Genomic DNA, 55,052 nt, shown 5'->3' on the forward strand with positions numbered 1-55,052 from the left:
TGATGGTGTTGATGAGGCTCACCGCGTCGGCGCCGCCTTTCTTCGCGGCGCGCGCGGCGGGCCGGATGTCCGCCACGTTGGGCGTGAGCTTCACGATCACCGGCAGCTTCGAGTAGTGCTTGCACCACTCGGCCACCATCTGGATGTACTCGGGCACCTGGCCCACGGCCGCGCCCATGCCGCGTTCGCTCATGCCGTGCGGGCAGCCGAAGTTCAGCTCGATGCCGTCGCAGCCCGTGTCTTCGACCCTCGGCAGGATGTTCTTCCACGCCTCTTCGGTGCACGGCACCATGATCGACGCCACCAGCGCGCGGTCGGGCCAGTTGCGCTTCACGCGCGTCATCTCTTCGAGGTTGGTGCGCAGCGGCCGGTCGGAGATCAGCTCGATGTTGTTGAAGCCGGTCACGCGCCGATCGGCCGCATACGAGACGGCATAGCGCGGCCCGTGCACGTTGACCACGTTCGGGTCTTCGCCCACGGTCTTCCACACCACGCCGCCCCAGCCGGCCTCGAAGGCGCGGACCACGTTGATCTCCTTGTCGGTCGGCGGCGCCGAAGCCAGCCAGAAAGGGTTGGGGCTGCGGATGCCCACGAAGTCGATGCTCAGGTCTGCCATGTGAATTGCTCCTGTCGCGCCGCGGCGCGCACGGATGAATGGAGTGAAGGGAAGGGGGGGCGCTGTCGCGTCAGGCCGCGCGCAGGTGGCGGTCGATGGACAGCGCGGCCTGCTTGCCGTCTTCCACCGCCTCGACCGTGAGGTCGCGCCCGCCGAAGCGCGCGTCGCCGCCGGCCCAGACCTTGGGGAGCGAGCTGCGGCACTCGGCATCGGTGCTGATGCGCCCGCCTTGCAGCTGCACGCCGCTGTCTTCCAGCGCGGTCGCGACAAAGCTCTGGCCGATGGCGCACAGCACCATGTCGGCCTGCAGTGCTAGCGCTTCGCCGGTCTCTACCAGCTTGCCGTCGACCAGCACGGTGCGCGCGAAGTCGATGCCGCGCAGCACGCCGCCCTTGGCGCGCAGGGCCTTCGGTGCGGCCCAGTGGATGATGCGCACGCCGTTCTCCTTGGCCCAGCTCTGCTCGTCGACCGAGGCACCCATGGCTTCGGCGCCGCGCCGGTAGACGATGCTCACGTCTTCCGCGCCAAGCTTGCGCGACTGCACGGCCGCATCCACGGCGGTCATGCCGCCGCCGATCACCACCACGTGCCGGCCAATGGCCACGTCGGCCGGCGACGCGGCCTGGCGCAGTTCGGCGATGAAGTCCACCGCATCGCGCACGCCGGTCTGTTCGCCCAGACCCAGCGTGTTCACGCCGGCCAGGCCTAGGCCGAGGAACACCGCGTCGTAGTCGGTGGCGAGCGCATCGAGGTGCAGGTCGCGGCCCAGTGCCTGGTTGTTGCGCACCTCGATGCCGCCGACCGACAGCAGCCACTCGATCTCGCGTTGCGCGAAGTCGTCCACCGTCTTGTAGCTGGCCAGGCCGTATTCGTTCAGGCCGCCCAGCTTGGGGCGCGCATCGAACAGCGTCACCTCGTGGCCCAGCACCGCGAGGCGGTGCGCGCAGGCCAGGCCCGCCGGACCGGCGCCGACGATGGCAATGCGCTTGCCCGTGTCGGCCGCGCGCACGAACAGCGGCGCGCCGGGCGCGTCGAAGAAGGCATCGGTCGCGTGGCGCTGCAGCAGGCCGATCTCCACCGGCTTGCTCTCGTTGCTGTTGCGCACGCAGGCCTGCTCGCACAGCACTTCGGTCGGGCACACGCGGGCGCACATGCCGCCCAGCGGGTTCTCTTCGAGGATGGTGCGTGCGGCGCCGCGCAGGTTGCCGTCGGCGATGCGACGGATGAAGGTCGGGATGTCGATGCCCGTGGGGCAGGCCGTCTGGCAGGGCGCGTCGAAACAGTAGTAGCAGCGCTCGGCCTCGATGTTGGCCTGCACCACGTTCAGCGGCGGGTGGGCGTCGCAGAAGTTCTTGGCGTACTGCGCGGGGTCGAGACGGCCGGCGCGCACATCGGAGGCAATGTGCGCGCTGGGCGCGACGGGATTCATCGTGCTGCTCATGGGCTTTCAAGCTCCAGGTCGTGGTGGGGTAACCGTGTGCGACATGAGAGATCGAGCCCTCATGAAGTTTGACCAAGTGGTCGAATGTCGCGATGATTCAGCAAACGAGGGGTGCCGCCCATACACAGTTGGCGCGGCGAACGAGAAAGTGTTTGCCGCTGCCGACCATGCTGTTTGGTGCACTCCCCAGCACAGTTGCCAAGGGCAAACCCTGTCCAGACAGGCCGCATGCGTTTCTCAAGGAGACCCGGTGATGCAGAGTTCAAGCAACGCGTCGGCGCTGCGCCAGCCGGCGCCCGCCGGTGCCGGTTGGATGCAGGGCCTGATGGGCGACATGGACGAAGCCGCGCCCGGCCTCGGGCTGGCGCAGCGCCTCGTGGTGGGCGTCGAGTTGCGCGTCATCGACGGGCGCCTCGCACCCGGCACCAAGATGCCTTCGGTACGCGCGCTGGCCGGCAAACTGGGCATCAGCACCTTCACCGTCACCGAGTCGTACAGCGCCTTGCGGGCGCGCTCGGTGCTGGCCTCGCGGCCGGGCAGCGGCTACTACGTGCTGCACCGGCCTTCGCGCGTGGCAACCGACGACGCCGATGCGGTGCCGCGCATGACTGACACCGCCACGGCCCACGACCGCCCGCCACCCCCCGAATACCGTGGCGACGACCTGGTGCGTGAAGCCATGCGCCGCGTGGCCCGCTCGGCCCCCGAATGGGACAGCGGCACGCGACATGGTTTCGGACTGCCGTGCCTGCGCGAACTGATCGCCGCGCGCCATCGCGTCGAATTGCCCGCACTGGGCCCGCAGCAGGTCATGACGGCAGCGGGCAGTCTGGGCGCCACGATGTGTTTGCTGCAGGCCTGGACCGAGCCCGGCGACGCGGTGCTGGTCGAGTCGCCCGCACCGCGCCAGCTGCGCAGCCTGATCCGCACGCTGGGCCGTCGCATGCTCGAAGTGCCACGGCGCGGCGGCTGCGTCGACATCGCCGCGCTCGACAGCCATGCCGCGATGTTGCCTGCAGCAAGCCGCCAGCGCCTGCTGTTCCTGTCGACGGCAGTTTCCAATCCGCTGGGCGTGTGCATGAGCCCGCAGGGCGCGCACCAGGCGCTGCAGGCGGCCGAGCGACACGACCTGCGCGTGATCGAGCTCGACACCTGGCGCGGGCTCTCGCCGTTGCAGGCGCCCAGCCTTGCCGCGATGGACGGGCTGCAGCGCGTGGCGCAGGTCGGTGGCGTGTCGACCACGCTCTCGGCCAAGCTGCGGCTTGCACATGTGCTGCTGCCGCAGCATTGGGTCGACGATGCGGCCTTGCGCTGTCTGCACACCACGCTCGGGCCGAGCGAGTTCGAAGAGCGCGTGGCCTGCGAGGTGCTGGCCGATGCCGGCTATCCGCGCTTCCTGCAGAAGCTCAACACCGCGCTGAAGATCGCCGGTGAGCGCACGCTGTCGCTGCTGACCGGCGCGGGCCTGCAGGCGCTGTGCGTGCCCGATGGCGGCCCCTTTCTCTGCGCAGGCTGGCCGCCCGGCTGTGAGCCTCGTCCATCGAGCGATGCGGTGCTGCAGGAGGCGCGCAAGCAGGGCCTGCCGCTCGCGGCCGCGACCGATTTCGGCGACATGCCGCAGCCCTTTGCCTGGTATCGCTTCAACGTCGCGCACTGCGGCGACGAGCGACTGGTGCGCTTCCTGGCGCGGATGAAGAACCCATGAGTGCCGCGCCACCCCTGCGAACGGCGGCGCGTCCTCCCGCCGTGAAGCGCCAGGCCCGCCGCCAGAACCTCGAGAGCGCCATCCTCGCGGTGGCGCAGGAACGCTTCGCGCTGCACGGCTACGGCGGCGTGTCGGTCGACGACATCGCGGCCGACGCGGGCATCTCCAAGCAGAGCCTGCTGTACTACTTCCCCTCGAAGAAGGCGCTGTACAGCCGCGTGTTCAACGACGTGCTCGACTCGTGGCTGTCGAACCTCAACAGCCTGGCCGACGCCGACCTCGACCCGCATGCCGCGCTGGAGCGCTACGTCACGCAGAAGCTGCAGTTCTCGTACGACCACCCTTCGGGCTCGCGGCTGTTCGCGCAGGAAATCATTTCTCAGGCGCCGCAATGCGCCGACGACATCGAGGCCAAGCTGGTACCAGCCTTCCGCGCCGAAGCGGCCGTGCTGAACCGCTGGATGGCGAACGGCGACGTGGCGCCGCTGCCCGTGCCGCACCTGCTGTTCACGCTGTGGGCCATGACGCAGACCTACGCCGACTTCGCCTGGCAGATGCGGATGCTGCTTGGCAAGCAGGCGCTGGAGCCAGCCGACTTCGACCTGGCCCGCGAGACCATCCTGCGGATGCTCGAAGGCGCGCTGGGGCTGAGGCGGCCCGCCACCTCGGCGGTGGTGACGAGCGGGCACGCTGCGCTGCCGTGCGCGGAAAAGGCCGGCAAGGGCAGGCCCTAGTCGCGCGTCTCGAGCACCATCGACACCTCGACCACACCACCGCGAGGCAACGACGCGACGCCCACGGTGGTGCGAACCGGCAGTGGGGCATCGGGGAAGATCCGTTGCAGGGCCGCCGAGGCCGCGTCCATCACCTGGGCGTGGTCCTTGAAGTCGCCGCAAGCCTGGAGGTAGCCGTTCAGTGCCACGACGCGAACGACGCGCGAGAGGCTGCCGAGTTCGTCCTGTGCTGCGCGCAGCAGGGCGCCGACAGCCGCCACTGCGGCCCGCTGGCCGCGTGCCACATCGTCGGGGCCTTCGAGCCGGCCTGTGATCACCTGGCCGTTCTCGCGCGCCACCACGCCGCTCGTGTGCAGCAGACTGCCGGCCCTCGCGAATGTGGCGTAAGTACCCGATGGCTTGGCCCGCGCCACTTCAGGTGGGCACAGCCGGTCGAGCAGAAAGTCTTCGGGTTGCGCATCGCAGGCCTCGCCGCCGACCCAGCAACCTTCCTGCGTGTTCGCATCCCATGGCAATCCCACGTGGATCGCGGAGGGCGAACCCATTGCTTCTCCTTGCCGCACGGTCACCGACAGCGCCTCGTGGCCGACCAGCCCAAGGTGGCGCAGGCCCCAGGCCAGCGCGGCGGCGGCGATGCCCGTGGCGGCGTCTTCCGGGTAGCCGGAAGATTTGGGAAATTGCCGCGCGCTGACCGTGTCGGTTTCGTCCCGTGACATGGCATAGGGATACAGCCCGGTGGACCCGAGACGTTCGCACAGCGATTCGACGCGCGCGAAGTCGACGCGCAAGGCGTGCAGCTGCGCGGTGTCGGCCAGGCGAACCAGCGTCTTGACCCGGCTGGTGGCGGCGTTGAGCACCGGCCCCACGATCTGCCCGACCTCGATGCCCAGGCACTGCGCGATGTCTTCGACCAGCCGCTGTTGCGTCACCTCTTCCACCGTGGCACGCGGCTGGCTGATCTGCACCGTGCCATCGACGCGCCGGCCCGTGACGGTGCCGCTGAGCGTTTCGATCGCGACGGGCGAACCGTCCCATTCGCCGCGCCGGTGCAGCAGCCACAGCGCGCCGACCGTGGCGTGGCCGCACATTTCCATCTCGTGCTTGGGCACGAAGTAGCGCATGCGCAGCCGGTGCGCCGGTGTGGTCGGCTTCAGCACGAAGACGGACTCATGGCCGCTGAGCCGGGTGTGCTCCTGCATCTGCGCGGTGGAGAGCGCGTCGGCATCGAGCCAAACGGGCGCGGGGTTGCCGCCGACGGATGGATCGGGGCCGACGAACACGCGGATGTTCCGGCAACCGGGCGCAGAAAAAATCGCAGCCATCGTCAATCAGCCCTCGCGTTGACCGAGCGCGCAATGCCGCCCCAGAGCTTGATGTCGCCGCGGATCTGTTCCTCGAACACCTCGGGCCGCACGCTCCACGGCGTCACGCCCTTGGCCAGCATGTCGGTGCGCAGGGCCGGGTCTTTCATCGCGGTGTCGAGCGCGGCACGCAGGCGCTGCACCACCGGCTGCGGCGTGGCGGCCGGCGCCATCAGGCCGTACCAGAGCTGCGGCTTGAAGTCCTTGATGCCGGCTGCCTCGAAAGTCGGCAGGTCGGCGAAACCCGCCGCCGGTTCACTGATGGCCAGCGCCCGCATGCGGCCGCCGCGCACCTGCGCGAGCAGCGCGGGCGGGTTGTCGAACAGCGCCTGGATCTGGCCTGCCATCAGGTCGGCCTGCGCGGGTGCGGCACCGCGGTAGGGCACGTGCGTCATCTCGATGCCGGTGCGCTGCTTGAAGAGTTCGCCCGCCAGGTGGCTCAGGCTGCCGTTGCCGATGCTGCCGTAGTTGAGCGCCTGCGGGTTGGCCTTGGCGTAGCCGACGAAGTCCTTCACCGTGCGCGCCGCCAGCGCAGGCGTGACCACCAGCACGAAAGGCGTGGTGCCGATGGTGCCGATCGGCACCAGGTCCTTGAGGGGGTCGTACGGGAGCTTGGGGTACACCGCATCGGCCGAGGCGATGGTGGTCGTGGTGCTGGCCACCAGCGTGTAGCCGTCGGGGTTCGCCTTCGCGCCGAAGCCCGTGCCGACGGTGCCGCCCGCGCCCGAGCGGTTGTCGATGATGACCGACACACCGAGCGCAGCCTGCAGCCGCAGCTGCACCGAACGGAAGATCACGTCCGTTCCGCCGCCGGCGGGGAAGGGTACGATGATGGTGATCGGCTTCACCGGGTAGGCCGGATCGGAGGCCGGCCACGAGGCGGTCGGCCCGTACAGGGCACCGGCGGCGGCCAAGCCCAGGAGCGCGCGGCGCAGAGGTTGAGTAGTCATGGGGTCTTCTTGCAGGAGTGGTCCTTCCGATTCTGTGGAGCGCGCGCCAACGCGTGCGCCCGATTGCGACATGCGCGGCTTCGAATGCGACAAGGAACGGCCATGCCACTGACTTCCAGCCACCCGCCGCCCCGCCAATCGCTGTTCGTCGAACGGCTGTCTCACCAGGCGTCGATGGTCGCCAACACCCGCGACCACTACGCCACCGACGCGCACGTGCACGATTGCGACATGCTGTTCGTGCCCATCGCAGGCCGCTTCAGCGTGGGCGATGCGCAGGGCGAGGCGCAGCGCCTCGGGCCCGGCCACTTCGTCTGGTTCGCGGCGGGCAGCGCGCATTCGACGACCACGCTCACCGCCGGCCAGAGCCATGTCGCGGTCTACGTCGACCCGGCGCTGTGGGCCACGGCCTTGCGGGCGCAGGGCGTCGTGCGGCCCCCGCAAGGCATGCGCGCGGGCAGCACCGCGCTGGGCGCCTTGTCGCAGCGGATGTTCGAAGCGACCCGCGCGGGCGACAGCGAGAACTACGTGCTGTGCGGCGCGCTCGTGATGGAGGCCGCGCGCCTGAGCGCCAACCCGTTGTCGGAGGGCGACGTCTCGCCGGCGTTGTGGGTCGCCGAGCTGCTGGCCGAAACGATGCTGCGCGATCTGGCGCAGCCCCTGTCGCTCGACGCCTTCGCGCAACAGCACCGGCTGTCGCGCCGGCAGGTGGAGCGGGTCTTCCGCGCGAAGCACGGCATCTCGCCGCTGGAGTTCCTGCAGCGCCAGCGCATCGAACGGGCCGTGTACCTGTTGCAGACCACGCGGGACTCGGTGCTGTCCATCGCGCTGCAGGTCGGCTGGGAGTCGGCGTCCTATCTTTCGCGGATGCTGGAAAAGACCTGGGCGAAGACGGCGACGCAAATTCGCGCGGCAGCCCCTCGACAAAACTAGCCTGGCCGCTCAGGCCGGCGGCGGCGCTTCCCACGCGAAGCCCACGCCGTACACCGACCGAATCCAGTCGTGCGCGGGCGTCACCGCGCCGAGCTTGCGGCGCAGGTTCTTCACGTGGCTGTCGATGGCGCGTTCGGTCACGTCCACCGTGTCGTCGTAGGCCAGCTCCAGCAGTCGGGCGCGCGAGAAGATGCGGCCCGGGTGCCGCGACAGCACCTGCAGCAGCCCGAACTCGCGCCGCGTGAGGTTCAGCGGCGTGCCGTCGAGCGAGGCGCGCCAGTGCACGTCGTCGAGCACGAGCCCCGGTGCGTCGCCCGGCGCGACCTGCGCCGCCACGGCCGGCGCGGTGCGGCGCAGCACCGCGCGCACGCGTGCCACCAGCTCGCGCGGCGAGAAGGGCTTGCACACGTAGTCGTCGGCGCCCAGCTCCAGGCCGAGCAGGCGGTCGACCTCCTCGATGCGCGCGGTGAGCATGATGATCGGGTGCGCCGTGTGTTCGCGCGCGCGGCGCAGCACCTCGATGCCATCGAGGCGCGGCAGCATGATGTCGAGCAGCGTGAGGTCGGGCGGTGCGGCGACGATGCGTTCGAGCGCGCTCTGCCCATCGGCGAAGTGCTCGGTGTCGTAGCCGGCGTGGCGCAGGTAGTCCTGCACCACGGAGGCGATGTCGAGTTCGTCCTCGACGATCACGATGCGTGTCATGCGGAAGCTGCCAGCGGAAGGGTGATCGTCATGCGCAGCCCGCCCAGTGGCGAAGGCGCCGCCTCGATGCTGCCGCCGTGCGCCTCGAGGGTCGCGCGGCAGATCGACAGGCCCAGGCCCGAGCCGCCCAGCGCGCGGCTGCGCGAGGTCTCGCCGCGAAACAGGCGGTCGAAGAGGCGCGGAATTTCTTCCTCGGGCACGCCCGGCGTGCTGTCGTCGAACACCAGCGTGAGGCAATTGCCCGTCCACGCGCCCTCCATAGTCACGCCAATGCGGAGCTGGCCGCCGGCGTCGGTGTAGGCCAGCGTGTTCTCCAGCAGGTTCATGAAGACCTGGTGCAGCCGGTGCGCATCGCCGTCGATCACCGGCTGGGCCGAGGCGGCGATGCGGTCGAGGGCGTCGCGGTCGAGCGCGATGCCGCGCTGCGCGAAGCGGTCGCGCGTGTGGTCGAGCGCCTCCTTCAGCAGCGACAGCGGGTACACCGGCGCCTTCAGCAGGTCGCTCTGGGGCTCGCGCATGCTGCTGCGCAGGTCGTCGACCAGCTGGCCGAGGCGGATCACCTGCCGGTGCATGCGCAGCGCGGTGCGTTCGTCGAAGCTGCGCACGCCGTCCTGCAGCGCCTCGATCTCCGCGCGCATGGCCGCCAGCGGCGTGCGCAGCTCGTGCGCCGCATCGGCCAGCCAGGCGCGGCGCGAGGCCTCGGCCGTGTCCAGGCGCTGCGCCATGTCGTTGAAGGTCTTGCCCAGCAGCGCGAGCTCGTCCGAGCCGTGGACCGCGACGCGCGTCGAGAGCCGCCCGCGCGCCACGTCCTGTGCGGCCTGCGTGAGCGCGTCGATCGGCTGGAACCAGCGGCGCGCCAGCAGCCACGACAGCACCAGCGCAAAGGCCAGGCCGCACAGCCCGGTGAGCGCGATCACGCCGGACTGCCGGGCGAGAAAGGCGCGGTCGGCCTCGCTCTCCAGGCCCTGCATCGGCGCGAGCGCGAGGTAGCCGACGACGGTGCGCCCGTGGCGGATCGGCCGGCGCGCGGCGTTCTCCGGGTCGATGGTCGCGCCGACCACGAGCGCGCCGTGGGCGTCGAGCACGGCGAGGCGGCGAAAGATCGAGTCGGGCGGGCCGGCCAGGCCGGGGAAGAAGCCCGGCGGCGGCATCAGGAAGCGGCGGGGCAGCAGGTCGAGCTGCGGCGGCGGGGGCGAGGCGGTGGACGAGAGCCCGCTGGACGGTTCTGCCGGCGGCGCGCCGTCGCCCTGTGTGCCGGGCGCACGGCGCTCGTACCAGGGCGGCAGCCGCCGGTCGTCGGGTGTGGCGGCGCCGTCGATCACCATCGCCGACTGGCCCAGCTGCAGGCGGTGCCAGGCGTCGTCGTTGTCGCGCAGTTTCTTCCAGTCGCCGTTGGCGGTGTAGTGCTTCAGCAGGAGCTGCGAGAGCCAGTCCATGCGGCGGATCTCGATCTCGGCCACGTAGGCGCCCAGGCCCCGCTGCAGCGCGACGATCGAGAAGCCCACGAAGCTCAGCAGCAGCACGATCAGCAGGGCGGCCAGGGCCAGGAAGATCTTGCGGGAGAGGGTCAGGCGCGGCATGGGCTCGGCGGCGGAGGCATGGCCGCATTCTGCGGCATGCGTTTCGGGGGCGGGGATGGCATGGGCAAGCCGCCGATCATGGCGCCCGATTGGGGAGGAATCTGGGAGACGCGTCCTTGCGTGCCTCTCCCACATTTCTCCCGATTCGGATCGCACGATGCCCGCCATGACACCGGACACGCATCGCGCTCCTCCCACCTCCGCCTTCCGCGCACTGGCCGTCGCCGCGCTCGCCTGGGCCCCACCGGGGCACGCCGCGCCGCCGTCCACGCCTCCGGGCGATGCTGACATCGACCTGCTGCTGTTCCTGCTGGCGGCGCTGTTCTGGGGCGTCGCGCATGTGTGGACGCTGCTCGTGGTCTGGGCCGAGGCCCGGGCTTCGGGCGTGCGCGCGCCTGCCAGGAAGGAGGCCGCCCATGGCCGATGAAGCGATCGGGCGCCGGGGCCTGCTTGCTGCGGTCGGCGCGGCCGGCCTGGCCGCGTCTGCACCCGTGGCCGTTGCAGCAGCGCAGAAGCTCCCGCTGACCGCCCAGACCACCGAGGGCCCGTACTACCTGGACCTCGCGAACTTCCGCACCGACCTGACCGACGGCCGCGAGGGCGTGCCGCTCGATGTGCGCCTGCGCGTGCTCGATGCCGCCGGGCGGCCGCTGCGCGGCCTGCGCACCGACCTGTGGCACTGCGACGCGCAGGGCAACTACTCCGGCTTCAGCGGGCAGGGCGACGACCGCACGCGCGGCTTCGAGGGCCAGGCCTTCCTGCGCGGCAGCCAGCGCACCGACCGCGACGGCCAGGCCACGTTCGCCACGCTCTACCCGGGCTGGTATGCGGGGCGCACCACGCACATCCACGTCAAGGTGCACCACCGCGAGCGCGCCGTGCTCACGACGCAGTTCTTCCTGCCCGATGCGCTCAGCGAGTTCCTCTACACGCAGGTCTCCAGCTACCAGCGCGCGCGGCTGCGCGACACGCTCAACAGCGCCGACGGCATCGCATTGCGGGCCGGCGACACGGTGCTGGGCGCGGTGCGCGAGGAGGGCCGGCGCTACGTCGCGCTGCTCACGCTGGTGGTCGACCCCGCCGCGCGCCCGGTGACCGAGCGCCCGCCGCCGCCGGGCAGCGGCCCCATGCCGGCGGGCGGCGTGCGGCCGATGCGGCCGCGCACGCCCGAGGGCCTTGCCCGCATCCGCGCGCTGGTGCCGCCGCGCACGGAAGGCTGAGCGGTGTTGCGCATGCCGCTCCCGTTCGTTGCGCCCGCCGATGGGCGGGTCACGCCGCGCGCGCTGGCCCACGCCTGCGCGGGCGGCCTGGCCTTGTGCAGCCTGGCGCTGGGCATCGGCGTCGCGGCACGCGGCGCCTGCGCGGAGGCACGGCAGGCGGCCGTGCGCCACGCCAGCCTGTCGACGCTGGCGCCGATCATGCAAAGGGCCAGCGAAGGCCGCGGGCCGCGCGGCCACGGCGCATGCAAGGCCAGGCCCGCGCTCAGCCCGGCCGCTGTGCGAAGCTGAACCCCACGCCGTAGACCGAACGGATCCAGCCGTGCGAGGGCGACACGGCCGCGAGCTTGCGCCGCAGGTTCTTGATGTGCCCGTCGACCGCGCGCTCGTTCACGTCGAGCGCCTCGGGGAAGGCCGCTTCAAGCAGCCTGGCGCGCGTGAACACGCGGCCCGGTTCGCGCGACAGCGCACGCAGCAACAGCAGCTCGCGGCGCGTGAGCGCCAGGGCCCGCCCCTCCAGCCAGGCATGGCCCAGCGCGCTGTCGAAGGCCACGGCCGGGGAGGCCATGCCCACGCTCAGGTCGGGCGGCGCGCGCCGGCGCAGCACCGTGTGCACGCGCGCCACCACCTCGCGCGGCGAGAAGGGCTTGCAGACATAGTCGTCGGCGCCCAGGTCGAAGCCGCGCAGCCGGTCGGCCTCGTGCGCGCGCGCCGTCAGCACGATGATCGGGTGGTCGCTGCGCGCGCGCACCTGCGCGATCACCTGCAGCCCGTCGATGCGCGGCAGCACCACGTCGAGCAGCGTGAGCGCCGGCGGCGCATGCAGGATGCGCTCGAGCGCGGCAGCGCCGTCGCCGAGCTGCTCCACCTCGTGGCCTGCGCGCTGCAGCGGGCCCAGCAGCAGCGACGCGATCTCGCGTCCGTCTTCCACCAGCAGGATGCGGCTCATGGCGCGTGCGGTCCGGTTCAGAAGGACGTGCCGATCTGGAACTGGAAGCGCTGCGTGCGGTCGGCCGCGATGCCGTTGGCCGTGTCCTCCTTCTGGTAGACGATCGGCACCGCGTACGCCAGGCGCAGCGGGCCCAGCGGCGAGATCCAGCTGATGCCCAGGCCGGCCGAGGCGCGCAGGCGGTTCTGCGCCTTCCATTGCGCGTCGGTCATGCTGGCCGTGCGTTCGGCGAACACGTTGCCCGCATCGAAGAAGGTGTACAGGCGCAGCGACTTGTCGTTCCCCGCGCCGGGGAAGGGCGTGGTCAGCTCCATGTTGAAGATCGCCTTGCGCGTGCCGCCCAGCGAACCACCGGTGACCGCGTCGGTCGGGCCCAGCGAGTTCTGCTCGAAGCCGCGGATCGAGCCGAGTCCGCCCGCATAGAAGTTCTTGAAGATCGGGAAGCTGCTGCCGCCCAGCGCCTTCGCATAGCCGAGCTGGCCGTTGAAGGCCAGCGTGTACTGCCTGGACAGCGGCACGTACTGCTGGTACTGGTAGTTGGTCTTCAGGTAGCGCAACTCGCTGCCCACGCCCAGCTCGAGGTTGGCGCTCTGCAGGCGCCCGCGCGTGGGCACCAGGGCGCTGTCGCGGTCGTCGCGCGACCAGCCCACAGTGGCCGGGATGCCCACCACGTTCCTGCCCGCGCACACCACGCTCGGCGCGGTGCCGGTGCACTGGAAGTAGTCGAGGTAGGCCTGCGGCGTGGCCGTGTAGACGTACGAGCCGTTGACCAGCGTGTACGAGCCGTTGGTGCCTGGCGTGAACGAGTAGCGCTCCACGCCGATGCCCAGGTACACCGTGTCCAGCTCGTTCACCGGCAGCCCGAAGCGCACCGAGCCGCCGTCGCTCGCGAGCTTGTAGTTGCCGTCGGCCTCGTAGTAGGGCCGCGTGGTGGTGTGGAACAGGTTGAAGGTGCGCGAGATGCCGTCCTTCGTGAAGTACGGGTCGGTGGCCGTGAGCGACACCGAGCGGTTGTACGAGCTGGTGTTGACCTGCAGCCCCAGGTAGTTGCCCGAGCCGAACACGTTCTCCTGCGTGATGCCGAAGCTCAGCGAGATCTTGTCGGTCGACGAGTAGCCCGCGCCGAGTTGCAGCGAGCCCGTGGGCTTCTCGGCCACGGTGACGTTCAGGTCGACCTGGTCGTTGCTTCCCGGCACTTCGGCGGTCTCGACGTTCACGTCGGTGAAGAAGCCCAGCCGGTCGACGCGGTCGCGCGAGAGCCTGATCTTCGTGCCGTCGTACCAGGCGCCTTCGTACTGGCGGAACTCGCGCCGGATCACCTCGTCGCGCGTGCGCGCATTGCCACCGATGTTCAGCCGCCGCACATAGGCGCGCCGCCCCGGCTCGGCGTTCAGCACCATCACGACGCGGCGCCGGGTGCGGTCGATCTCGGGCTCGGCCTTCACGCGCGCGAAGGCGTAGCCGAAGGTGCCGAAGTGGTCGGCAAAGGCCTTGGTGGTGGCCGCCACGTCCTCGCCGTTGTAGGGCGCGCCGGGGCGCACGGTGACGAGCGACTTGAACTCGTCCTCGCGCCCCAGGTAGTTGCCCGCCAGCTTCACGCCGGCCACCGCGAACTTCTCGCCCTCGCTGATGTTCACCGTGAGCTCCAGCGTCTGCCGGTCCGCCGAGATCGCGACCTGCGTCGACTCGATGCGGAACTCGAGGTACCCGCGCGTCAGGTAGAACGAGCGCAGCGTTTCCAGGTCGGCGTCGAACTTGCTGCGCGCGTACTGGTTCGACTTCGTGTACCAGGCCAGCCAGCCGCCGCTGTCCTGGTCGAACAGGTCGAGCAGCGTGCGTTCGTCGAAAGCCTGCTGGCCCACCACGCGCACCCGCGTGATGCGCGCCGGCTCGCCCTCGGTCACGCTGAACGTGAGGTTGACGCGGTTGCGCTCCAGCGGCGTCACGGTGGTGACCACCTGCGCGTTGTAGAGGCTGCGGCCGATGTACTGGCGCTTGAGCTCCTGCTCCGCACGGTCGGCCAGCGCCTTGTCGAAGGGCCGGCCTTCGGCCAGACCGATGTCGCGCAGCGCCTTCTGCAGTGCCGCCTTGTCGAACTCCTTGGTGCCCGCGAAGTCGACATCGGCCACGGTGGGGCGCTCTTCGACGATGACCACGAGCACCTGGCCATTCACGTCGATGCGCACGTCCTTGAACAGTCCGAGGTCGAACAGCGCGCGGATCGCCGCGCTGCCGCGGTCGTCGCTGTACATGTCGCCGGCCTTCAGGCCGAGGGTTGCGAACACCGTGCCCGCTTCGACGCGCTGCAGGCCTTCGAGGCGGATGTCCTGCACGGTGAACGGGTCGGCGGCCTGTGCCGGGCAGGCTGCCATCGCGAGGCACAGCGCGGCAAGGGCCGCGAGGGACTTGGGAGGAATCGTCATCACCGCATGGTCTTCACCAATGTCGGAGGAATGTGGGACGCCCTCCCGCGCGCAGGGCCGGTTGGTGAGCAGTCGTTACTGCAACCCCATCGCGTTCACCGCCGGCCACGACACCGCAGGCCGTTCGATCCGTTCGCGGCAGTTCTGCGCATGCGTCTCCAGCGACAGGTCGCCCTGGATCTCCAGCAGCCGCTGCACCGTGCGATCGACCGCCCGCGCGTCGAGCAGCGGGTACGTGCGTGCCGTGCGCCCGTTGTTGCGCACCAGGCGCGCGATGTACGGCAGGTCCTGCTGCGTGATCACCGCAGCCGGCATCACGCCCTCCAGCTCCACGCCTTCGCACGGCAGCAGCACGAAGTACTGCAGCCGCAGGTCGTCCGGCAGCAGGCTGCGCAACTGCGTCGTCTTGCGCCCGCCCTGCCAGGCCGGGTCCTTCACTTCACGCGCCCGTGTGCAGCCCTGCAGCCGCAGAAACCAGCGCGGCGGCGCCTCGTCGGATTTCTTGCGATAGACGAACGCGTTGCGCCAGGCCTTGATCTCGAACAGGTAGACACCCGTCTCGCACACGATCACCGCATCGATGCGCGCCGTGGGCACCGCGCAACCGGAGGGCATCGGGATGATGAGGTTGCGAAGAATGCGCAGATGCGAAAACGCCGGACTGAACGCGGTGGCAAGTTGCTGCACCCCGAGCGACGCGGCGACCGCGCTTTGCGGCAGAACAATGGTCATGTCGAACTCCTTCGGAGCCCCGAGCATTGCCGGCCTTTTAGGAGACTTCTGGTAAACGAGGCAGAGCCTTGCGGTGTTCCCAGGCCGAGCGAAGCAAAGGCCTGTGAGGTTCCCCACCCCTTCTGTATGCGCCGAGGAGCGCAGCGTTTCGCGGATCAGGGCTCGCCCTTGTTTGAGCGAAGCGAGTTTGGGCGAGACCCCGCGAAACGTGAGCACCGCAGGTTGCCCGCAGCGAAGCGGAGGGACGCAGACAGCAGGGTCGCCTTTCTTTGCTTACTTTCTTTGGCGAAGCAAAGAAAGTGAGTCGCCAGCCGGGGCGAGACCCGGCCTCGGGAAGCAAAAAGACTAACCCTCGATCTTCCCAAGCCGCGACTCACGAAGCCGGCTAGGCGCCAACGCCCCAGCCGATTCAAGAATCGGATAAGCAATCGAACAGATATGCGAATTGATCCGCTTCAAATCGCTGATCAAGTCAATGTGCAGCGAACTCGTCTCGATGCTCAAAGTAGTCCGATCCGACAACCGATCCAGATGGGTTGTTGCATAGGCCCGCTCCAGATCGCGAAACCGTGCTTTTTCTTCCAGCAGCTTTTGCGCGTCGCGCACATTGCCGTTCAAGAACACACTCATGCTCAACCGCAGATTGGCAACCAGCCGCTGGTGCAACTCGACGATCTCCGCCATCCCCGCTTCCGAGAAGTTGCGCTGCGGCTTGATCTTCTTGTCCTCGATATCGATGATCACCCGCTCGATGATGTCCCCGATCTGCTCCATGTTGATCGTGAAGCTGATGATGTCCGTCCACCGCCGGCTTTCCTCTTCGCCCAGCGCCTCGCGCGAGATGCGCGTCATGTAGTACTTGATCGCCGAGTACAGCTCGTCCACCGTGTCATCGAGTTGCCGCAGCTCCTGCGCCAGCCGCAGGTCGTTGTTGCGGATCACATCGAGCGTGCCGATCAGCATCGTCTCCACGATGTCCGCCTGGTGCAGCGCCTCACGCGCCGCGTTCGAAATGGCCAGAGAAGGCGTCGACAGCGCCGAAGGGTCGAGGTGGTGCGGCCGGCTCGTGCCCACGGGCTGCGGCGGCACGGGCAACATGCGCGTCACCAGCTTGGCGACCCACTGCGTGAGACCGATGAACCCGACGCTGATCACGATGTTGAACGCCAGGTGGAACAGCACCACGCCGTGCGTCTGGTTCGGCAGCTGGGGCTGCACGTAGCGCACCCACAGCCCCACGAACGGCGTGACCAGCGCCACGCCCAGCGCCTTGAACAGCAGGTTGCCCACCGTCACCTGCCGCACCGACACGGCAGAGCGTGCCGTGGTCAGCACCGCCAGCAGGCCGCTGCCCAGGTTGGCGCCGAGCACCAGGCCCAGCGCCACGTCGAGCGGCACCACGTTCGAGCTTGCCATGGCCGCCACCAGCAGCACCACCGCCAGGCTCGAGTACGCCACGATGGCGAGCGCGGCGCCGAGGGTGATTTCCAGCAGCACATCGCTGGTGATGGACGCCAGCAGCGCCCGCACGGCCGGCGACGAGAACAGCGGCTCGGTGGCCGCCACCACCAGCTGCAGCGCCAGCAGCATCAGCCCCAGCCCGATCAGCACCCGCCCCACGCGCCCCGCCACGGTGGCCGAGCGCGTGATGAACAGCACCACGCCCACGAAGATGAACATCGGCGAGAGCCACGAGAGGTCGGCCGAGAACAGCACCGAGATCAGCGCCGTGCCCACGTCGGCGCCCCGCATCACCGCCAGCGCCGCCGGCAGCGTGACCAGGCCCTGCCCCACGAACGAGGAGGTCATGAGCGACGTGGCCGTGCTCGACTGCACGAGCGCCGTGACGCCGATGCCCGAGAGCGCGGCCGTGAAGCGGTTGCGCATGCTCTGCACGAGGATCTTGCGCAGGTTGGCGCCGAAGACGCGCAGCACGCCGGTGCGCACGAGGTGCGTGCCCCACACCAGCAGGGCGACGGCCGCAAGCAGATTCAGAAGGTGCTTCATGGAGGGCGGGGTCTGACCTTTCTCTTGTTTTCGTTTTGATTCGTTTCAGCCCCATTTTCCACAAGTAGACGCTTCAGTCGATCAGGGCTCCGTTGTCGTGGAAAGGATAAGGGCCTTCGAAGCTGCCGGAGGCCGCCAGGTGGGTGACGAGCCGGCGCCCGGCTGCGGACCAGGCGTGCACGCGGAAGGCGGGCGGTTCCAGCGTCCAGGCCGAGGCGGCGTCGGGCGCCAGGTCGAGGCAGACCTGGTGCGCCTGCGCCGGCGAGGTCGAGGCGATGGTGCCGCCGAAGCGCACGTCGATGGCGCGGTGCAGGTGGCCGCAGATCACGCGCTCGACGTTCGTGTAGCGGCGCAGCAGGGCCTCGAGCGCGTCGGCGCCCTCGAGCAGGCCGATCTCGTCCATGTGGCCGATCAGCGTCTCGAAGGGCGGGTGGTGCATGGCGACCACCACGGGCTCGTGGCGGCAGGCGTCGAGCCGGGCTTCGAGCCAGGCCAGGCGCTTGTCGCACAGCGTGCCGTGGCTGGCGCCGGGCACGCAGGTGTCGAGCGTGAGCAGCCGCAGCGCGCCCACGCGCACCGAGTACTGCACGAAGCCGTGCGTGTCGGCGCCCGTGCCCAGGTAGGCGTGGCCCGGGAAGCTGCGGCGCAGCTGGTCGCGGTCGTCGTGGTTGCCGGGCAGCAGGTAGACGGGCATCGTCAGCGGCGCGAGCAGGGCGGCCAGGTGTTCGTACTCGGCGGCGCGGCCGAAGTCGGTCAGGTCGCCGGTGATCACCACCGCGTCGGGCGGCTGGCGCAGCGCGAGCACCGACTGCACGGCGCGCGCGAGGTAGGGCGCCGTGTCGATGCGGCCGTAGGCCAGCCGGCCGGGTTCGCGGATGTGCAGGTCGGTCAGCTGGACCAAGAAGGTGTTGGGATTCGTTGTCGTGGTCATGCGCGGGTTTCCTGCGAGGTCATCAGGCGGTCGGCCGGGATGCGCAGGCCCACCGCGTCGCCCGGTCCGAAGGGGTTGTCGCGCCCCACGTCGGCCACCAGCACGGGCTGGTCCTGCAGGCGCAGGTGCAGCTGCACGCGGTCGCCCAGGAAGGTGCGGCGTTCGACCGTGGCGCGGCCCCAGCCGGGCGCCTCGCCGGGCGGGGGCGCGCCGACCTCGATGTCTTCGGGCCGCACCAGCAGCGTCGCATGCTGCTGCCAGGGCGCGGGGCAGGGCAGCGACGACCCTCCGAGTCGGACAACGCCCTGCGCGATGGCGTCGGGCGCGCGCTCCAGCCGGTTGACCCGGCCCAGGAACTCGGCCACGAAGGGGTGCGCGGGCGCGCGGTACAGGTCTTCGCCGCGCCCGACCTGCACGATGCGCCCGGCGCGCATCACCGCGAGGCGGTCGGCGATGGCCAGCGCCTCCTGCTGGTCGTGCGTGACGTGGATGGCCGTGATGTGCAGGCGGCGCAGCAGCTCGGCGAGTTCGTCGCGCAGCGACTCCTTGAGCTTGGCGTCGAGCGCGGCCAGCGGCTCGTCGAGCAGCAGCACGCGCGGGCGCACGGCCACGGCGCGCGCCAGGGCCACGCGCTGGCGCTGGCCGCCCGAGAGTTCGGCGGGACGCTTGTTCTCCAGGCCGCCCAGGCGCACGAGGTCGACCAGTTCGCCCACGGCGCGTTTCTCTTCCTCCGGCGACACGCCGCGGATGCGCAGGCCGTAGCCGATGTTGGCCGCCACCGTCATCTGCGGAAAGAGGGCGTAGCTCTGGAACACCATGCCCACGCCGCGGTGCTCGACCGGGCGCTGCGTGACGTCCTGGTCGCCGAAGACGATGCGGCTGCCGTCGTCGGGCGCCTCGAGCCCCGCGATGAGGCGCAGCAGCGTGGTCTTGCCGCAGCCCGAGGGGCCGAGCAGCGCGAGCACTTCGCCGGCCTCGACCTTGAGGTTGGTGGGCTGCAGGCCGCGCGTGCCGTCGGCGTACGTCTTCGCGCAGTTCGAGATGTCGACGGGGATGCGTTCAAGTTCCATGGCGTTTCTGCATCAGGTTGGCAAGGTACTGCAGGCCCCACAGCACCGGAAGAATGACGGCGAAAAAGACCAGCGTGTAGGCCGATCCGATCTCGATGCGCATCGAGGCGTAGCTGTCGGCCAGGCCCACGGGCAGCGTGCGCGTGAGCGGCGTGTGCAGCATCCAGGTGAGGTTGAACTCGCCCACCGACAGCGTGAACACCATCAGGCTGCCGGCCACGATGGCGGGGAACACGGCGGGCACGAGGATGCCCATGAAGCGCTGGCGGAAGTTCGCGCCCAGCGAGCGCGCGGCCTCTTCGAGCGCGAGCAGGTCGTCGCGCTGGAAAGCCGAGCTTACGGTGCGCACCATGAAGGGCAGCGTGAAGACGATGTGGCCCACGAGGATGAAGGCGAAGCTCTGGCGGAAGGCCGTGAGCTGGCCGTAGGCGAGGATGAGCGCGAGCGCCGTCGCCAGGCCCGGCACCGCGACCGGCAAGGTCAGCAGTTCCTCGAAGATGCGCGCCGCGCGCGAGCGGCTGCGCGCCAGCGTGTAGGCGCAGGGCACGCCGATCAGCACGGTGCACACGACGCAGGCCACGGCCAGCGCGAGCGACCAGCCGACGGTGCCGCCGTAGTTCTCCCACACCTCGCCCAGCCAGCGCAGCGTGAGGCCGCTCTTGAGGCCCGCGCTGTAGTTGTTGACGAGGCCGGCCATCACCGACAGCAGCATCGGCGCGATCATGAAGAGGCTCACGATCACGGTGATGGCGAGCAGGAAGGGGGCGCGGGGTTGCGAAGGGGTCTTCATCATCGGGCGACCGGGTTGGCGCCGAAGCGGCGCGCCACGAAGAGCACCAGCCAGGTCACGACACCCAGCGAGATCGACAGCGACGCGGCGAGCGCGAAGTTGGCGTAGTTGGTGAACTCGTTGTAGATGGTGATCGGGATCACCTCGAACTTGCTGGCCAGCGTGAAGGCCGTGCCGAAGGCGCCCATCGAGGTGGCGAACAGGATGGCGCCGCAGGCCAGCGTGGTGGGCGCCAGCTCGGGCATCCACACGTCGCGCGCCACGCGCAGCTTCGAGGCGCCGAGCGAACGCGCGGCTTCCTCGAGCTGCGTGTTCATCGATTCGGCCGCCGCGGCGTAGGTGGCAATGGCGCGCGGCAGCGAGAAATACAGGTACGCCAGGAAGAGGCCGAGCAGGCCGTAGGCGAAGGTGATGCGCTCGCCGACCAGCGCGTCGCTCAGGTCGGCCACCACGCCCTGGCGCCCGCCCAGCAGGATCACGAAGAAGCCGATGATCACGCCCGGGAACGACAGCGGCAGCGTGAGCAGTGACAGCAGCATGCGCTTGCCCGGGAAGGCATGGCGCGCGAGGTAGATGCCCACCGCCGCGCCCAGCACCAGCGTGGCCAGCGTCACCGCCACCGACAGCGCGACGGTGTTGGCCATGCTGTGCAGGTAGCGCGCATCGGTCAGCACCGCGAAGTAGGTGGCGGCGCCCTTGTCGGCCGGAAGCGCGAGCAGGCGCACCACCGGCAGCAGCCAGAAGGCCGCGAAGAAGACGGCCGCCGGCGCGACGCAGGCCAGCAGTCGCCAGCGTGGGTTCCAGGCGTTGGAGGAGGTGGTGCGTGTCATCGCGCGCGGCGCCGGGTCAGCGCACTTCCTTCAGGTACTGGTCGGAGAAGCCACGCTGCGCGTCGGCCATGCGGGCGTAGTCGACGGTCTTGGCACGGGCGTAGTCGCTCGCGGGCAGGAACTGCGCCTCGATCTCCTTGGGCATGGCGCTGGCGCGCACCGGGCGCAGGTAGGCCTTGGCCCAGATCGCCTGGCCTTCGTCGGACAGCGTGAAGTCGAGCACCTTCTTCGCATCGGCCGCGTGCGGGGCCTTGGCGACCAGGCTCATCACGTAGGGCACGGCCAGCGTGCCTTCGCTGGGGATGACGAAGGCGACGTTGGCCTTGTCCTTGTACTTGGCGCGGTAGGCGTTGAAGTCGTAGTCGAGCAGGATCGCGATCTCGCCCGACAGCACGCGCGCGTACGAGGTCTGCTTGGGCACGATGGGCTCGTTCTTCTGCAGCGCCTTGAAGTAGTCGATGGCCGGCTTGAAGTTGTCGAGCGTGCCGCCGCGCGCCTGGTTCACGGCCACGGCGCCCACGTAGCCCACGAAGGCCGAGGCGGGGTCGAGATAACCGATGAGGCCCTTGTACTCGGGCTTGAGCAGGTCGGCCCACGACTTGGGCACCGGCTTGCCCTTGAGCGCGTCGACGTTGACCATGAAGCCGAGCGTGCCCGAGTGGATGGTGAACCAGTTGCCTGCGGGGTCCTTCAGGCCGTCGGGAATGTCTTTCCAGGCGGCCGGCTTGTAGGGCTCGACCACGCCGTCTTTCGCGGCCTGCACCGCGAAGGTCACGCCGAGGTAGGTCACGTCGGCCACGGGGCTGGCCTTTTCGGCGACCAGCTGCGCGAGCGACTGGCCCGAATTCTTGTTGTCGGCCGGCACGGTGATGCCGGTCTTGGCCTTGATGGCCTTGAGCTGGGTGCCCCAGTCGGCCCATTCGGTCGGGCAGTTGTAGCAAATGGCGGTCTGGGCCATGGCGCCGCCGGCGGCGACGAGGGCGGCGGCCAGCACGCCGAGGCGGGCGAGTCGGTGAAAGCGCAGGGACATGGAAAAACTCCTGGGAGGGGTGGTGAGGTCAGGACAGTGCGGCGTCGTTGTCTTCGCGCGCATTCGCGCACGACTCGCCGTCTCGGAAGGCATGAGGCAGCAGCAGGCTCGCGTCGGCCTGCAGCGCGCGGCCGCCGGCGATCGCCTGCGCCAGCAGCTCGACGCTGTGGCGGCCGATGTCGCTGTTGGGCTGCGCGACGGTGGTGAGCGCGGGCGTGAGGTCTTCGCCGAGCGCGATGCCGTCGAAGCCGACCACGCTGAGGTCGTCGGGCACCACCAGGCCGCTCAGGTGCGCGGCGCGGATGCTGCGGATGGCGAGCAGGTCGTTCGAGCAGACCAGCGCCGTGGGGCGGCTGCACGGGCGCAACTCGGCGCACAGCGCATCGACGGCGGTCTCGACGAAGGGCACTTCGACGAGCGGCGGCGCCGCGAGGCCGGCTTCGGCCATGCCGCGCTGGTAGCCGCGGTAGCGCTGCTGCGCGCGGTCCGAGGCGGCCAGCGTGCCGCTGACCATCGCGATGCGCCGGTGGCCCAGCAGCACGAGGCGCGTGACCGCATCGGCCACCGCGCCTTCGCTGTCGACCGACACGCAGGGATGGTCGGCGTGCCGGTTGTAGGCCAGCACGTAGGGCACGCCGGCGGCCTGCAGGCGCTGCAGCGCGGCCGAGGTGGACGGGTTCGACACCACGAGGATCAGCCCGTCGACGTTGCCCGCCAGCAGCAGCTGGACGGCGCGCTCTTCCTCGTCGAGCCGGTAGCCCGTGGTGACCGGCAGGATCGCGTAGCCGCCCGCGACGGCCGCGCGCGCGATGCCCTGCAGGCATTCGGCAAAGGTCGGGTTCAGCAGCGTGGGCAGCACCACGCCGAGCGTGCGGCTGCGCTGGGTGCGCAAGGTGCGGGCGCTGGCGTTGGGCAGGTAGTTGAGCTCGCGCGCCACGCGCTCGACCAGTTCGCGCGTGGCCGGCGTCACCTTGTCGGGGAAATTGAAGGCGCGCGAGACCGTGGCCACGGAGACCCCAGCCTGGGCGGCTACTGCTTGGATGCTCATCGTGCGGGGTCCGTGGTGGGGTTCATGTAATCGATTACATTGGGCCGGCGCAGTATGACTTCGCGATGACAGGGCAGGGAAGTGGGGAGAACCCCGGGGCCGCTGGCGCAGCGTGCGGCCCAAAGAAAAAGGGGCCCGTGGGCCCCTTTGGTCTAGAACTGGCTTACTTGCCGCGCCGGACTCGCCGGATCTCGTCGACGATCAGGCAGATGGCCCCGAGCGTGATGGCGCTGTCCGCCGCGTTGAACGCCGGGAAGTACCAGTTGCCCCAGTGGAAGCTCAGGAAGTCGACCACGTAGCCGTGCATCATGCGGTCGACCACGTTGCCGATCGCGCCGCCCAGGATGCAGGCCATCGCGAACGAGAAGAGCTTCTGGCCCGCGTGCGACCGCAGCATCCAGACGATGAAGATCGCTGCCGCCACGCCGATCGCCGTGAAAAACCAGCGCTGCCAGCCCGAATGGTCGGCCAGGAACGAGAACGCGGCGCCCGTGTTGTGCGCGCGCACGACGTTGAAGAAGCTCGTCACGTAGGTCGCGTCGCCGAGCTTGTAGTAGCCCAGGATCAGCGTCTTGGTGAACTGGTCGATGATCACGATGATCGCCGCCAGCCCGAGCCACGGCCAGATGCTGGCGCCGCGCGAACGCGAGGCCGACGAGGCGGAACGTGCGGCCGCCATCAGGCCACGCTGCGCGATTCGCCCGCGCCGAACAGGTTGCTCGTGCAGCGGCCGCAGATGGTCGGGTGCGCCGGGTCGTGGCCCACGTCCTCGCGGTAGTGCCAGCAGCGTTCGCACTTCTGCGCGGTGCTCGGCGTGACCACGGTCGACAGCGTGTCGCCCGCCGCCAGCGCCACGGCCGAGGCGATGAACACGAACTTCAGGTCGTCGCCCAGCGAGCCCAGCAGCGCGAGGTCGTCGGCCGGTGCGTTCAGCTGCAGGTTGGCCTGCAGCGACGAGCCGACCTTGCCCTCGGCGCGCACCGCCTCGATGTCCTTGTTGACGCCGTCGCGGATCTCGCGGATGCGGCCCCACTTGGCGAGCAGCGCCTCGTCGGGTGCGGCGAACTGGCTGTAGGTCTGCGTGAAGATCGACTCGCCCGGCTTGCCGGTGCCCACGATCTTCCAGGCCTCTTCGGCCGTGAAGCTCAGGAACGGCGCCATCCAGCGCAGCATGGCTTGCGAGATGTGCCACAGCGCGGTCTGTGCGCTGCGGCGCGCGAGCGAGCCCGGGGCCGTCGTGTAGAGGCGGTCCTTCAGGATGTCGAGGTAGAAGCCGCCCAGGTCTTCCGAGCAGTAGATCTGCAGCTTGGCCACCACCGGATGGAACTCGTACACCTGGTAGTGCGCAAGGATCTCGGCCTGGAACTGCGCCGCGCGCGACATCGCGTAGCGGTCGATCTCGAACAGCTGGTCGAGCGGCACGGCATCTTTCGCGATGTCGAAGTCGCTCGTGTTTGCGAGCAGGAAGCGCAGCGTGTTGCGGATGCGGCGGTAGGCGTCGACGACGCGCGCGAGGATCTTGTCGTCGCCCGCGATGTCGCCCGAGTAGTCGCTCGCGGCCACCCACAGGCGGATGATTTCCGAGCCCAGCTTGTTGCTGATTTCCTGCGGGTCGATGCCGTTCTTGAGCGACTTGCTCATCTTGATGCCCTTGGCATCCACCGTGAAGCCGTGCGTGAGCAGGCCCTTGTACGGTGCGCGGTCTTCCAGCATGCAGGCGATCAGCAGCGACGAGTGGAACCAGCCGCGGTGCTGGTCGTGGCCTTCGAGGTACAGGTCGGCCTCGGGGCCGGTCTCGTGGTGCACGTTGGGGTGCGTGCCGCGCAGCACGTGCGAGAAGGTCGAGCCCGAGTCGAACCACACCTCGAGGATGTCGGTGCTCTTGGTGTAGCTCGGTGCGTCTTCGGCGCCCAGGATGTCTTCGACCGTGACGCGGCTCCAGGCCTCGATGCCGCCCTTCTCGACGATGTCGGCGGCCTGGTCGAGGATTTCCATGGTGCGCGGATGCAGCTCGCCCGAATCCTTGTGCAGGAAGAACGGGATCGGCACGCCCCAGCTGCGCTGGCGGCTGATGCACCAGTCGGGCCGCCCGGCGATCATGTCGTGCAGGCGGGCCTTGCCGTTCTCGGGGTAGAAGCTGGTCTGCTCGATGGCGTCGAGCGCGGTCTGGCGCAGCGTCTTGGGCGCCTTGTCCTTGGTGAACACGCCTTCGCCTTCGTCCATGCGAACGAACCACTGCGCGGCCGCGCGGTAGATCACCGGCGTCTTGTGGCGCCAGCAGTGCGGGTAGCTGTGGGTGATGGTCTCGGTGGTCAGCAGGCGGTTGGCGTCGCGCAGCGCGGCGATGATCACCGGCACGGCCTTCCAGATGTTCTGGCCGCCGAACAGCGGGAAGTCGGGCGCGTAGCTGCCGTTGCCCTGCACCGGGTTCAGGATGTCGTCGTACGCCACGCCGTGGGCGATGCAGGAGTTGAAGTCGTCCACGCCGTAGGCCGGCGAGGAGTGCACGAGGCCGGTGCCGTCGGTGGCGGTGGCGTAGTCGGCCAGGTAGATGGGCGACAGGCGCTGGTAGCCCGCATCGACGTCGTACAGCGGGTGCTCGAACTCGAGCCCGCCGAGCGCCTCGCCCTTGACCGTGGCCAGCACCTTGCCGTCGAGCGCGTAGCGCGTCATGCACATCTCGACCAGCGAGTTGGCCAGGATCAGCAGGCCGCGCTCGGTGTCGACCAGCGAGTACTCGAGCTCGGGGTTGAGGTTGATCGCCTGGTTGGCGGGGATCGTCCACGCGGTGGTGGTCCAGATCACGGCGAAGATGTCGCCCAGGATCGTGTGGTCGGTGCCGAAGGCCTTGAGCACCTTCTCGCGCTCGTGCGCCTTGAAGGCCACGTCGATGGTCTGGCTCTTCTTGTCGGCGTATTCGATCTCGAACTCGGCCAGCGAGGAGCCGCAGTCGAAGCACCAGTACACGGGCTTGAGGCCCCGGTACACGAAGCCGCGCTCGATCACGCGCTTGAACGCGCGCAGCTCGCCGGCTTCATTGGCAAAGTCCATCGTCTTGTAGGGATGGTCCCATTCGCCCAGCACGCCCAGGCGCTGGAAGTCGACCATCTGCTGGGCGATCTGCTCCGTGGCGTAGGCGCGGCTCTTGGCCTGCATCTCGTCGCGGCTGAGGTTGCGGCCGAACTGCTTTTCGATGGCGTTCTCGATCGGCAGGCCGTGGCAGTCCCAGCCGGGCACGTACAGCGCGTCGAAGCCTTCGAGCTGGCGCGCCTTGGTGATCATGTCCTTGAGGATCTTGTTCACCGCGTGACCCATGTGGATCTGGCCGTTGGCGTACGGCGGGCCGTCGTGCAGGATGAACTTGGGCGCGCCGTGGCGGGCGTCGCGCAGGCGGTGGTAGCGGCCTTCGTCGTTCCATTCCTTGACCCAGCCCGGTTCGCGCTTGGGCAGGTCGCCGCGCATCGGGAAGGGGGTGTCGGGCAGGTTCAGCGTGGAACGGTAATCTTTGGGGGAAGCAGCGTCAGACATGTTGGGTGCGGCGAAACAGAGGGGCTTCGACAGGCTCAGCCCGAACTGCATTGAGCGGTCGGTGCGGAAGATATAGCCGTTCGCCCTGAGCTTGTCGAAGGGCGGCAGCACGGGGCGTGCAGGGCTAAATTCGGTCGCGCGTGGTCTGGCGGTGGGTCTCGGCGTGGGTCGATGCGAAGAACGCGCGTGCGTCGCGGCCATCCTTCGCGATGCCCGCAGTGAGGGCTTCGAGGCTGGTGTAGCGCAATTCGTCGTGCAGTTTGTGCAGGAGTTCCACGCGCACGATTTTACCGTAGGCCCCTTCGGCCCCCAGATGCGAGGGCCACTCCAGGCAATGCGTCTCCAGCAGCACGCGCCCGGCGTTGACGTCGTTGGCGTCCAGCGAGGGTCGCACGCCGAGGTTCGCGACACCCGGCAGCGGCTGGTCGGCCAGGCCGTGCACCAGCACCGCGAAGATGCCGCTGGCGGCTGGTTTCCAGTGCTTGAAGCGCAGGTTGAGGGTGCGAAAACCGTCGTCCTTGCCCGGCGACGACGCGCCCAGCGCCCGGCCCAGCTTGCGGCCGTGGACCACGTGGCCCGAGATCGTGTACGGGCGCCCCAGCAGCGTGTGGGCGTCGGCCATGCGGCCTTCGGCCAGCGCCTCGCGCACGGCCGAGCTGGACACGCGCAGGCCGTGCACCTCGTAGCTGTTCATGCGCGCGACGTCGAAACCCTGCGCTTCGCCGGCGGCATCGAGCATGGCGTAGTCGCCCGCGCGTTTGGCGCCGAAGCGGAAGTCGTCGCCCACCAGCACGTAACGCGCACCCAGGCCGTCGATCAGCACGTTCTGGATGAAGGCCTCGGGCGACTGGGACGCCAGCCGGCCGTCGAAGGGCAGCACGATGGTCTGGTCGACGCCGCAGGCCGCCAGCTCGGTCAGCTTGTCGCGCAGCGTGCCGATGCGGGCCGGCGCCAGGTCGGGTTTCTTGGTGACGGCGGCGAAATAGTCGCGCGGGTGCGGCTCGAAGGTCAGCACGCAGCTGGGCAGCCCGCGATGGCGGGCCTCGGTCTGCAACAGCGCCAGCATGGCCTGGTGGCCGCGGTGGACGCCGTCGAAATTGCCGATCGTGAGGGCGCAGGCCGGAGCTACGCCCGGGTGTCGGAAGCCGCGGAAAACCTGCATGGGAGAGTATCTTTTTGATAGCGCCTGATGCCCGTCGTATGGGCAAATCAGGCCGATTTGTCACAAAGCCGGTATATTGTGACGCAGTGGGTGGGTTGGCGTGAGTCGCCGACGCATTCCGAGTCTCTGGTCTCTGCGTGTTTTTCTCGTTTCGAGGAGGCGTGTGTGAAGGTCTTGAAGCTGTCGGCCCAAGGGCTGCCCCAGTCATGGATATCGCTGGAACAGGCGGTGATCCACTACGCGGCGGACGAAGTCCGCTGGGAAGTGGGCGCGCAGGTGGCTGTGTTCCGTGGCGGCCACAACGCGATCACGGGTGAGCAGTCGCAGATCGCGATCAACAGCATCATCGGCACCAAGGGCGTGCCGCGCATCAACCCCTTCGCGCAGCGCCCGGGCCTCACCAACAGCAAGCTGTTCTCGCGCGACCGCAACATCTGCGCCTACTGCGGTGGCCATTTCCACGAAGACGAACTCACGCGCGAGCACATCATTCCGTTCGCGCAGCGCGGCATCGACACGTGGATGAACGTGGTCACGGCCTGCAAGCCCTGCAACCATCGCAAGAGCAGCCGCACGCCCGAGCAGGCGAACATGCCGCTGCTGTACGCGCCCTATGTGCCCAGCCTGTGGGAAGACTTCATCCTGCGCAACCGCCGCATCCTGGCGGACCAGATGGAGTTTTTGATGGCGCACCTGCCGCAGTCGTCCCGGTTGCACGACATCTGACACCCGGCGCGCAAGAAAAAGGAGGCCTCGGCCTCCTTTTTTCTTTCAGCCCTTCCAGGCCGGCGGCCGTTTCTCGATGAAGGCCTGCACGCCTTCCAGCGCACTCTCGTCCATCATGTTGCAGGCCATGGTCCGGCTGGCGTCGGCCAGCGCGGCCTCGATGCCGGTCTCGAGCTGGCGATAGAACAGCGCCTTGCCCAGCGCGAGCGCCGTGCGGGGCTTGGCGACGATGCTGGCGACCAGTGCCTCGACGGCGGCATCGAGCGCTTCGGGCGGTGCGACCCGGTTGACCAGGCCTTTTTCGCGCGCTTCCTCGGCGCCGATGAATTCGCCCGTCACCAGCATCTCGAAGGCTTCCTTGCGACCCAGGTTGCGCGACAGCGTGACGCCAGGCGTGGCGCAAAAGAGGCCGACGTTGACGCCGCTGACCGCAAAGCGCGCGTCGCTGGCGGCCACCGCGAGGTCGCACACCGCCACCAGCTGGCAGCCCGCCGCGGTCGCGATGCCGTGCACGCGCGCGATCACCGGCACGGGCAGCCGCTGGATCGACAGCATCATCGCGCCGCACCGGTCGAACAGCTGCTGGTAGTAGCCGAGCGAGGGTTCGGCGCGCATCTCCTTCAGGTCGTGGCCCGCGCAGAAGGCCTTGCCCGCCGCAGCGATGACGACGGCGCGCACCGTGTCATCGGCGGCGACCGCGCCGAGCGCCTGCTCGAGCGCGCCGAGCATGCCCTCGGACAGCGCATTGAAGGCGGCGGGACGGTTCAGCGTGAGCGTGACCACGCCGCGCGCGTCGCGCGCCGTCAGGACAAAGGGGGCCGTGTCGTTCATGGCCGTTCAGTACGTCAGCTCGAGCACCGTCGTGTGCCCTTGCGCGGCGGGCCAGCTCTGGCCGCTGAGGCGCTCGCCGTTGAACTCGGCGCTGACCGTGCGCTGCGGCGCGCCGGCCGCGATGCGCAGCCGCGAGCTCGACTGCCCCGCGCCCTGGGCCGGCACGCCGGGCGGCGGGCTCTGGCCGTCGAAGTTCATCGTGTCGCGCTGCGCATCGAAGTAGCCGCGCGGGCGCGTGAAGACGACCACCGCACCCGCGCTGCTCTCGGCCGGCGCCAGGCGCTCGGTCCGCAGGTTGACGACGCCGCTGCTGCGCACGAACGGGCTGCGGTAGATGTGCGTGGTGCCCTGGCCGGGCACGTCGAGCACGAACTCGTAGCGCGCCGTGGGCTGCGCGCTGAACGGGCCCCAGCGGCCGTCGGCGCCGACCGTCTGCTGGTGCGCCGCCTCGCCGCGCCGCGCGCCCGAGGCCGGGTCGACGGCAAAGACCGTGACGCGCGCGCCTGTCAGTGCCAGGTTGTCCGCGCCGGTCGCGCGGCCGTCGAGCACGACCTTCGATTCTGGTGCCACCGCCGTGCTGGCCGGCGCCTGGCCGGTCAGGAAGCGCCAGGTCGCCGCGAAGGCAGAGGGCGAAAACGAGGTCTCGCGGTGGTCCACGCGCGGCAGCACGAGGTTGGTGGCACCCTTGAGCGCCGGCCCGTCGAAGCCGATGTTCGTCGGCTGGCCCGGCGCGCCGATCCACAGGCCGTCGGGCTGGGCGTACTTGTCGTTGGTGTCCGAGCGCAGCGTGAGCCATTGCACGCCGGGCGTGACCTCGTCGCCGTTCGGTCCCTTGGGCGCATTGAGCTGCTGCATGAAGGCCGAGAGCCCCGAGAACTCGTTGTTCTCGCGCAGGCCCTTCACCTTCCAGATGCCGTGCGCCGGGTTGCCGCCCAGCACCACGTGGCTCACCACGGCCGCGCCGCCGCCGTTCTGCACGTAGTTGCGGATGGTGTTGCCGCCGCGCGAATTGCCGATGAGCACGACCTTGGGCGCGCCCGTGGCCTTCAGCACCTTCTCGACCTCGGCGCGCAGGAACGCGGCCGAGTCGGCGGTGGAGCTGCGCCCCGGCTGGGCCACGGCGTCGTCGTCGCGGGCCAGGGGAGTCGGCTGGTCGAGCGCAAACAGCCGCTCGCGCGGCCAGCCGTTCGATTCGAAGCGCCAGATCGTGGTCTGCCACAGCGCGGCCGAGTCGCCGTTGCCGTGCATGAAGACGATGGGCGGGCGTTCGGTGGAAGAGGGCGCGGAGGTGGCGCAGCCGGTCAGCAAGGTGACGGCGGTGCTTCCGGCAAGGGCCAAGGCAAGCAGGGTGCGGCGGGAAGGCATGTCTGTCTCTCTCCTGGCAGGGGGCTGGGGCCCCGCAAGTGAAAACGCCCGCCGGCGCAAGGCGGGCGGGCGTTGGATGCTATCGACAAACAGCCGTCAGGCGAAGACGCCGGCCGTGTCCTGCATGCGTGCCGACACTTCACCCAGGTGGTGCAGCGTGTCGCCGAAGGTGAGCTCGAGCTGCGTGAGCTTGCGGAAGTAGTGGCTGCCGATGTATTCGTCGGTCACGCCGATGCCGCCATGCAACTGCACCGAGTTCGCGGCCACGTAGCGCATCGACGTGCCCAGCTGGTACTTGGCGCGGGCCAGCGCCTGGCGACGTTCGTCGGCCGGGGCGTTGAGCTTGAGCGTCGCGTAGTAGCTCATCGAGCGTGCCAGCTCCAGCTGCATCTTCATGTCGGCGACGCGGTGGCGCAGCGCCTGGAAGCTGGAGATGACCACGCCGAACTGCTTGCGCTGGTTCATGTAGTCGATCGTGACGTCGAGCGTCTTGTCGAGCACGCCGACCGCTTCGGCGCAGGTGGCGGCAATGCCGACATCGACCGCGTACTCGAGCGCGGCCAGGCCGTCGGCCGTGACCAGCGTGGCGTCGGCCTTGTCGAACACGACTTCGGCCGCGCGGCCGCCGTCCTGCGTGCCATAGCCGCGGGCTTCGACGCCGCTGGCGCTGCGCTCGACCAGGAAGAGGGCGATCTTGCCGTTGACCTTGGCGGGCACGATGAAGGCATCGGCCTCGTCGCCCACGGGCACCACGCTCTTGGCGCCGGTCAGCGAGTAGCCGTTGCCCGACTTGACGGCCGTGGCCTCGCACACGTCGAGGCGGTAGCGCGCCTTGCGCTCCTGGTAGGCCAGCACCACGAGGGCCTGGCCGCCGGCGATGCGCGGCAGCCAGTTTTCCTTGGTGGCCGCGTCGGCGTAGCCGCCGAGCACGGCGCCGGCGATCAGCGTCTGGGCGAAGGGCTCCAGCACGATGCCGCGGCCCAGTTCTTCCATCACGACCATGCCGGCCACCGGGCCCATGCCCAGGCCGCCGTCGTCTTCGCTGATGTACAGGCCGCCCAGGCCGAGCTCGGCCAGTTCGTCCCAGGCCTCGCGCGAGAAGCCGCCCTTGGCCTCGATGCCGCGGCGGCGTTCGAAGTCATAGCCCTTGTCGACCCACTTGCGAACGGCGTCGCGCAGCTGGTCCTGGTCTTCCGAAAAATTGAAATCCATGTTGGTGTCTCCTCAGCCCAGGACGGTTTGCGCCACGATGTTGCGCTGGACTTCGTTCGAGCCGCCGTAGATCGTGGTCTTGCGCATGTTGAAGAAGGTCGATGCCAGCGGTGCCAGCGCCGGGTTGCCGCCGGGGAAGTTGCCCTGCCAGCCGGCTTCCATGGCTTCGCGGATCAGCGGCAGCGAATAGGGGCCGCCGGCCAGCATCATCAGCTCGGCGTAGCGCTGCTGGATCTCGCTGCCGCGGATCTTGAGCAGGCCGGCCACGTCCAGTGAGTTCTTGCCCGAGGTGGCGGCCGAGAGCACGCGCAGCACCATCATCTCGAGGGCGACGATGTCGACTTCGAGCTTGGCGATCTCGTCGCGGAAGCGCAGGTCGTCATACACGCCTTCGCTCTTGGCGATGCGCTTGAGGCGCTCGAGTTCGCGCTTGGCGCGGTTCACGTCGGCGATGTTGGTGCGCTCGTGCGAAAGCAGGTGCTTGGCGTAGGTCCAGCCCTTGTTCTCTTCGCCGATCAGGTTCTCGGCAGGCACTTCGACGTTGTCGAAGAACACCTCGTTCACCTCGACGCCGCCGTCGATCAGCTTGATCGGGCGCACGGTGACGCCGGGCGACTTCATGTCCAGCAGCAGGAAGCTGATGCCGGTCTGGGGCTTGCCCTCGTTGCTGGTGCGCACGAGGTTGAACATCCAGTCGCCGTGCTGGCCGAGCGTGGTCCAGGTCTTCTGGCCGTTGACGATGTACTTGTCGCCCTTGCGCTCGGCCTTGGTCTTGACCGAGGCCAGGTCGGAACCCGAGCCGGGTTCGCTGTAGCCCTGGCTCCACCAGACTTCGCCGCTGGCGATGCCGGGCAGGAAGCGCTTTTGCTGCTCGGCGTTGCCGAAGGCCATGATCACCGGGGCCACCATGACGGGGCCGAAGGGGATGATGCGCGGCGCGCCGGCCAGTGCGGTTTCTTCCTCGAACAGGTGGCGCTGCACGGCGGTCCAGCCGGGGCCGCCGAATTCCTTGGGCCAGCCGTAGCCCAGCCAGCCCTTCTTGCCGAGGATCTTGGCCCAGCCTTGCAGATCGTCGCGCGTCAGTTCGAGCGCGTTGTGCACCTTGTGCGAAATCTCCTGGGGGAGGTTGTCCTTGACCCATGCGCGAACTTCTTCGCGGAACTTCTGTTCTTCGGGTGTGAAGCTCAAATCCATGCGTGCCTCGCTGTGTTGATCGGTCCACCGCAGACGCGGGGTGTCTCCGGAACTGCGAGTTTTAGCACGGTCGTGCTGCGATCCGGTGTCCGCGTCGCGACAAGCCCGCCGGCGCCTGGGTTGACGGGCGGCGTCGGCGGGACACGGATAATCCCGGCCTCCCATGAAGAACATCGTGATCCTGATCTCCGGCGGCGGCTCGAACATGGCGGCCATCGTGCGCGCCGCCGAGCGCGACCGCTGGGCCGAGCGCTTCGGCGCGCGCATTGCCGCCGTCATCAGCAACAAGGCGGAGGCCGGCGGCTTGGCGCTGGCCGCATCGCACGGCATCGCGACCGCCGTGGTGCCGCACCAGGCCTTCGACAGCCGCGAGGCCTTCGACGCGGCGCTGGCCGAGGCGGTCGACGCCCACGCGCCGGCGCTGGTGGTGCTGGCGGGCTTCATGCGCATCCTGACGCCCGGCTTCGTGGTCCGCTACGCCGGGCGGCTGGTGAACATCCACCCCTCGCTGCTGCCGGCCTTTCCGGGGTTGCACACGCACCAGCGCGCCATCGAGGCGGGCTGCAAGGTGGCCGGGGTTACGGTGCACCAGGTCACGGCCGAGCTCGACCACGGGCCGATCCTGGCGCAGGCCGTGGTGCCGGTGCTGCCGGACGACACGGCCGCCACGCTGGCCGCCCGGGTGCTGTCCCAGGAGCACCTGCTGTATCCGCGCGCCATCGCTGGATGGCTGTTGGATACATTGAGTCACAAAGCTTAAAGTTGTTTATATTGTTGGGTTTTCGGGAGCACAGAACTTTGAAAACCCAATCGCTACTGTTGACGTTGGCCACCGCGGCCCTGCTGGCCGCCTGCGCCGCTCCGGCCCCCGCGCCGGCACCGGGCGCCGCTGCACCTGCGCCCGCCGCGCCGGCCGAGCCCGTCTTCCAGTGCAACGCCGAAGGCGCCCGCTTTGCCGTGGGCCAGCAGGTGACGCCTCAGCTCGAAGCCGCCGCGCGCGCACGTGCCGGCGCCGGCACGGCACGGGTGCTCAAGCCCAACCAGGCGGTCACGATGGAACTCAACCCCGGACGGCTCAACATCAGCGTCGACGCGCGTGGCCGCGTCAAGGACGTTCACTGCGGCTGAGCGTCGATCGGGGTGAAGCGGCGCTGCGGGCGGCCGTCGATCTCGATGGTTTCCTCGAACATCGCGGCCGGCCGGACCCACAGGCCGTGGGCACCGTAGAGGGCGCGGTACAGCGTCATCGGCTCCAGCGTTTCGCTGTGGCGGACGGTGCCGATCACGTCGTACTCGCCGCCCTTGTAGTGGCGGTAGCGGCCAGGGGGCGTTTCGATCAGGGGAGGGAGGTCTTCGTCGTTCAACGGGGGCTTCTTTCTTCGGTAACAACTGTCGGATGAGTCTTTGACGGGAGTCGGATGGACCGTGCGGATTTTGTTCACCTGGTTCGCCTGAGCGAGCACGCGAGTGCGGACGACAGCGCGCGCTACCGGCGTGGCGTCGCGGCGTTCGCCGCGCTCGGCTACCTCTGGGTGCTGGCCTGCCTCGGGCTGGCGGTGGGCATTGTGGCCTGGGTGGTCGTGTCGGTGGCCGACGGGCGCTTCAACTTCACCCGCGGCTGGCTGCTGGTGTTCGCGCTGGGCCTGTTCTGGGCGACCCTGCGCGCGCTCTGGGTGCACTTTGACGAGCCCGACGGCGAGCCGCTCACGCGCGCCGACGCGCCCGGATTGTTCGAGGCGCTGGACCGCATCCGCGAGCGCATCAAGGGGCCGCCGGTGCACCGTGTCTACCTGGACGACAACTTCAACGCCAGCATCAGCCAGGTGCCGCGCTTCGGTCTGTTCGGCGGTGCGCTCAACTCGCTGAGCATCGGCCTGCCGCTGCTGATGATGCTGGACCGGCAGCGCCTGCTGTCGGTGCTGGCCCACGAATACGGACACCTGCGCGGCAACCATGGCCGCCTCAGCGCCTGGATCTACCGCACGCGGCTGTCGTGGCTGCGGCTCGATGCCAGCCTGCAGCGAGACGAGGGCGTGATGGCGCTGGTGTCGCAGGCCTTCTTCCGCTGGTACTTTCCGCGCTTCGCCGCCAAGACCTTCGCACTGGCCCGCCAGGACGAGTACGAGGCCGACCGCATCTCGGGCCGGCTGCTCGGCACCGCGGTGGCCGCGGCCGCGCTCACCGAAGTGGCCATCAAGGGCAACTGGTACGCCAGCGAGTTCTGGCCCTGGCACTGGGCGCGCGCCGAGCGCGAGCCGCTGCCGCCCGGCCCGTTCGCCGCTTTGCGGCAGCGCGCCCGCACGCCGCCGAGCGAGGAGTTCGCGCGCCAGGCGCTGCGCGAGGCGATGCGCCGCGTGAGCGACCTGGACGACACCCACCCCGTGCTGCGCGACCGGCTCGAAGCGCTGAACCAGAAAGCGGCGCTGCCGGCCTGGTCGCAGCGGCCCGCACTCGACATGCTGGCCGACAAGCACAAGTGGATCGCGCATTTCGACAACGCCTGGCGCCGCGCCCACGCCGCCGACTGGAAGCAGCACCACGCGCACCGCTCGCGCATCCGCGAGCGCATCGCGGTGCTGGCGGCCCGCGGCGAGCGCAACACGCCCGACGAGATGGTCGAGTGGGCCGACGCCGAGCGCCGGCTCGACCCGGCGGCGCCGGTGCGCGCGCGCTACGAGAGCGCCTTGCGGATCGCACCGGACCATCCGGGCGCGCTGCGCGGGCTGGCCCAGATGCTGCCCGTGCGCGAGCGCGCCGAGCGCCTGGCGGTGCTCGAACGGCTGCATCAGTCGGGCGTGGCCAGCCGCTGGTGGGCGGCGAAGAACGCCGTCGCTTCCCTCGAAGATCCCGAAGCCGGGCCGCACGACGAGCAGGGGCTCAAGCTGTGGCGCGCGCGGCTCAAGGAGGCGGAGGAGGCCGAGGCGCGCGCCTGGGAAGAGATCACCGACACGCCGTTCTTCAGCCAGATTTCGCGCCACGACCTGAACGACCACGAGCTGGGCGAGCTGCGTGCCGACATCGCACGCTGCCTGCCCGTGTCGCGGCTGTGGGTGGTGCGCAAGAACCTGCGCGAGTTCGCCTGGCGGCGGGCGTACATCGTGTTCGTCGAGGTGCCGGGGCTCGACGACGAGGACCGCTGGCACCTGTGCCGCGAACTCGAGCAGACCCTGACCTTGCCGGGCGCGGCGCTCGTGCTCTGGGCGGGGCACTCGCCCACGCTGGAAGACATCGAGCGGCAGGCCTTCGGGACCGTCTGGGTGCGCGGCGTCTGAGGCGTTTCGGCCGCGAGGCCGGCCGGCTGAGACAATCGGGGCTATGCATCCCAAAGCCCTGTTGGAGGCCACCGCCGATCTGGTCGGTCTGGTCCTGAAATTCGATCACCCGGCCGATCAGGTCGTTTCGCGCTTTTTCCGCGACCACCGCGAGTTCGGTCCGCGCGAGCGCGCGACGCTCGCCGAAACCGTCTACACCGTGCTTCGCAAGAAGCTGCTGTTCGATCACCTGTCGCCTTCGGGCAGCGGTTCGAAGGAGCGCCGCATGGCGATCCTGGGCTTTCACGGCCCGCGCGACTTCCTGAAGAGCGCGCTCAACGACACCGAGAAGCGCTGGCTCGACAACTGTGACGCCGTCAAGCCGGACGACCTGCTCGAACGCCATCGCCACAACCTGCCCGAATGGCTGGTCGCGCCGCTCAAGGCGCAGCTGGGCGACGGCTTCTGGCCGATGGTCGAGAGCCTGCAGCAGCCGGCGCCGCTCGACCTGCGCGTCAATGCGTTCACCGACAAGCGGGCTGAAGTGAAGGCGGAGCTTGCGAAGGCTGCTATCAAATCGGAAGTGACGCAGTTCTCGCCCTGGGGCCTTCGCATCGACGGCAAGCCCGCGCTGACCAAGCTCGACGCGTTCGTGCGCGGCGCCATCGAGGTGCAGGACGAGGGCTCCCAGCTGCTGGCGCTGCTGCTGGATGCCAAGCGCGGCGAGATGGTGGTCGATTTCTGCGCCGGCGCCGGCGGCAAGACCTTGGCCATCGGCGCGACCATGCGCAACACCGGTCGCCTCTACGCCTTCGACACCTCGGCCCACCGCCTCGATGCGCTCAAGCCGCGGCTGGCGCGCAGCAAGCTGTCGAACGTGCACCCGGCCGCGATCGCCCACGAGCGCGACGACCGGATCAAGCGCCTGGCCGGCAAGATCGACCGCGTGCTGGTCGACGCGCCCTGTTCGGGGCTCGGCACGCTGCGCCGCAATCCAGATCTCAAATGGCGGCAATCGGCCAAGTCGGTGGCCGAACTGACGGCCAAGCAGACCGCCATCCTGCAAAGCGCGGCCCGGCTCGTGAAGTCGGGTGGCCGGCTGGTGTACGCCACCTGCAGCGTGCTGCCGGAGGAAAACGAGGCCATCGCCGAGGCGTTTGCCGCCGCGAACCCCGATTTCGTGCCCATGGATGCCGCGGAATTGCTCCAGGCGCTCAAGGTGGAGGGCGCCGAAACCCTCTGCGCGGGCGGGGAAGACGGCCGGCGCTACCTGCGTCTGTGGCCGCATCGCCACGCCACCGACGGCTTTTTTGCCGCCGTGTGGAACCGGAAATAGGCGCGGGGCTCCAAACTAGGGTAAATCTGCGGTGTGACAGAAGGACAAAAGGCCTCGTTTTGGCCCTGACATCCTAAAATCGCGGGTTACCTGAAGGCTGCACCTTCGTGTGGCCATGGAGTACCTGACTCAATGATGCTTCCTGACTCCGCCGTTCTGAACGCGGTCATCCAATGGCTCGGACACGGCCTGTGGGACATTGCCTGGTGGCAAGTCGTGCTGTACACGCTCGTCACCACGCACATCACCATCGCAGCGGTCACGATCTTTCTGCACCGCACGCAGACGCACAAGGCGATGGACCTCGGTCCGATCCCTTCGCACTTCTTCCGTTTCTGGCTCTGGCTCGGCACCGGCATGGTGACGAAGGAATGGGTCGCCATCCACCGCAAGCACCACGCGAAGTGCGAAACCGCCGACGACCCGCACAGCCCGCAGGTCAAGGGCATCGACGAAGTCTTCTGGCGCGGCGCCGAGCTGTACCGCAAGGAATCGAAGAACAAGGAAACGATGGAGCGCTACGGTCACGGCACGCCCGATGACTGGATCGAACGCAACCTGTACACGCGCTACAGCTGGCAAGGCGTGGGCCTGATGCTGGTGATCAACCTCGCGCTGTTCGGCGCGCTCGGCCTGACCGTGTGGGCGGTCCAGATGCTCTGGATCCCGATCACCGCCGCCGGCATCATCAACGGCATCGGCCACTACTGGGGCTATCGCAACTTCGAGGCGTCCGACGCCAGCCGCAACATCATGCCCTGGGGCCTGATCATCGGCGGCGAAGAGCTGCACAACAACCACCACACCTACCCGACCTCGGCCAAGTTCTCGGTCAAGAAGTACGAGTTCGACATCGGCTGGGTCTACATCCAGGTGTTCCAGAAGCTTGGCTGGGCCAAGGTCAAGAAGGTGCCGCCGAAGATGCAGATGGGCGACGTCCAGCCCGTGGCCAACGAGAAGACGCTCGAGGCCGTCATTGCCAACCGCTACGAAGTGATGGCCGGCTACGCTCGCGAAATGCGCCGTGCGACCAGCGAGGAAATCGACGTGCTGAAGGCCAAGGGCGCCGACCTGTCGGTGCTCAAGGCGGCCAAGCGCTGGCTGCACCGTGACGACGACAAGGTGCCCGCCTCGGCGCGCACCCATCTGGTGCAGGCCCGCGCTGCGCACCCGGTGCTCGACAAGATGGTCACGATGCGCGAAGAGCTGCGCCAGCTCTGGCTGAACACCTCGCAATCGCGCGAGCAGCTCGCAGCCGACCTGGCGGCCTGGTGCCACCGTGCGGAAGCCAGTGGCATCGCCGGCCTGCGCGAGTTCTCGACCCGCCTGCGCGCTGCGCGCGCCTGACGAGGCAAAGGGCCGGCGCCTCCCGCGCTGTTGCCCTCGCTCAGTGAAAAAGCCGACCTGCGGGTCGGCTTTTTTGTGCCTGCCTTTTTCTGCTTTCGCAAAAACGACAGGCAATAAAAAACCCGCTGGGTGAGCAGCGGGTTTTTTGGGGGGAGAACAGGCCGAATTACTTCAGCTTGATTTCCTTGTATTCGACGTGCTTGCGCGCCTTGGGGTCGAACTTCATGATCGACATCTTTTCAGGCATCGTCTTCTTGTTCTTGCTCGTCGTGTAGAAGTGGCCGGTACCCGCGGTGGATTCCAGCTTGATCTTTTCGCGTCCGCCTTTGCTCGTTGCCATGATTCAGCTCCTTAAGCTTGGCCGCGGGCACGCAGGTCTGCGAGCACGGCATCGATACCGTTCTTGTCGATCAGGCGCAGTGCAGCGCTCGAAACGCGCAGGCGAACCCAACGGTTTTCGGTCTCGACCCAGAAACGGCGGTATTGCAGGTTCGGCAGGAACCGGCGCTTGGTTTTGTTGTTGGCGTGGGAAACGTTGTTTCCGACCATCGGGCCTTTGCCCGTTACGTCGCATACGCGTGCCATGTGGACACTCTTTCTTGAACAGCTGGCACCGGCGCAATCAGGGCGATTGCAGGGTGTTTTGCAGCTTGACCTCGCCAGAAACGGGTGGCGGTACCCCGGATTTGCCGCAACCCGACTCCCGGTGGGAGATAGGCCCTGTTTCGGCAAAGCCTCGGATTATAGCCCTTTCGGGCTCAGCGAGGCCGGGGGCCGTCGCAGATACGGGAAATCCGGCCGCGCTGGGTGGCCGGTGCCCGTGGGGATAGGCCTCAGTGCTCTTCGAGGAAGCGCTGCGCGTCCAGGGCGGCCATGCAGCCCGTGCCGGCACTGGTGATGGCCTGGCGGTAGATGTTGTCCTGCACGTCGCCGGCCGCGAACACGCCGGGCACGCTGGTCATCGTCGCGAAGCCCTTCAGGCCTGAGCGGGTCAGGATGTAGTTGTCCTTCATTTCCAGCTGGCCCTGGAAGATGTCGGTGTTCGGGTGATGGCCGATCGCGATGAAACAGCCCTTGAGCGTGATCTCTTCGGTCGCGCCGGTCTGCGTGTTCTTGATGCGGATGCCCGTCACGCCCGTGCCGTCACCGAGCACCTCGTCGAGCTGGTTGTGCAGCTTCAGCACGATCTTGCCTTCGGCTACTTTTTCCATGACCTTGTCGATCAGGATCGGCTCGGCGCGGAACTTGTCGCGGCGATGCACGAGTGTGACTTTGTTTGCAATGTTGGAGAGGTACAGCGCTTCCTCGACGGCCGTGTTGCCGCCGCCGATCACGCAGACCTCTTGCTCACGGTAGAAGAAGCCGTCGCAGGTCGCGCAGGCGGAGACGCCGCGGCCCATGAACTTCTCTTCGGAATCCAGGCCCAGGTACTTGGCCGAGGCGCCCGTGGCGATGATCAGCGAGTCGCAGGTGTAGGTGCCGCTGTCGCCCGTGAGCGTGAACGGGCGCTTGCTCAGGTCGACCTTGTTGATGTGGTCGAACACGATCTGCGTCTTGAAGCGTTCGGCGTGTTCGAGAAAGCGCTGCATCAGCTCCGGGCCCTGCACGCCATGCACGTCGGCCGGCCAGTTGTCGACCTCGGTGGTGGTCATGAGTTGACCGCCTTGCGCGATGCCCGTGATGAGCAAAGGCTGGAGGTTGGCGCGTGCGGCGTAGACGGCGGCGGTGTAGCCGGCCGGGCCGGAGCCCAGAATGAGAACCTTGGCGTGTTGGGGTGCGGACATGAGTAGAAAACCTAGGATGGACGCTGCGGCAGCGTGTACATTTTCAGGGTGGTAGCGATACGTGGGGAGTATCACCGCCCGGTTCAACACCGGGTGCACGGTGTTTTCAATGCGCGCGATTGTAGTAATCCATGGGCTCAGCATCAGGATCACATCGCGCGCTGTTTCAGGGATTGATTAATGTCGATGCTGTCCAACCTTGAATTGCTTCGGCGCGTTCCATTGTTCGCGTCGTTGACGGCCTCGCAGTCCGCAAGCATTGCGGATGCGATCATCAAGAAGCGCTTCAAACGCGCCGAGGTCGTCGTGGAGCAGGGCAAGAAATCCGATGCGCTGTACATCATCCTGACCGGCCGCGCCCGCGTCACGAGCGCCGACAGCCGTGGCCGCGAGGTGATCCTGGCCACGCTGCACCCCGGCGACTACCTCGGCGAGATGAGCCTGATCGACGACGAGCCGCATTCGGCCACCGTGCGCACCGAAATCCAGTGCGACGTGCTCATGCTGGGCCGCGACGCCTTCGCGCGCTGCCTGCCCGAGAACTCCTCGATGGCCTACAACATCATGCGCGGCCTGGTGCAGCGCCTGCGCCACGCTGACCGCAAGATCGAGTCGCTGGCGCTGATGGACGTGTACGGCCGCGTCGCCCGTGCGCTGCTCGAGTTCGCCAGCCAGGACGGCATGGGGAACCTCAAGGTCCGCGACAAGATCTCCCGCCAGGACCTGGCCAAGATGGTCGGCGCGTCGCGCGAAATGGTGAGCCGCGTCATGAAGGACCTGGAAGAGCGCGGTTTCGTGCAGTCCCAGGAAGACGGCTCGGTGATCATCAAGGACCGGCTCCTGACGCTGACCTGAGCCCATAGGCCGGGCGCTTTCGGCGTCCACGGCCTTTTGTTGTAGTGTTCGGGGCGGCCGGCCTGCGTTTTTTCGGGCCGGGCGCCGTGCTTTTCATGACCTATTCGCTCCATACGCTTCAATCGTCCTCCTCTTCTTCTGCTGCCGAAGGGCAACCCGTGCGCCTGCGCGCCCTGCGCTTCGCCCACGAAATCACCTTGATCGCCGGGTTCGCAGCCCTCCTGTTCTGGCTGCTGGCGATGCTGAGCTTCACCCCGTCCGATGCCGCCTGGTCGACCTCGGGCACGGGCGGTGAGATCAAGAACTGGGGCGGCCGCATCGGCGCCTGGCTGGCCGATGGCAGCTACTTCCTTGCCGGCTATTCCGTCTGGTGGTGCCTTGCGGCGGGCCTGCGCGCGTGGCTCTCGTCGCTGGCCGGCTGGCTGCGCGGCGGCGAACCGACGCCGGCGGTCGAACAGCCCCCGCGCGGCCGCTTCAACCGCAGCCGCCTCGCTTTCTGGTTCGGCCTGGTCCTGCTGCTGTGCGCGAGCGCGGTGCTCGAATGGTCGCGCCTGTACCGGCTCGAATCGCACCTGCCGGGTTCGGGCGGCGGCGCCCTCGGCTACCTTGTCGGTCCGGCGAGCGTGCGCTGGCTGGGCTTCACGGGCTCGGCGCTGGTCGCCATCGCTGGCGGCGTCATCGGCTCGGCGCTGGTGTTCCGTTTCTCCTGGAGCCTGATCGCCGAGCGCATCGGTGCCCGTGCGTACTCGCTGTTCGAGTCGCGCCGTGAAAAGCGCGAAATGGCGGCCGACATCGCCATGGGCAAGCAGGCCGCGCGCGAACGCGCCGGCGACGAGGAAGAGCTGGCGCCCGCGCCGCGCGCCAAGAAAATGCGCCCCAGCAAGGAGGCCTCGTTCGGCGACGCCGGCCCTCTCGAGCCGAGCTTCGACGACGAAGAGGAAGAAGTCGCGCCCAAGCGCCGCCCCGCATCGCCGCCCGTGCAGATCGAGCCCGCGATGACCGAGGTCCCCCGCAGCGACCGCGTCGTCAAGGAACGCCAGAAGCCGCTCTTCAAGGAACTGCCCGACAGCAAGCTGCCGCAGGTCGACCTGCTCGACGCCGCGCTGGTGCGCCAGGAAACGGTGTCCTCCGACACGCTCGAGATGACCTCGCGCATGATCGAGAAGAAGCTCAAGGACTTCGGCGTCGAGGTGCGCGTGGTGCTCGCTTCGCCCGGCCCGGTGATCACGCGCTACGAGATCGAGCCCGCCACCGGCGTCAAGGGCTCGCAGATCCTCGGCCTCGCCAAGGACCTGGCGCGTTCGCTCTCGCTGGTGTCGATCCGCGTGGTCGAGACCATCCCGGGCAAGAACTACATGGCGCTCGAACTGCCGAACGCCAAGCGCCAGTCGATCAAGCTCAGCGAAATCCTGGGCTCGCAGGTCTACAACGAGGGCAAGTCGATGCTCACGATGGGCCTGGGCAAGGACATCATCGGCAACCCCGTGGTGGCCGACCTCGCGAAGATGCCGCACGTGCTGGTGGCCGGTACCACCGGTTCGGGCAAGTCGGTCGGTATCAACGCGATGATTCTTTCGCTGCTCTACAAGGCCGAGGCACGCGACGTCCGCCTGCTCATGATCGACCCGAAGATGCTCGAAATGTCGGTCTACGAAGGCATCCCGCACCTGCTGGCGCCCGTGGTCACCGACATGCGCCAGGCGGCACACGGCCTGAACTGGTGCGTGGCCGAGATGGAGCGCCGCTACAAGCTCATGAGCAAGCTCGGCGTGCGCAACCTGGCCGGCTACAACACCAAGATCGACGAAGCCAAGGCGCGCGAGGAGTTCATCTACAACCCCTTCAGCCTCACGCCGGACGATCCGGAACCGCTCAAGCGCGAGCCGCACATCGTGGTCATCATCGACGAGTTGGCCGACCTGATGATGGTCGTTGGCAAGAAGATCGAAGAGCTGATCGCCCGCCTTGCGCAAAAGGCCCGCGCCGCCGGCATCCATCTGATCCTGGCCACGCAGCGCCCCAGCGTCGACGTGATCACCGGCCTCATCAAGGCCAACATCCCCACGCGCATCGCGTTCTCGGTGGGCTCCAAGATCGACAGCCGCACCATCCTCGACCAGATGGGGGCCGAGGCGCTGCTGGGCATGGGCGACATGCTCTACATGGCCAGCGGCACGGGCCTGCCGATCCGCGTGCATGGTGCCTTCGTGAGCGACGAGGAAGTGCATCGCGTGGTGGCCTACCTCAAGAGCCAGGGCGAGCCCGACTACATCGAGGGCGTGCTCGAAGGCGGCACGGTCGATGGCGACGGTGACGGCGACCTGCTCGGCGGCGGCGACGGCGAAAAAGACCCGATGTACGACCAGGCGGTCGAGGTCGTGCTCAAGAACCGCAAGGCCAGCATCTCGCTGGTGCAGCGCCACCTGAAGATCGGCTACAACCGCGCCGCGCGCCTGGTCGAGGACATGGAAAAAGCCGGCCTCGTGAGCGCCATGAGCGGCAGCGGCCAGCGCGAGATCCTCGTGCCCGCGCGCCAGGCGGAGTGACCCGCCGGCGCACCATCGACGACGACCCCCGTTACCACCGCGGCAGGGCTGGTTACGTGCTGAGAGGCAATTTGCAAACGCGCACCGGCGCTGCTGCAAATCTTCATGAAAGCCTACAGAAGCCGGCACCTGCGGCGGGTAGTGTCGATGGGCATCGCAGCAACGTTTTTCCGAGGAACCTCCCATGAAGAAAACCCGCCTCTGGCTGTTGGCCGGCCTGATCTGCACGGTGGCCGGCAGTGCCTGGGCCGACGGGCTCGAAAGCCTCGAAGCCTTCGTGAAGACGGTCAAGTCCGGCCGCGCCGAGTTCACCCAGACCGTGACGGCCCCGCCGCGCGAGGGCCAGCCGGGCCGCGTGAAGACGTCGACCGGCACCTTTGAATTCCATCGCCCCGGCAAATTCAAGTTCGACTATCGCAAGCCCTTTGCCCAGAGCATCGTGGCTGACGGCAAGACGCTCTGGCTCTACGACGCCGACCTGAACCAGGTCACGCAGCGCACCCAGGCGCAGGCGCTGGGCTCGACACCTGCGGCGCTGATTGCCTCCGCCGCCGACCTGCGCGCCCTGCAGGCCGATTTCGCGCTGGAAGCCGCGCCCGAGCGCGACGGCCTGCAGTGGGTCAAGGCCACGCCGAAGAACAAGGACGGCCAGCTGCAGAGCGTGATGGTCGGCTTCCAGGGTGACGCGCTCGCGGCCCTCGAGATCCTGGACAGCTTCGGCCAGCGCTCGGTGCTCAAGTTCAGCAAGGTCGAGGTGAACCCCGCGTTGCCCGCCAGCACCTTCGAGTTCAAGGCGCCCGCGGGTGCCGACGTGCTCAAGCAGTAATCACCCTCAGCAGGACAGTCCCCGGTTTGGCCCCGCGCACCCACCAGCCCCTCGCCGAGCGCCTGCGTCCCAAAACGCTCGGCGAAGTGATCGGCCAGCAGCACCTGCTCGGTCCGGGCATGTCGCTGCGCATCGCCTTCGAGTCGGGCCAGCCGCACTCCTGCATCCTCTGGGGCCCGCCGGGCACCGGCAAGACCACCATCGCGCGGCTCATGGCCGACGCTTTCGACGCGCAGTTCCTGAGCATCAGCGCGGTGCTGGGCGGCGTGAAGGACATCCGCGAGGCGGTCGAGCAGGCCACCGCCGCGCGCGACGGGCTCACGCAGCAGCGCACCATCGTCTTCGTCGACGAGGTGCACCGTTTCAACAAGAGCCAGCAGGACGCGTTCCTGCCGCACGTCGAGTCGGGCCTGTTCACCTTCATCGGCGCGACCACCGAGAACCCGTCGTTCGAAGTCAATTCGGCCTTGCTGTCGCGGGCGGCGGTGTATGTGCTGCAGTCGCTCAACGAGGGCGACCTGAAGCAGATCGTTGCCAAGGCGCAGGCGATCCAGGCGGTTCCGGCCATCGACGAGGCGGCCATCGACCGCCTGGTCGCCTACGCGGACGGCGACGCGCGCCGCCTGCTCAACACGCTCGAGACCCTGGCGGTTGCGGCCGGCGCTGAGAAGCTCACGAACATCACCGACGAGTGGCTGCTGCGCGTGCTCGGCGAGCGCATGCGCCGCTACGACAAGGGCGGCGAGCAGTTCTACGACACCATCAGCGCGCTGCACAAATCGGTGCGCGGCAGCGACCCCGACGCCGCACTCTACTGGTTCGTGCGCATGCTCGACGGTGGCGCCGACCCGCGCTACATGGCGCGCCGCCTCGTGCGCATGGCCAGCGAAGACATCGGCCTGGCCGATCCGCGCGCGCTGCGCCTGGCGCTCGATGCGGCCGAGGTCTACGAGCGCCTGGGTACCCCCGAAGGCGAGCTGGCACTGGCCGAATGCGTGGTCTACCTGGCCATCGCACCCAAGTCGAACGCGGTCTACAAGGCCTACAACGCGGTGCGCGCGCTGGTGAAGAAAGACAGCACGCGCCCGGTGCCGATGCACCTGCGCAATGCACCGACCAAGCTCATGAAGGAGCTCGACTACGGCAAGGGGTACCGCTACGCGCACGATGAGGAGGGCGGTTTCGCCGCCGGCGAGCGCTACCTGCCCGAGGGCCTGGAAGGCCAGGTGTTCTACGAACCGGTCGAGCGTGGACTCGAAATCCGCATCGCGGAAAAGCTGCGCGAACTGCGTCGCCTCAACACAAATTCAGATCGCTGATACAGGTTTGCGCATCTGCATGACTTCACGCGCATACAGCATGAAGTGAGCGGGTAAACCCCGGTCATCCCGCCCCAAAACAGCGCCGGGGCGTGTCTACAATCCCGCCCACCAAATCTGCCGGCGACACATGTTGGCTGGTTTTTTGCTTGTCAAGCCAGTGGCGCCAAACCGGTGCCTCGGTAGGTGAATGGCACCCGCAAGGTGCAACACATAGGGAATCGCGTTATGGAAATATTGCTGCAGCAGATCATCAACGGTCTGGTTCTCGGCAGCATGTATGCCTTGATAGCCTTGGGCTACACCATGGTGTACGGCATCATCAATCTGATCAATTTTGCGCACGGTGAAGTGCTGATGGTGGGGGCGCTCACAAGCTGGACCATCATCGGGCTCATGAAGGACGGAATGCCCAACACACCGGGCTGGCTGATCCTCTTCGTTGCGCTGATCATTGCCTGCGTCGTCGCGGCAAGCCTCAACTTCGTGATCGAGAAAGTGGCCTACCGGCCGCTGCGCAACAGCCCCAAGCTCGCACCGCTCATCACCGCCATCGGCGTGTCGATCCTGCTGCAGACGCTGGCCATGATCATCTGGAAGCCCACTAACAAGGCGTATCCCAACCTGCTGCCGACCGACCCCATCCACGTGGGCGGCGCCGTCATCTCGCCGACGCAGGTCATGATCCTCAGCGTCACGGCGTTCTCGCTCGTGATCCTGATGTGGCTGGTCAACTACACCAAGCTCGGCCGCGCGATGCGCGCCACCGCCGAGAACCCGCGCGTCGCAGCGCTCATGGGCATCCGGCCCGACATGGTCATCTCGGCCACCTTCATCATCGGCGCCGTGCTCGCGGCCATCGCCGGCGTGATGTACGCCTCCAACTACGGCATCGCGCAACACGCGATGGGCTTCCTGCCCGGCCTCAAGGCCTTCACCGCGGCCGTGTTCGGCGGCATCGGCAACCTGGCCGGCGCAGTGGTCGGCGGCATCCTGCTGGGCCTCATCGAGGCCATCGGCTCCGGCTACATCGGCACCCTCACGGGTGGCGTGCTGGGCAGCAACTACAGCGACATCTTCGCTTTCATCGTGCTGATCGTGATGCTCACGCTGCGGCCTTCGGGTCTGCTCGGCGAGCGCGTGGCGGACCGGGCCTGAGGAGCAGCACACCATGAAGAACAGCAAGAACCTCGCGCTCTACATCCTCGGCGTGGTCGCCGTGCTGGCGCTGCCCATCCTGTTGCAGACCCAGGGCAACGCCTGGGTGCGCATCGCCGACATCGCATTGCTCTACGTGATGCTCGCGCTCGGCCTGAACATCGTGGTCGGCTACGCCGGCCTGCTCGACCTGGGCTACGTGGCCTTCTTTGCGGTCGGCGCGTACCTCTACGCGCTGATGGGCTCGTCGCACCTCTCGGACACCTTTCCGTGGTTCAAGGCGATGTTCCCGAACGGGCTGCACACCTCGCTCTTGATCGTGGTTCCGCTCGCACTGGTGGTGGCCGGGGTGCTCGGCGCGATGCTGGGGGCGCCCACGCTGAAGCTGCGCGGCGACTACCTCGCGATCGTCACGCTCGGCTTCGGTGAAATCATCCGGGTGTTCCTGAACAACCTGGACCAGCCGATCAACATCACCAACGGGCCGAAGGGCATCACGGCGATCGACTCCATCAAGTTCTGGGGTCTCGACCTCGGCAAGGCGTGGAAGTTCGACGGCTTCACGATCTCCTCGGTCACGCTGTACTACTACCTGTTTCTGGCGCTCGTGGTGGCCACCATCATCATTTCGCACCGCCTGCAGATCTCGCGCATCGGCCGCGCCTGGATGGCCATCCGCGAAGATGAAATCGCTGCCAAGGCGATGGGCATCAACACCCGCAACATGAAGCTGCTGGCCTTCGGCATGGGCGCCAGCTTCGGCGGCGTGTCGGGTGCGATGTTTGCGGCCTTCCAGGGCTTCGTGTCGCCCGAGTCCTTCAGCCTGATGGAGTCGGTGATGATCGTCGCCATGGTCGTGCTGGGCGGCCTTGGGCACCTGCCTGGCGTCATCCTGGGCGCCGTGCTGCTGGCCGCGCTGCCCGAAGTGCTGCGCTACGTGGCCGGTCCGCTGCAGGCGATGACCGACGGCCGCCTCGACGCGTCCATCCTGCGCCAGCTGTTCATCGCGCTGGCCATGATCGTCATCATGCTGATGCGCCCGCGCGGCCTGTGGCCCTCGCCGGAACACGGCAAGACGCTGACCAAGAAGAACGGCGCGCCCGTCGACCCGACCCATGCGGCCGTGGCGCCCGGAACGCTGCAGACCCACGCACCGGGCATCGACAGCCCCGCCGACGAAGTGCCGGGTGCGGCATCGCGTCCCATGTCCATCAATCCGTGAGCCAAGGACACACAGACATGACGACAGACACCATCCTCGACGTTCGCGGCATCTCCAAGCGCTTCGGCGGACTGCAGGCCCTCTCGGACGTGGGCATCACCATCAAGCGCGGCCAAGTCTACGGCCTGATCGGGCCCAACGGCGCCGGCAAGACGACCTTCTTCAACGTGATCACCGGGCTGTACACGCCCGACAGCGGCACCTTCGAGCTGGCCGGCAAGCCCTACCAGCCGACGGCCGTGCACGAAGTAGCCAAGGCCGGCATTGCGCGCACCTTCCAGAACATCCGCCTCTTCGCCGAAATGACGGCGCTCGAAAACGTGATGGTCGGGCGCCACATCCGCACGCATTCCGGCGTGTTCGGCGCCATGCTGCGCACCAAGGGCTTCAAGGCCGAAGAAGCGGCCATCGCCAAGCGGGCGCAGGAGCTGCTCGACTACGTGGGCATCGGCAAGTTCGCCGACTACAAGGCGCGCACGCTGAGCTACGGCGACCAGCGCCGCCTCGAGATCGCGCGTGCCCTGGCCACCGACCCCCAGCTCATCGCGCTGGACGAACCGGCCGCCGGCATGAACTCGACCGAGAAGGTCCTGCTGCGCGAGCTCATCGACCGCATCCGCAAGGACAACCGCACGATCCTGATCATCGAACACGACGTCAAGCTCATCATGGGCCTGTGCGACCGCGTCACCGTGCTCGACTACGGCAAGCAGATTGCCGAGGGCAACCCGGTCGAGGTACAGAAGAACGAAAAGGTGATCGAGGCCTACCTCGGCACCGGAGGACACTGAGATGAGCACCGCAGAAGCAACGATGGCAACCGCGACGGCACCGGCCGCCGCCAAGGCCGCAGGCAAGAACCTGCTCAAGGTCCGCGGCCTGAAGGTCGGCTACGGCGGCATCCAGGCCGTGAAGGGCGTGGACTTCGACGTGTTCGAGGGCGAGCTGGTCTCGCTCATCGGCTCCAACGGCGCCGGCAAGACCACCACCATGAAGGCCATCACCGGCACGCTGCCGGCCGGCGCGGGCGACATCGAATTCCTGGGCCGCAGCATCAAGGGCCGCGGCGCCTGGGACCTGGTGGGCGAGGGCCTCGTGATGGTGCCCGAGGGCCGCGGCGTGTTCACGCGCATGACGATCACCGAGAACCTGCAGATCGGCGCCTACATCCGCAACGACAAGGCCGAGATCGCCAGCGACATGGAGCGCGTGTTCGTGACCTTCCCGCGCCTGCGCGAGCGCAAGGACCAGCTGGCCGGCACGATGTCGGGCGGCGAACAGCAGATGCTGGCCATGGGCCGCGCGCTCATGGCGCGCCCGAAGGTACTGCTGCTCGACGAACCCACCATGGGCCTGTCGCCGATCATGTGCGACAAGATCTTCGAGGTGGTGCAGACCGTGGCTTCGCAGGGCGTCACGATCCTGCTCGTGGAGCAGAACGCCAACCGCGCGCTGCAACTGGCCGACCGTGGCTACGTCATGGAGTCGGGCCTCATCACGATGAACGGCGACGCCAAGGAACTGCTGCGCGACCCGCGCGTGCGCGCCGCCTACCTCGGCGAGTAAGCGCCGCAAGCGCCAACCGGCCAGCACCGCCGAGCGCGGTGGCTGGCCGTTTTTCCGTCTGTCCCTATCCCATCATCGCGGCGGCGGCCTTGATCGCCTCGCGGATGCGGCCGTAGGTGCCGCAGCGGCACACGTTCTCGATGGCGTCGATGTCGGCGTCCGTCGGGGTGCGTGTGCGGCGCAGCAGGTCTACCGCGGCCATGATCTGGCCCGGCTGGCAGAAGCCGCACTGCGGCACGTCCAGGTTCATCCAGGCCTGCTGCACCGGGTGCAGCGTGTTGCCGTTGGCCAGGCCCTCGATGGTCGTCACCTGGCGCCCGCGCACGTCGGACACGCGCACCGAGCAGGTCGTCACGGCCTTGCCGTCGACGTGGCAGGTGCAGGCCTTGCACACGTTGATGCCGCAGCCGTACTTCGGGCCGGTGATGCCGAGCTTGTCACGCAGCACCCACAGCAGCGCCAGGTCGTCGGGCGCCTCGACGTCGACGTTCTGGCCGTTCACCTTGAAAGATTGCACAGGCATGGCGGGTCTCCTCAGGCGGGGATCGGAACGTTGACGGGCGTGGGCAGCTTGCCCGGCGGGATCGGCGTGAAGTCGACCGGGAAGTTCAGCGGGAAGCTGCGCGGCTTGATGCCGGTGGCGCGCCCGTAGGCGTTGGCAATGGCGCCCGAACTCGCCGACAGGCCGACCTCGCCCAGGCCGCCGATGGCCTCGCCATTGGCCGGCAGGATGATGATCTTCACATCCTTCGGGTAGTGCTTCATGCGCGAGAAGTGGTACTGCGAGTAGCTGCCTTCCAGCGGCAGGCCGTTCTGGATGTGCAGCCCCGCCGACAGCACCAGCGCGATCGATTCGCACAGGCCGCCCTGCAGCTGCGCCTCGATGCCCGAGGGGTTGATCGGCGTGCCCACGTCGATGGCGATGGTCGCTCGCACCACGCGGGCCTGCGCCGGCACGCGCGCGTCGATCTCGACGATGCAGGCCGTGAACGACTTCGACTCCTGGTGCACGCCCACGCCCTGCGCAAAGCCTGCCGGCATCGCCTTGCCCCATTGCGCGGCCTCCGCCACCGCCTTCAATACCGCGCGGGCGCGCGGCAGGCGCAGGTACTCGAGCCGGAAGGCGACCGGGTCCTTGCGCGCCGCACGGGCCATCTCGTCGACCAGGATCTCTTCCACCAGCCGCGCGGGCTGGATGTGCACCGAGCGGTAGGAGCAGGTGTTCATGTCCATCGGCACCGGCGTCAGCAGCTTGGTCGTGACGCCGAAGTTGTAGGGCGACGTCACCATGGTCTTGAACATGACCTGCTCGATCGCGAAGTTGCCCACCGTCTGCGGGAAGGCATTGGGCAGCGCGATGGCGGCGGCCTCGAGCATGTTGCCGAAGCCGTGGCGCGTGTCCAGGCGCACGCTGGCGATACGCTGCTCGAAGGCGATGACCTGGCCCAGCAGCATCGTGGCGCGCGCCTTCTGGTAGATCGGCGGGCGGATGCGCGTGTGGCGCATGTCGTCGGTGCGGTGGTACATCAGGCGGCAGGGGCGCCCCAGCGCCTTCGACACCTGGATCGCCTGCAGCACCGGGTCCCAGAACAGGCGCCGCCCGAAGGAGCCGCCCGAGGGCACCGCATGCACGACGACCTTGTTCAGCGGCAGGCCCAGTTCGGCGGCCACCGCCTGCTGGGTGACGATGGGGCTCTGCAGCCCGGCCCAGATTTCGGCGCGGTCGGGCCGCACATCGGCGATCGCGCATTCGACTTCCATCGGGCAGTGCGCGGCCGGCGCGAACTCGAACTCGGCCTCGACCGTCAGTGCGCCCAGCGGCGGCAGCGCAAAGGGCAGCAGCGACGACTTCAGCTTGCGCATGATGGTGGCGTTCGACTCGCCGTCGAGCGGGCCGGCGGCCCAGGTCACGTCGAGCGCGTTCACCGCGGCCCAGGCCTGGCCGAAGGTCTCGGCCATCACCGCCACGCCGGGCGGCGTCGGCGTGATGCCATTGGTGGCGGGGATCGGCACCACGCCGATCACGCCCGGCATGCCCATCACCGTGTTCAGGTTGTTGATGCCGACGAACTTGCCGTTGATGGTTGGCGGGCGCCGCACCATCGTCGGCTTGGCATTGGGCACCGCCTGGTCGAGCGTGAACTTCTTGCGCCCGGTGACGATGTCCAGCGCATCGAGCCGCGTCACGCGCTGGCCGACCACCGAGGGCGTCGAGCCCGAGAGCAGGCCGCCGAGGCCACCCAGCACTGGCATGCCGGCGTGCATCGAGCGCACGCTCGACGAGCCGCCCGTGAGCTGGTTCCAGATCAGCTCGGGGCTCGCGTCGGCCGACGTGACTTCGATGGCGCTCAGCGGCAGGCGCAGCTTGTCGGCCAGCATCATCGCGCTGGCCGTGGCGATGCCCTGGCCCACTTCGAGGCGCGGCAGCGCCAGGCGCACGCGGCCGTCGCCGGTGTTCGTCACCTTCACCAGCGGCATGGTCGGCAGCGAGGTCAGCGTGACTGCGTCGCCGATGTCGATCAGGTCGGTGGTGTCGGGCGGGGTCATCGGCAGTAGCGCGGCCACCGCGGAGGCGGGCGCCGTGAGGGCGCCGAGCCCCGCGATGCCGGCCGCCGCCGAGGCCAGCGGCGCGGCCGTGGCGTAGCCCAGCACGTCGCGCCGGCGCAGGCCGTGCGCGTCCCCGTCGTCCGGCCCGCGCGCGGGACGCGGGTCCTTGTTCGAACGCTTCATCGTTGTCTCCTTGTTGTTTGGCGAACGCGGATGACTGTGGCACCATCGCCGCGCCGAAGATGTCGTTGCAACGACATTTCTTACGGTCCCCGCCGACCGGCGCCTGCGACGGATCGGCCGATGCGATGTCACGAGGGACGACAGCAGGAGGCGCGATGTCGAACGCGTTGGAGAACATGCTTCGCGAGAGCCTGTGGGCGCGCGCGCTCACGGACGACGAACTCGACCGCGTCGTCCAGGAGTCGCACGAGCGCGTGGTGCCGGCCGGCGGCTTCGTCGTGCGGCGGGGCGAGCCGGCCGATCACTGGATCGGCGTGATCGACGGCCTCATGAAGATGTCGGTGTCGCTGCCCGACGGGCGCGTGTCCACCTTCACCGGCGTGACCGCCGGCGGCTGGGGCGGCGAAGGCTCGCTGCTCACCCCCGGATGCTGGCGCTACGACGGCGTGGCGCTGCGGCCCACGCGCGTGGCCTGCGTGCCGAGGCACAGCTTCGAGCGGCTGATGTCCACCAGCATCGACTTCAATCGGTTTCTGTTGTTACACATCAATGCGCGACTGAGCCTGTTCATCGGCCTCATGGAATTCGATCGCCTGCTCGGGCCCGACGCGCGCGTGGCGCGTTGCCTGGCCAGCCTGTTCGACCCCATCCTCTATCCGCGCGCCACCCGCTTCGTGCGGTTGAGCCAGGACGAGATCGGCCTCTTGTCGGCCGTGTCGCGCCAGCGTGCCAACCGCGCGCTGCATGCGCTGCAGCGCGACGGCCTGTTGCGCATCGAACATGGCGGCGTGGAAGTGCTCGACCTCGCGGGCCTGCGCACCTACCAGAGCGGGGCGGCCGAAGCGGCGGCGGCCGTGGCCGCGGCCACCGACACGCAGGCCGCGGCGCCCCTGGACGACCTCGTCAGTCCACCTTCGCCCCGGTGGCCTTGACCACCTTCTCGTACTTGGCGAGTTCGCTCTTCATGAAGGCGCCGAACTGCTCGGACGAGTTGCCGACCGGCTCGGCCAGCATCGAGGCGAAGCGGGTCTTCGTTTCCGGCGCATTCAGCGCGGCGACGAAGGCCTGATTCAGCTTCGCGACCACCTCGGGCGGCGTGCCGGCCGGCGCGACCAGGCCCCACCAGGTGTCGATCGAGAAGCCCTTGAGCGTGTCGGCCACGGGCGGCACGTCGGGCAGGGCGCTGCTGCGCTTGAGCGTCGTGACCGCGATCGCCTTCAGCTTGCCCGAGCGGATGTTCGGCGCGGCCGTGGCGAGGTTGTCGAAGTTGAAGTCGACCTGCCCCGACAGCAGCGCCAGCTGCGCCGGGTTGCCGCCGTTGTACGGAATGTGCACCGCGAAGATGCCCGCTTCCTTCTTGAACAGCTCGCCCGCCAGGTGGCCGGCGCTGCCGTTGCCGCCGCTGGCGTAGTTGAGCTTGGCCGGGTTGGCCTTGGCGTAGCGGATCAGGTCGGCCAGCGTACGGATGTTCAGGCGGTTGGCCGTCTCGGCGTTCATCACCAACACGTTGGGCACGCGCACCATCTGCGTGATCGGCGCGAAGTCGGTCGCGGCGTTGAACGGCATCTTGCTGTACAGCCACGGGTTCACCGCGTTCGTGGCCGTGGCCGCGATGCCGATCGTGAGGCCGTCGGCCGGCGCCTTGGCGACGAAGTCGGCACCGATGTTGCCGCCCGCGCCGGGCTTGTTGTCGATGATGACCGGGCCGCCCAGCGTGTCCTTCACCTGCTCGGCCAGGATGCGCGCCGTGTTGTCGATCGGGCCGCCGGCCGCGTAGGGCACGACGAGGCGGATCGGGCGGTGTTGTTGTGCGACCGCGTGGCTGGTGGCCAGCACCGTGGCGCCAGCGATCAGGGTCAGGAGGAAGTGTCTCGTCTTCATGTTGTTCTACGCAAAGGAAAAGGGGGAACGCGAAGGCTCAGGGCAGGGCCTTGTCGGCTTCGGTGGTGAAGGCGTCGGCGAAGAACTCTTCTTCCGGCAGGCCGGCCAATGCCACGTAGTCGCGCTTGGCCGAGTCGACCACGATCGGCGCGCCGCAGGCATAC

52 protein-coding genes (2 of these 52 running past the window's edge) are annotated in these 55,052 nt (G+C 68.4%); 21 read left to right on the top strand and 31 right to left on the bottom strand.

The features are described 5' to 3' along the window. Together preA and VHAB30_RS01095 are read right to left on the bottom strand one after the other, a co-directional pair. Nucleotides 1-616, bottom strand: the beginning of a protein-coding gene (gene preA, locus VHAB30_RS01090) for an NAD-dependent dihydropyrimidine dehydrogenase subunit PreA (RefSeq protein WP_159275517.1). Its footprint begins 695 nt before the window's first position; the window shows 616 of its 1,311 coding nt (coding positions 1-616); it begins with the start codon at nt 614-616; the stop codon falls past the left edge of the window. Nucleotides 617-686: 70 nt separating this feature from the next. Continuing rightward, nucleotides 687-2,057 (bottom strand): NAD(P)-dependent oxidoreductase, encoded by a 1,371-nt coding sequence (locus VHAB30_RS01095; RefSeq protein WP_390903968.1) that lies wholly within the window; start codon nt 2,055-2,057, stop codon nt 687-689. A 253-nt stretch (nt 2,058-2,310) separates the two neighbouring features. On the opposite strand from VHAB30_RS01095, the gene VHAB30_RS01100 reads away from it, so the two are divergent. Together VHAB30_RS01100 and VHAB30_RS01105 are read left to right on the top strand one after the other, a co-directional pair. After that, entirely contained in the window at nt 2,311-3,762 is a 1,452-nt protein-coding gene (locus VHAB30_RS01100) for an aminotransferase-like domain-containing protein (RefSeq protein WP_159275518.1), read from the top strand. Then, the gene (locus tag VHAB30_RS01105) at nt 3,759-4,496 is read left to right on the top strand and encodes a TetR family transcriptional regulator C-terminal domain-containing protein (protein ID WP_159275519.1); all 738 of its coding nucleotides are present in this window, start codon (nt 3,759-3,761) and stop codon (nt 4,494-4,496) included. The genes VHAB30_RS01100 and VHAB30_RS01105 overlap by 4 nt, the downstream gene beginning before the upstream one ends. Here the strand turns inward: VHAB30_RS01105 and VHAB30_RS01110 are convergent. Beyond that, nucleotides 4,493-5,818, bottom strand: a complete 1,326-nt coding sequence (locus tag VHAB30_RS01110) for a PhzF family phenazine biosynthesis isomerase (RefSeq protein WP_159275520.1) — start codon at nt 5,816-5,818, stop codon at nt 4,493-4,495. The two genes, VHAB30_RS01105 and VHAB30_RS01110, sit on opposite strands and share 4 nt — an antisense overlap. Before the next feature lie 2 nt (nt 5,819-5,820). Continuing rightward, nucleotides 5,821-6,807 carry a Bug family tripartite tricarboxylate transporter substrate binding protein gene (locus VHAB30_RS01115; protein ID WP_159275521.1) on the bottom strand — a complete coding sequence of 329 codons (987 nt, stop codon included), beginning with the start codon at nt 6,805-6,807 and terminating at the stop codon, nt 5,821-5,823. Between the two features lie 102 nt (nt 6,808-6,909). Between VHAB30_RS01115 and VHAB30_RS01120 the strand changes: the two genes are divergently transcribed. Beyond that, nucleotides 6,910-7,740, top strand: a complete 831-nt coding sequence (locus tag VHAB30_RS01120; RefSeq protein ID WP_159275522.1) for an AraC family transcriptional regulator — start codon at nt 6,910-6,912, stop codon at nt 7,738-7,740. Nucleotides 7,741-7,749: 9 nt separating this feature from the next. Here VHAB30_RS01120 and VHAB30_RS01125 read toward each other — a convergent pair whose 3' ends face one another. Next, entirely contained in the window at nt 7,750-8,442 is a 693-nt protein-coding gene (locus tag VHAB30_RS01125; protein WP_159275523.1) for a response regulator, read from the bottom strand. Beyond that, nucleotides 8,439-10,022: an ATP-binding protein gene (locus VHAB30_RS01130; RefSeq protein ID WP_159275524.1), complete on the bottom strand. Its 1,584-nt coding sequence runs from the start codon at nt 10,020-10,022 to the stop codon at nt 8,439-8,441. The genes VHAB30_RS01125 and VHAB30_RS01130 overlap by 4 nt, the downstream gene beginning before the upstream one ends. Nucleotides 10,023-10,179: 157 nt before the next feature. Between VHAB30_RS01130 and VHAB30_RS01135 the strand changes: the two genes are divergently transcribed. Genes VHAB30_RS01135 through VHAB30_RS01145 form a run of 3 tightly spaced genes read left to right on the top strand, consistent with a single transcriptional unit; the run spans nt 10,180 to nt 11,530 of the window. Further along, entirely contained in the window at nt 10,180-10,449 is a 270-nt protein-coding gene (locus VHAB30_RS01135) for a hypothetical protein (protein WP_159275525.1), read from the top strand. After that, entirely contained in the window at nt 10,439-11,242 is an 804-nt protein-coding gene (locus VHAB30_RS01140; protein WP_159275526.1) for a dioxygenase family protein, read from the top strand. Before VHAB30_RS01135 ends, VHAB30_RS01140 begins: the two co-directional genes overlap by 11 nt. 12 nt (nt 11,243-11,254) lie before the next feature. Beyond that, complete coding sequence (locus tag VHAB30_RS01145) at nt 11,255-11,530, top strand: hypothetical protein (RefSeq protein ID WP_159275527.1); 276 nt, start codon at nt 11,255-11,257, stop codon at nt 11,528-11,530. On the opposite strand, the gene VHAB30_RS01150 is transcribed toward VHAB30_RS01145, so the two are convergent. The 13 genes from VHAB30_RS01150 to VHAB30_RS01210 form a co-directional block, all read right to left on the bottom strand. After that, nucleotides 11,505-12,188, bottom strand: a complete 684-nt coding sequence (locus VHAB30_RS01150; RefSeq protein ID WP_159275528.1) for a response regulator — start codon at nt 12,186-12,188, stop codon at nt 11,505-11,507. The two genes, VHAB30_RS01145 and VHAB30_RS01150, sit on opposite strands and share 26 nt — an antisense overlap. A gap of 17 nt (nt 12,189-12,205) precedes the next feature. Then, nucleotides 12,206-14,611: an outer membrane protein assembly factor BamA gene (gene bamA, locus VHAB30_RS01155; RefSeq protein ID WP_159275529.1), complete on the bottom strand. Its 2,406-nt coding sequence runs from the start codon at nt 14,609-14,611 to the stop codon at nt 12,206-12,208. A gap of 75 nt (nt 14,612-14,686) precedes the next feature. Beyond that, on the bottom strand, nt 14,687-15,343 hold the full coding sequence (locus tag VHAB30_RS01160; protein ID WP_159275530.1) for a nuclease-related domain-containing protein: 657 nt from the start codon (nt 15,341-15,343) through the stop codon (nt 14,687-14,689). A 345-nt stretch (nt 15,344-15,688) separates the two neighbouring features. Further along, the gene (locus VHAB30_RS01165; RefSeq protein ID WP_062480901.1) at nt 15,689-17,350 is read right to left on the bottom strand and encodes a Na/Pi cotransporter family protein; all 1,662 of its coding nucleotides are present in this window, start codon (nt 17,348-17,350) and stop codon (nt 15,689-15,691) included. A gap of 73 nt (nt 17,351-17,423) precedes the next feature. After that, nucleotides 17,424-18,281: a phosphodiesterase gene (locus tag VHAB30_RS01170; RefSeq protein ID WP_159275531.1), complete on the bottom strand. Its 858-nt coding sequence runs from the start codon at nt 18,279-18,281 to the stop codon at nt 17,424-17,426. Beyond that, nucleotides 18,278-19,351: an ABC transporter ATP-binding protein gene (locus VHAB30_RS01175; RefSeq protein WP_139703304.1), complete on the bottom strand. Its 1,074-nt coding sequence runs from the start codon at nt 19,349-19,351 to the stop codon at nt 18,278-18,280. Before VHAB30_RS01175 ends, VHAB30_RS01170 begins: the two co-directional genes overlap by 4 nt. Then, the gene (locus VHAB30_RS01180; RefSeq protein ID WP_062480906.1) at nt 19,341-20,141 is read right to left on the bottom strand and encodes an ABC transporter permease; all 801 of its coding nucleotides are present in this window, start codon (nt 20,139-20,141) and stop codon (nt 19,341-19,343) included. The genes VHAB30_RS01175 and VHAB30_RS01180 overlap by 11 nt, the downstream gene beginning before the upstream one ends. Next, nucleotides 20,141-20,971, bottom strand: coding sequence for an ABC transporter permease (locus VHAB30_RS01185; RefSeq protein WP_159275532.1), 831 nt, complete (start codon nt 20,969-20,971; stop codon nt 20,141-20,143). Before VHAB30_RS01185 ends, VHAB30_RS01180 begins: the two co-directional genes overlap by 1 nt. 16 nt (nt 20,972-20,987) lie before the next feature. Further along, nucleotides 20,988-22,001 (bottom strand): ABC transporter substrate-binding protein, encoded by a 1,014-nt coding sequence (locus tag VHAB30_RS01190; protein ID WP_062480910.1) that lies wholly within the window; start codon nt 21,999-22,001, stop codon nt 20,988-20,990. 28 nt (nt 22,002-22,029) lie between these two features. After that, nucleotides 22,030-23,049, bottom strand: coding sequence for a LacI family DNA-binding transcriptional regulator (locus VHAB30_RS01195; protein WP_159275533.1), 1,020 nt, complete (start codon nt 23,047-23,049; stop codon nt 22,030-22,032). A gap of 163 nt (nt 23,050-23,212) precedes the next feature. Further along, nucleotides 23,213-23,728: a signal peptidase II gene (lspA, locus tag VHAB30_RS01200; protein ID WP_159275534.1), complete on the bottom strand. Its 516-nt coding sequence runs from the start codon at nt 23,726-23,728 to the stop codon at nt 23,213-23,215. Continuing rightward, the gene (ileS, locus tag VHAB30_RS01205; protein ID WP_070062279.1) at nt 23,728-26,577 is read right to left on the bottom strand and encodes an isoleucine--tRNA ligase; all 2,850 of its coding nucleotides are present in this window, start codon (nt 26,575-26,577) and stop codon (nt 23,728-23,730) included. Before ileS ends, lspA begins: the two co-directional genes overlap by 1 nt. Before the next feature lie 124 nt (nt 26,578-26,701). Next, nucleotides 26,702-27,739 (bottom strand): bifunctional riboflavin kinase/FAD synthetase, encoded by a 1,038-nt coding sequence (locus VHAB30_RS01210; RefSeq protein ID WP_095948725.1) that lies wholly within the window; start codon nt 27,737-27,739, stop codon nt 26,702-26,704. 165 nt (nt 27,740-27,904) lie between these two features. On the opposite strand from VHAB30_RS01210, the gene VHAB30_RS01215 reads away from it, so the two are divergent. Beyond that, entirely contained in the window at nt 27,905-28,465 is a 561-nt protein-coding gene (locus tag VHAB30_RS01215) for an HNH endonuclease (protein ID WP_062480919.1), read from the top strand. Between the two features lie 45 nt (nt 28,466-28,510). On the opposite strand, the gene VHAB30_RS01220 is transcribed toward VHAB30_RS01215, so the two are convergent. The 4 genes from VHAB30_RS01220 to VHAB30_RS01235 all read right to left on the bottom strand — a co-directional run bounded on the left by VHAB30_RS01220 (nt 28,511) and on the right by VHAB30_RS01235 (nt 33,067). Then, nucleotides 28,511-29,296, bottom strand: coding sequence for an enoyl-CoA hydratase (locus tag VHAB30_RS01220; RefSeq protein WP_159275535.1), 786 nt, complete (start codon nt 29,294-29,296; stop codon nt 28,511-28,513). Between the two features lie 6 nt (nt 29,297-29,302). Beyond that, the gene (locus tag VHAB30_RS01225; protein WP_159275536.1) at nt 29,303-30,661 is read right to left on the bottom strand and encodes an alpha/beta fold hydrolase; all 1,359 of its coding nucleotides are present in this window, start codon (nt 30,659-30,661) and stop codon (nt 29,303-29,305) included. A gap of 96 nt (nt 30,662-30,757) precedes the next feature. After that, complete coding sequence (locus tag VHAB30_RS01230; RefSeq protein WP_159275537.1) at nt 30,758-31,873, bottom strand: acyl-CoA dehydrogenase family protein; 1,116 nt, start codon at nt 31,871-31,873, stop codon at nt 30,758-30,760. A gap of 12 nt (nt 31,874-31,885) precedes the next feature. After that, nucleotides 31,886-33,067, bottom strand: coding sequence for an acyl-CoA dehydrogenase family protein (locus tag VHAB30_RS01235; protein ID WP_062482930.1), 1,182 nt, complete (start codon nt 33,065-33,067; stop codon nt 31,886-31,888). Between the two features lie 163 nt (nt 33,068-33,230). Between VHAB30_RS01235 and purN the strand changes: the two genes are divergently transcribed. Further along, nucleotides 33,231-33,827 (top strand): phosphoribosylglycinamide formyltransferase, encoded by a 597-nt coding sequence (gene purN / locus VHAB30_RS01240; protein ID WP_159275538.1) that lies wholly within the window; start codon nt 33,231-33,233, stop codon nt 33,825-33,827. Nucleotides 33,828-33,886: 59 nt separating this feature from the next. Next, nucleotides 33,887-34,195 (top strand): I78 family peptidase inhibitor, encoded by a 309-nt coding sequence (locus tag VHAB30_RS01245; RefSeq protein WP_223301392.1) that lies wholly within the window; start codon nt 33,887-33,889, stop codon nt 34,193-34,195. Here VHAB30_RS01245 and VHAB30_RS01250 read toward each other — a convergent pair. Further along, nucleotides 34,183-34,431 (bottom strand): DUF1653 domain-containing protein, encoded by a 249-nt coding sequence (locus VHAB30_RS01250; RefSeq protein ID WP_159275539.1) that lies wholly within the window; start codon nt 34,429-34,431, stop codon nt 34,183-34,185. The two genes, VHAB30_RS01245 and VHAB30_RS01250, sit on opposite strands and share 13 nt — an antisense overlap. A gap of 54 nt (nt 34,432-34,485) precedes the next feature. Between VHAB30_RS01250 and VHAB30_RS01255 the strand changes: the two genes are divergently transcribed. From VHAB30_RS01255 to VHAB30_RS01265, 3 genes are all read left to right on the top strand, one after another. After that, on the top strand, nt 34,486-36,339 hold the full coding sequence (locus tag VHAB30_RS01255; RefSeq protein ID WP_159275540.1) for a M48 family metallopeptidase: 1,854 nt from the start codon (nt 34,486-34,488) through the stop codon (nt 36,337-36,339). Between the two features lie 43 nt (nt 36,340-36,382). Further along, nucleotides 36,383-37,654 carry an RsmB/NOP family class I SAM-dependent RNA methyltransferase gene (locus VHAB30_RS01260; protein ID WP_159275541.1) on the top strand — a complete coding sequence of 424 codons (1,272 nt, stop codon included), beginning with the start codon at nt 36,383-36,385 and terminating at the stop codon, nt 37,652-37,654. A 132-nt stretch (nt 37,655-37,786) separates the two neighbouring features. Continuing rightward, entirely contained in the window at nt 37,787-39,001 is a 1,215-nt protein-coding gene (locus VHAB30_RS01265) for a DesA family fatty acid desaturase (protein ID WP_139703254.1), read from the top strand. 166 nt (nt 39,002-39,167) lie between these two features. Here the strand turns inward: VHAB30_RS01265 and rpmG are convergent, their stop codons facing one another. From rpmG to trxB, 3 genes are all read right to left on the bottom strand, one after another. Then, nucleotides 39,168-39,341 carry a 50S ribosomal protein L33 gene (gene rpmG, locus VHAB30_RS01270; protein WP_007830291.1) on the bottom strand — a complete coding sequence of 58 codons (174 nt, stop codon included), beginning with the start codon at nt 39,339-39,341 and terminating at the stop codon, nt 39,168-39,170. 11 nt (nt 39,342-39,352) lie between these two features. Then, entirely contained in the window at nt 39,353-39,586 is a 234-nt protein-coding gene (gene rpmB / locus VHAB30_RS01275) for a 50S ribosomal protein L28 (RefSeq protein WP_007830293.1), read from the bottom strand. 248 nt (nt 39,587-39,834) lie between these two features. Beyond that, on the bottom strand, nt 39,835-40,785 hold the full coding sequence (gene trxB / locus VHAB30_RS01280) for a thioredoxin-disulfide reductase (RefSeq protein ID WP_062481027.1): 951 nt from the start codon (nt 40,783-40,785) through the stop codon (nt 39,835-39,837). 180 nt (nt 40,786-40,965) lie between these two features. On the opposite strand from trxB, the gene VHAB30_RS01285 reads away from it, so the two are divergent. The 8 genes from VHAB30_RS01285 (at nt 40,966) to VHAB30_RS01320 (ending at nt 50,277) form a co-directional block, all read left to right on the top strand. After that, nucleotides 40,966-41,640 (top strand): Crp/Fnr family transcriptional regulator, encoded by a 675-nt coding sequence (locus VHAB30_RS01285; RefSeq protein ID WP_062481025.1) that lies wholly within the window; start codon nt 40,966-40,968, stop codon nt 41,638-41,640. A gap of 95 nt (nt 41,641-41,735) precedes the next feature. Next, a complete protein-coding gene (locus tag VHAB30_RS01290; protein ID WP_159275542.1) occupies nt 41,736-44,186 on the top strand; it encodes a DNA translocase FtsK in 2,451 nt (816 codons plus the stop codon). A gap of 184 nt (nt 44,187-44,370) precedes the next feature. Then, nucleotides 44,371-45,012 carry an outer membrane lipoprotein chaperone LolA gene (lolA, locus tag VHAB30_RS01295; RefSeq protein WP_159275543.1) on the top strand — a complete coding sequence of 214 codons (642 nt, stop codon included), beginning with the start codon at nt 44,371-44,373 and terminating at the stop codon, nt 45,010-45,012. A gap of 26 nt (nt 45,013-45,038) precedes the next feature. After that, complete coding sequence (locus VHAB30_RS01300; RefSeq protein WP_139703237.1) at nt 45,039-46,331, top strand: replication-associated recombination protein A; 1,293 nt, start codon at nt 45,039-45,041, stop codon at nt 46,329-46,331. Nucleotides 46,332-46,559: 228 nt separating this feature from the next. Further along, complete coding sequence (locus VHAB30_RS01305) at nt 46,560-47,489, top strand: branched-chain amino acid ABC transporter permease (protein WP_062481019.1); 930 nt, start codon at nt 46,560-46,562, stop codon at nt 47,487-47,489. Between the two features lie 13 nt (nt 47,490-47,502). Continuing rightward, the gene (locus VHAB30_RS01310; RefSeq protein ID WP_062481017.1) at nt 47,503-48,711 is read left to right on the top strand and encodes a branched-chain amino acid ABC transporter permease; all 1,209 of its coding nucleotides are present in this window, start codon (nt 47,503-47,505) and stop codon (nt 48,709-48,711) included. A gap of 17 nt (nt 48,712-48,728) precedes the next feature. Continuing rightward, entirely contained in the window at nt 48,729-49,502 is a 774-nt protein-coding gene (locus VHAB30_RS01315; RefSeq protein WP_056572293.1) for an ABC transporter ATP-binding protein, read from the top strand. Between the two features lies 1 nt (nt 49,503). Then, nucleotides 49,504-50,277: an ABC transporter ATP-binding protein gene (locus VHAB30_RS01320; protein ID WP_172438340.1), complete on the top strand. Its 774-nt coding sequence runs from the start codon at nt 49,504-49,506 to the stop codon at nt 50,275-50,277. Nucleotides 50,278-50,341: 64 nt separating this feature from the next. Here VHAB30_RS01320 and VHAB30_RS01325 read toward each other — a convergent pair whose 3' ends face one another. Further along, nucleotides 50,342-50,800, bottom strand: coding sequence for a (2Fe-2S)-binding protein (locus VHAB30_RS01325; RefSeq protein WP_056572291.1), 459 nt, complete (start codon nt 50,798-50,800; stop codon nt 50,342-50,344). An 11-nt stretch (nt 50,801-50,811) separates the two neighbouring features. Further along, nucleotides 50,812-53,007 (bottom strand): xanthine dehydrogenase family protein molybdopterin-binding subunit, encoded by a 2,196-nt coding sequence (locus VHAB30_RS01330; RefSeq protein WP_159275544.1) that lies wholly within the window; start codon nt 53,005-53,007, stop codon nt 50,812-50,814. A gap of 155 nt (nt 53,008-53,162) precedes the next feature. Between VHAB30_RS01330 and VHAB30_RS01335 the strand changes: the two genes are divergently transcribed. Next, the gene (locus VHAB30_RS01335) at nt 53,163-53,939 is read left to right on the top strand and encodes a Crp/Fnr family transcriptional regulator (protein ID WP_095746547.1); all 777 of its coding nucleotides are present in this window, start codon (nt 53,163-53,165) and stop codon (nt 53,937-53,939) included. On the opposite strand, the gene VHAB30_RS01340 is transcribed toward VHAB30_RS01335, so the two are convergent. Both VHAB30_RS01340 and VHAB30_RS01345 read right to left on the bottom strand, forming a co-directional pair. Then, a complete protein-coding gene (locus VHAB30_RS01340; RefSeq protein ID WP_095746546.1) occupies nt 53,911-54,888 on the bottom strand; it encodes a Bug family tripartite tricarboxylate transporter substrate binding protein in 978 nt (325 codons plus the stop codon). The genes VHAB30_RS01335 and VHAB30_RS01340 overlap by 29 nt on opposite strands. A gap of 37 nt (nt 54,889-54,925) precedes the next feature. Continuing rightward, a protein-coding gene (locus VHAB30_RS01345; RefSeq protein ID WP_159275545.1) for a CDP-6-deoxy-delta-3,4-glucoseen reductase crosses the window boundary here: on the bottom strand, nt 54,926-55,052 show its final stretch. It continues 938 nt past the right edge of the window; only the last 127 of its 1,065 coding nucleotides appear in the window; the start codon falls outside the window, past its right edge; its stop codon occupies nt 54,926-54,928.

The organism is Variovorax boronicumulans (assembly GCF_009811375.1).
In the GTDB taxonomy this organism is placed as follows: domain Bacteria; phylum Pseudomonadota; class Gammaproteobacteria; order Burkholderiales; family Burkholderiaceae_C; genus Variovorax; species Variovorax boronicumulans.

Excerpts from the sequence above, each read along its gene's own strand:
- VHAB30_RS01150 (WP_159275528.1), bottom strand. The coding sequence starts at position 12,188 with ATGAGCCGCATCCTGCTGGTGGAAGACGGACGCGAGATCGCGTCGCTG.
- VHAB30_RS01125 (WP_159275523.1), bottom strand. The coding sequence starts at position 8,442 with ATGACACGCATCGTGATCGTCGAGGACGAACTCGACATCGCCTCCGTG.
- VHAB30_RS01285 (WP_062481025.1), top strand. The coding sequence starts at position 40,966 with ATGTCGATGCTGTCCAACCTTGAATTGCTTCGGCGCGTTCCATTGTTC.
- VHAB30_RS01265 (WP_139703254.1), top strand. The coding sequence starts at position 37,787 with ATGATGCTTCCTGACTCCGCCGTTCTGAACGCGGTCATCCAATGGCTC.
- trxB (WP_062481027.1), bottom strand. The coding sequence starts at position 40,785 with ATGTCCGCACCCCAACACGCCAAGGTTCTCATTCTGGGCTCCGGCCCG.
- VHAB30_RS01305 (WP_062481019.1), top strand. The coding sequence starts at position 46,560 with ATGGAAATATTGCTGCAGCAGATCATCAACGGTCTGGTTCTCGGCAGC.
- VHAB30_RS01320 (WP_172438340.1), top strand. The coding sequence starts at position 49,504 with ATGAGCACCGCAGAAGCAACGATGGCAACCGCGACGGCACCGGCCGCC.
- VHAB30_RS01220 (WP_159275535.1), bottom strand. The coding sequence starts at position 29,296 with ATGAACGACACGGCCCCCTTTGTCCTGACGGCGCGCGACGCGCGCGGC.
- VHAB30_RS01340 (WP_095746546.1), bottom strand. The coding sequence starts at position 54,888 with ATGAAGACGAGACACTTCCTCCTGACCCTGATCGCTGGCGCCACGGTG.
- VHAB30_RS01105 (WP_159275519.1), top strand. The coding sequence starts at position 3,759 with ATGAGTGCCGCGCCACCCCTGCGAACGGCGGCGCGTCCTCCCGCCGTG.
- VHAB30_RS01325 (WP_056572291.1), bottom strand. The coding sequence starts at position 50,800 with ATGCCTGTGCAATCTTTCAAGGTGAACGGCCAGAACGTCGACGTCGAG.
- VHAB30_RS01110 (WP_159275520.1), bottom strand. The coding sequence starts at position 5,818 with ATGGCTGCGATTTTTTCTGCGCCCGGTTGCCGGAACATCCGCGTGTTC.
- VHAB30_RS01190 (WP_062480910.1), bottom strand. The coding sequence starts at position 22,001 with ATGTCCCTGCGCTTTCACCGACTCGCCCGCCTCGGCGTGCTGGCCGCC.
- VHAB30_RS01235 (WP_062482930.1), bottom strand. The coding sequence starts at position 33,067 with ATGGATTTGAGCTTCACACCCGAAGAACAGAAGTTCCGCGAAGAAGTT.
- VHAB30_RS01315 (WP_056572293.1), top strand. The coding sequence starts at position 48,729 with ATGACGACAGACACCATCCTCGACGTTCGCGGCATCTCCAAGCGCTTC.
- VHAB30_RS01310 (WP_062481017.1), top strand. The coding sequence starts at position 47,503 with ATGAAGAACAGCAAGAACCTCGCGCTCTACATCCTCGGCGTGGTCGCC.
- VHAB30_RS01130 (WP_159275524.1), bottom strand. The coding sequence starts at position 10,022 with ATGCCGCGCCTGACCCTCTCCCGCAAGATCTTCCTGGCCCTGGCCGCC.
- VHAB30_RS01255 (WP_159275540.1), top strand. The coding sequence starts at position 34,486 with ATGGACCGTGCGGATTTTGTTCACCTGGTTCGCCTGAGCGAGCACGCG.
- rpmG (WP_007830291.1), bottom strand. The coding sequence starts at position 39,341 with ATGGCAACGAGCAAAGGCGGACGCGAAAAGATCAAGCTGGAATCCACC.
- VHAB30_RS01225 (WP_159275536.1), bottom strand. The coding sequence starts at position 30,661 with ATGCCTTCCCGCCGCACCCTGCTTGCCTTGGCCCTTGCCGGAAGCACC.
- purN (WP_159275538.1), top strand. The coding sequence starts at position 33,231 with ATGAAGAACATCGTGATCCTGATCTCCGGCGGCGGCTCGAACATGGCG.
- VHAB30_RS01140 (WP_159275526.1), top strand. The coding sequence starts at position 10,439 with ATGGCCGATGAAGCGATCGGGCGCCGGGGCCTGCTTGCTGCGGTCGGC.
- VHAB30_RS01135 (WP_159275525.1), top strand. The coding sequence starts at position 10,180 with ATGCCCGCCATGACACCGGACACGCATCGCGCTCCTCCCACCTCCGCC.
- VHAB30_RS01210 (WP_095948725.1), bottom strand. The coding sequence starts at position 27,739 with ATGCAGGTTTTCCGCGGCTTCCGACACCCGGGCGTAGCTCCGGCCTGC.
- lolA (WP_159275543.1), top strand. The coding sequence starts at position 44,371 with ATGAAGAAAACCCGCCTCTGGCTGTTGGCCGGCCTGATCTGCACGGTG.
- VHAB30_RS01260 (WP_159275541.1), top strand. The coding sequence starts at position 36,383 with ATGCATCCCAAAGCCCTGTTGGAGGCCACCGCCGATCTGGTCGGTCTG.
- VHAB30_RS01290 (WP_159275542.1), top strand. The coding sequence starts at position 41,736 with ATGACCTATTCGCTCCATACGCTTCAATCGTCCTCCTCTTCTTCTGCT.
- VHAB30_RS01195 (WP_159275533.1), bottom strand. The coding sequence starts at position 23,049 with ATGAGCATCCAAGCAGTAGCCGCCCAGGCTGGGGTCTCCGTGGCCACG.
- ileS (WP_070062279.1), bottom strand. The coding sequence starts at position 26,577 with ATGTCTGACGCTGCTTCCCCCAAAGATTACCGTTCCACGCTGAACCTG.
- VHAB30_RS01095 (WP_390903968.1), bottom strand. The coding sequence starts at position 2,057 with ATGAGCAGCACGATGAATCCCGTCGCGCCCAGCGCGCACATTGCCTCC.
- rpmB (WP_007830293.1), bottom strand. The coding sequence starts at position 39,586 with ATGGCACGCGTATGCGACGTAACGGGCAAAGGCCCGATGGTCGGAAAC.
- VHAB30_RS01335 (WP_095746547.1), top strand. The coding sequence starts at position 53,163 with ATGTCGAACGCGTTGGAGAACATGCTTCGCGAGAGCCTGTGGGCGCGC.
- VHAB30_RS01330 (WP_159275544.1), bottom strand. The coding sequence starts at position 53,007 with ATGAAGCGTTCGAACAAGGACCCGCGTCCCGCGCGCGGGCCGGACGAC.
- VHAB30_RS01120 (WP_159275522.1), top strand. The coding sequence starts at position 6,910 with ATGCCACTGACTTCCAGCCACCCGCCGCCCCGCCAATCGCTGTTCGTC.
- bamA (WP_159275529.1), bottom strand. The coding sequence starts at position 14,611 with ATGACGATTCCTCCCAAGTCCCTCGCGGCCCTTGCCGCGCTGTGCCTC.
- VHAB30_RS01170 (WP_159275531.1), bottom strand. The coding sequence starts at position 18,281 with ATGACCACGACAACGAATCCCAACACCTTCTTGGTCCAGCTGACCGAC.
- VHAB30_RS01180 (WP_062480906.1), bottom strand. The coding sequence starts at position 20,141 with ATGAAGACCCCTTCGCAACCCCGCGCCCCCTTCCTGCTCGCCATCACC.
- VHAB30_RS01165 (WP_062480901.1), bottom strand. The coding sequence starts at position 17,350 with ATGAAGCACCTTCTGAATCTGCTTGCGGCCGTCGCCCTGCTGGTGTGG.
- VHAB30_RS01115 (WP_159275521.1), bottom strand. The coding sequence starts at position 6,807 with ATGACTACTCAACCTCTGCGCCGCGCGCTCCTGGGCTTGGCCGCCGCC.
- VHAB30_RS01185 (WP_159275532.1), bottom strand. The coding sequence starts at position 20,971 with ATGACACGCACCACCTCCTCCAACGCCTGGAACCCACGCTGGCGACTG.
- lspA (WP_159275534.1), bottom strand. The coding sequence starts at position 23,728 with ATGGCGGCCGCACGTTCCGCCTCGTCGGCCTCGCGTTCGCGCGGCGCC.
- VHAB30_RS01160 (WP_159275530.1), bottom strand. The coding sequence starts at position 15,343 with ATGACCATTGTTCTGCCGCAAAGCGCGGTCGCCGCGTCGCTCGGGGTG.
- VHAB30_RS01100 (WP_159275518.1), top strand. The coding sequence starts at position 2,311 with ATGCAGAGTTCAAGCAACGCGTCGGCGCTGCGCCAGCCGGCGCCCGCC.
- VHAB30_RS01145 (WP_159275527.1), top strand. The coding sequence starts at position 11,255 with ATGCCGCTCCCGTTCGTTGCGCCCGCCGATGGGCGGGTCACGCCGCGC.
- VHAB30_RS01175 (WP_139703304.1), bottom strand. The coding sequence starts at position 19,351 with ATGGAACTTGAACGCATCCCCGTCGACATCTCGAACTGCGCGAAGACG.
- VHAB30_RS01230 (WP_159275537.1), bottom strand. The coding sequence starts at position 31,873 with ATGGATTTCAATTTTTCGGAAGACCAGGACCAGCTGCGCGACGCCGTT.